Consider the following 54,750-nt stretch of genomic DNA (forward strand, 5'->3'; position numbering starts at 1 on the left):
CGCGGCGGACCCGACCGCCGAGGGCTCACTGACCCAGCGCCTCGCGGCCGGCCTCGACCGGGCGCGCCGGTCGTTGGACACCGGTGCGGCCGCCGGCGTGCTGGAGCGGTGGGTCCGCTTCAGCGACGAACGCGGTCGCTGACCTTCAGTCGCCGCCGAGCGCGAAGGCCGCGTCGAGGTCGTGCTGCGAGTACGCCCGGAACGCGATCTGCGTGGTGGTCTCCCGGATCGCCGGGACCTTGGACAGCCGGTCCGCGATGACCCGTTCCAGGTCCTCGTGCCGCCGCACCCGGGCCACCACGATGAGGTCCCAGTCCCCGGTCACCGAGTAGACCTCGCTGATGCCCTCGATCGCGGAGATCTCCTCCGCGGTCTCGGGGATGCGGTCCGGCTCGACGGACACGTGGGTGAATGCGGTGATCACAGCGGGTTCTCCTTCGGGGACGAGCCGGCGCCTCGGGAGGAGAACCGGCGGATCAGGGCGACGACGGCGCGCCAACCGAGCAGGAACACGGCCAGGGTGACGGTCGCGACGACGACGAAGGCCACGGCGGTACCGTCGCCGGTGGCGGTGCGCAGCAGCATGCCGCCGACCACGGTCGCCACCCAGACCACGACACCGGTCGGCCAGAGCCGCACCGGCGTCCGCCAGGCGCGGCTGAGCAGCCACCCGAGCGCGGTGCCGACCAGGAAGGGCCATGCCGTGTCGACGACGCCGAGCACGGGGTGGGCCTCCTGATGGCTGGCCCGGCCGATCGCGGCGAACACGATCACGAGGACGACGTCGACGACGGCGGAGCCCACCGGGCGGCGCCGGCGGCCTTGCGCGGGTCGGACGGCGGTCGGGTCGCGGGTCAGGGCGTCGGGGGAGGGCGTGGGCACGTCGCCAGTCTACGAGCCGGTGCCCGATGGATCCCCCGGAGCCGGCGCTCCCCGCTGGTCGATGCCGGCCGGCCCTCGGTGGTACCGGATCGTAGACTCCGGGCATGGACCCCGTCTTCGTGCCGCTGACCGCGGCGGACGTCCCGGCCTGGTCGGACCTGACCACGGCGCTGGCCCGCGTCGACGGCACCGACGAGTTCTCCAGTGCCGAGGACCTGGCGGAGGAACTCGCCGAGGACGGTGTCCGACCGGAGCTCGACACCTGGGCGTTGCACGAGCGCGACGGGAGCACCGCCGCCGTCGTCGCCTACGGGCAGGTCCGCGTGAAGGCGGACCTGCTGGACGGCCGGGCGGTCGCGGTGCTCGGCGGGGGAGTGCGCCCCGACCGGCGCGGCCGCGGCATCGGGCGGGCCCTGATGGACCGGATCGAGGTGCGCGCCCGGGAGCTGGCCGCGGAGCGGCATCCCGGAGCCCCCGTCGTGCTCCGCAACGCCGGGGGGCTCGAGACCGATCCCGTGCGCGGACTGCTGACCCACCGGGGATACGCCCTCAGCCGCTGGTTCGTGCAGATGGAGCGCGACCTGCCCGCGCCGTCGGCCGCGAACGCGCCGCCGCAGCCGGCCGCCGGGTACCGGGTCCTGCCCTTCGCCCCGGAGCTCTCGGCCGGCACGCTGCGTGCGCGCAACGCCGCGTTCGCCGACCACTGGGGCTCGACGTCGACGTCGGAGGCCGAGTGGGCGGACCTGACCGGTGCCCGCAGCTTCACGGCGGACTGCTCGTTCCTCGCGGTGGCGCCCGCGGCCGGCCCGCGGCCCTCCGATCCGGACGGCCCGATCGAAGCCGGTGTGGTCGGCTCGTTCTGCCTGGCTCAGGACTGGCAGGACGGTCCGGTCTACCTCGCACTGATCGGTACCGCGCCCGAAGCCCGGGGCCGGGGGCTGGCCCGCGCCTGCATCGCCGCGTCGCTCGACGCCGCCGCGCGGCAGCGGCGTCCCGACGGGCGGCCCCGGTTCACCCGCGCCGTCCTGCACGTCGACGCGGACAGCCCCACCGGCGCCACCCGGCTCTACGAGGGCGTCGGTTTCGCGGCGGTGAAGACCTTCGGGACCTTCACCCGGGAGGTGCCGGCGCTCGACGCCTGACCGGCCTCCGGACAGGACGATCGTCGGGGGGTTGTGCCACGCTGAGCTCATGGCACCCGTCGTCTACTACACCGCTGCGACGCTGGACGGCTTCCTCGCCGACGAGCACCACGACCTGGGCTGGCTGCTGCGGCTGACGCCGGATCCGGAGCGGATGCCCCCCGCGTTCGACTTCGCCGCCTTCTTCGCCGGTGTCGGTGCCATGGTGATGGGGGCCAACACGTTCCGCTGGGTGCACCGACACGAGGACCTCGCCGCCCACCCGGAACGCTGGACCGACACCTACGGCGCCGTGCCCACCTTCGTCTTCACGCACGGCGAGCTGCCCGACGTCGTTGGTGCCGACGTCCGGATCGCCCGCGAGTCCGTCGCGGCCGACCTGCCCGCCATCCGGGAGGCGGCCGGGGAACGCGACATCTGGTTGCTCGGCGGTGGTGAGCTGGTCGGCCAGTTCGACGACGCCGGCGCCCTCGACGAGCTGCGGGTGAGCATCGCCCCGGTCACCCTCGGTGCCGGCAAGCCCCTGCTGCCCCGGCGCCTGGAACGGCGGCTGAGCCTCACGGGAGTCCACACCGACGGCACGTTCGCCTACCTCGCGTACGACGTCCTCCCGGCCGCGTCCGCGCCCGTCCCGTGACAGGCGCGCGGCCCCGCGCCTACGCTGGCGGCATGTGCAGGAACATCCGGCAGCTCCACAACTTCGAACCGGCGGCGACCAGTGACGAGATCCGCGCCGCCGCCCTCCAGTACGTCCGCAAGGTCAGCGGCAGCACCAAGCCGTCGCAGGCCAACCAGGCGGCCTTCGACGAGGCGGTCGAGGAGATCGCCCACGTCACCGCCCACCTGCTGGCGCACCTGACCACCAGCGCGCCGCCGAAGAACCGCGAGATCGAGGCGGCGAAGGCCCGGGCCCGCAGCGCTCAGCGATACGGCGCGGCCTGATGGCGGACGCACCGCTGCGGTTCGCCGTCGTCGGCGGCGGCCAGATCTCCCAGCAGGCCTTCCTGCCCGCCCTCGGCCGCACCGGCAAGGCGGAGTTCACGGCCCTCGTCTCGGGTGACCCGGCCAAGCGGGAGCAGTTCGGTCGCGATCACGGCGTGGCGACCTGGGACTACGACCAGTACCCGGCGCTGCTCACCTCGGGCACCGTCGACGCGGTCTACATCGCCACCCCGGTGTTCCGGCATCGCGAGTTCGCCGTCCCGGCCCTGGAGGCCGGGATCCACGCGCTGGTGGAGAAGCCGTTCGAGGTCAGCGGCGAGAACGCGCAGGCCATGATCGACGCCGCGGACCGGGGCGGGGCGACCCTGATGGTCGCCTACCGGCTGCACCAGGAGCCCGGCACGGTCGCGCTGATGGAGGCGGTCCGGGACGGGGTGATCGGGGATCCGCGGTACTTCACCAGCGCGTTCTCCCAGGACATCGACGAGGCCAACCATCGTGGCCAGAACGGCTTCTGGGGCGGTCCGGTCGCCGACATGGGCGCCTACCCGCTCAACCAGGTGCGCACGCTGTTCGGCGCCGAACCGCTCCGGGTGAGCGCGCACGGGGTGCGGACCCCCGGCCGGTCCTTCGATTTCGAGGACACGGTCGCGGTCACGCTGACCTTCCCGGGTGAGCGGGTTGCCCAGTTCACCGTCTCGTACGCCACCACGCCGGCCCAGGGCTTCACGCTGGCCGGCACCGCCGGGTCCATCACCTCCGACGCGTGCTACGACTGGGGCGACGACGTCGCCATCTCGTGGACGGTCACCGACGCCGACGGCGATGTCCAGGACCACCGGCACGACCCGGTCGACCAGTTCGCCGGGCAGATCGACTACTTCGTCGACTGCGTCCGCTCCGGTGCCGAACCCGAGCCGTCGGGAGAGGAAGGGCTCCTCGACGTGCTCGCCCTCGAGGCGATCGAGGAGTCCCTCCGGACCGGACAGTCGGTCGATCTGCCGCCGCGCGATCGCGCCCGCCGGCTGTCGCGGTCGCAGGTGCGCACGATCGCCCCGCCGCGCAAACCGGAGGACGAGGACCTGACCGCGGTCGTCACGCAGAATCGCTGACCCGTGACGGGCGCGGGGGAGCGTGGGCTCGATCGGCTGGAGCGGATCGCCGCGGAGTTCGCCGGCACCCCGGGGGTGTCGCGCGAGAGGATGTTCCACGCCCCCGCGCTGCGCATACGCGGGAAGGTGTTCGCCTTCGTCGCACCGGACGGCCGGCTGATCGTCAAGCTCCCGCCCGATCGGTTGCGGGTCCTGCTCGACGACGGCACCGGCGACCGCGTGGAGCTGGGGGGCCGGGTCATGCGCGAGTGGGTCGCGCTGCCGGTCGCCGCGGGCCCGGGCGAGGCGGACGCGGAGTCGGCCGGCGGGGACCAGGAGGAGCGCTGGCGAGCGGCGATCCACGACTCCTTCACCTACGTGCGGAGCCTGATCGAGGGCGCAGTCCGGGACCGCTAGGCTCGGGCCGGTGAGCACCAGTGACGACCCGGCCGGCCACCGCAGGCCGGCATCGGCGATGGGCACCCGGCGCGGGCTCAGCCGCGACGCGATCCGGTCCGCGGCCGAGCGGCTCTTCACCGAGCGGGGATACGCCGGCACCTCGGTGCGGGACATCGCCGCCGCCGCGGCCGTCGACCCCGCCCTCGTCATCCGGCACTTCTCCGGCAAGGAGCCGCTGTTCCTCGCCACGATGCACCTGGACGTCGGGCTCGAGGCCGTGCTGGACGGAGCGATCGACTCGCTCGGTCCGCGCCTGATCGCCTACCTGCTCGACGCCGACGAACGCACCCGGGGCGTCTTCCTGGCGCTGCTGCGCGCGAGTGACACCGATGACGTCGGGGTGCGGCTGCGCGAGGTCCACGACGCGGGGTTCGTCGAGCCGCTGCGCCGCCGGCTGACCGGGCCGGACCGCGAGCTGCGAGCGAGCCTGGCCGGGGCGCTGGTCGGCGGGCTGCTGTACGGGCTGTGGGTGGTCGGTGACGAACGGCTGCTCGCCACCGACCACGCCGACCTCGCCCGGCACTACGGGCGGGTCCTCCAGGACCTCATCACCCCGGCGTGAGCGCTCGGTGCCCGGGATCCGCCCGGGCCTACTGGGCCGACCAGGCGCCGTCGGAGGGCAGGATCGCGCCGGAGACGTTCGTGCCGTCGTCGCTGAGCAGGAACGTGATGGAGGCGGCCAGCTGCTCGGGTTCGGCGACGGGCGGGAGGGTCGTCATGGCCGCGCCGATCCGCTGCTGGCCGAGCTCCGACCCGAAGGTCGCCTGGATGTTGGTCGCCACCGGTCCCGGTGCCACCGCGTTCACCCGGATCCCGCTGGCGCCGTACAGGTAGGCCGAGCTCTTCGTGATGCCGACGACGGCGTGCTTCGACGCCGTGTAGGCGAGCCCGGCCGCCGACCCGCGCAGCCCGGCCTCCGAGGCGACGTTGACGACGGACCCGCGCCCGGCGGCGAGCATGACGGGCAGCACGGCTCGACTCAGTCGGAACAGGCCGTCCACGTTGACGGCGAACACCCGCTCCCAGACGGCGTCGGTGACCTCGTGCAGCGGCGTCATGTCGTCCATGATCCCGGCGACGTTCGCGAGTCCGTCGATACGATCGCCCGCGGCCGCGACGATGCGCTCGACGTCCTCGGCCTTCGTGATGTCCCCGGCGACGGTGACGACGTCGGCGTCCGGGGCGGCGGCGGACATGTCGGCCGCGAAGGCCTCGAGCCGGTCCGCGGCGACGTCGACGGCGATGACCCGGCCGCCCTCGCGGGCCACGCGGGACGCCGTCGCCCGCCCGATGCCGGACCCCGCGCCGGTGACGATGACGGTCTGGCCGGTGAAGCGGCCCGGCGTGATCCTCTCGGTGAACGCCGCCCCGGCCGGTGTCGTCTCCTCGGGTACCGCCGGCAGCACACCGCCGTTGGCGCGGCGCACCAGGTCGTCCACGGCGGACTGGGGGAGCCGGCCCTGGCTGAGAGCGACCAGACGCTCGAGCGTGAAGCCGCGTGCGGGCGCGAGATCCTGCTCGGTCTGACCGCCGGCCGCGAGCAGGTCGCGCAGCAAGGGCCCACCGGTGGGGTCGTCGAGCCACTGGGCGATGGTCGAGCGTCCGGTCAGCGGGGCGTCGGGTGCGGGCATGTCGTTCCTCTTCCTGGTCGTGGTTCTTCGTGGTGTCCATCCGTGCGGACGCCGGTGGCACGAGTCTGCGAGCCCCACGTGACCATGTCAACTAAGTTGACACCTCTTTCTCCCGCCGGCCGGGACTAGCGTGGTGCTCACCGTTGGTTCGAGGATGGAGGCGCTGTGCCGGAGTCACTGAAAGCCCTGCCCGACGCCGGGTGGTCGCGCGTGCTGTGTGTGGCCGCGCATCCCGACGACCTGGAATACGGCACCTCCGCCGCCGTCGCCACCTGGACCCGGCGCGGCGTCGAGGTCACCTACCTCCTGCTGACCGCGGGCGAGGCCGGCATGGCCGAGCCGCCGGATGTGGTCGCCCCGCTGCGCGCCCGGGAGCAGCGCCGGGCGTGCGACACCGTCGGTGTCAGCGACCTGCGCATCCTCGGCCACGCGGACGGCATGCTGGAGGGCGGTCTGGCCCTGCGTCGCGACATTGCCCGCGTGGTGCGACAGGTGCGGCCCGACGCCGTCGTCGGCGGAGTCTTCGACGTCGAGGCGTGGGGCATGCTCAACCAGGCCGATCACCGCGCCGCGGGGCTCGCGACGATCGACGCCGTGCGCGACGCGGACAACCCGTGGGTCTTCCGAGAACTCGCCGAGCAGGAGGGTCTGGAGCCGTGGCATGCGAAAGCCCTGCTCGTCGCCGGGCACGAGACGCCCACCCATGGCCTGGCCGTCGACGAGGACGCCGTGCAGGCCGGCGTTGCGTCGCTGCGCAGCCACGAGGCGTACCTGAAGCACGTCACGGGGCACCCCGACCCGGGCGAGTTCATCCCGGCGATGCTCCGGCAGGGGGGCCAGGCGCTCGGGGGCGAGTACGCCGTCGTGTTCCGGGTCTTCGACCTCGGCGGACTGGGCGGTGGGGAGGAGGAGCCCCCGGCGCCGTGACTGCCGCATGACGGGGCCATATCCCGGTCGTCGCGGCGCGTCGCGGGATCGAGGTGCACGCTCGGTGACTGACGAGGGTCAGGCCGGCCCCGAGTGTCGCCGAGAACGCTCTGGCGAGGTCCTCATCCTCAGGCATGAAATCGTTGCGTGATTCCGGGACAGTAGGCTCCCCGGCACCTACGGTGACGGCATGGTGATCTCACTCGACCGTCTCCCGCAGCGCCGCAGTGACTGGTGGATCCGCGTATCCGTCGTCGGTGTCGTCTGTTCGATCATTCTCGCTGTGTTCCCGTCCACCTGGGGCGACGCCACCGTGCTGCTGGGATGGGCTGTCGGTGGCGCCACGGTGATATCCGCCGCCGTCATCAGCTTCCGGCATCCGGTCGCCGCGGTCTCTGCGGTCACCGTTCTGGTCGCCCTTCAGGTGCTGCTGATCCTTCCACCGATCGCTGGAGGCCTCTACGGTGACGCTCTCTTCGCCGCCATCCTGCTCGTACTTCTGCTGTCCGTCGGAGCCTCGACGGCCCGCAGCCACGGTCCCACGCTGATCTGCGCGCTTGCCGTGCTCCTGGCGGTGCTGTCGGCGGGTATCCATGTGGCGTCCTGGTCCGGCCGCCTGGATCTGGTCAGCTCAGTGGTCCTCGGGATGAGCAGGGAGCCCATCGACCTGCGCGACACGGTGCTGGCCCAGGGTGACTGGGTCAGGGATCAGATCGTCCAGGCGTCCATCGGCCGGCTCTTCCTCGTCGCGGTGGTGATCGGCGTCGGACTCCTCGTCCGTGCGGCGGTCAGGGCAGGCGTCACCCGGCGACAGCTGGCCGCGGCGCATGCGGAGATCCACGAACGTGACGCCCGCAGCGCGCTGGTCGACCAGCGGCGTCGGATCGCGGCCGACGTCCATGACGTGCTGGCGCATTCGCTCACCGTGATCGTCGCGCAAGGCGAGGGCGCGCTCGTGAGTGAGGAACCGGTACGCAGCGAGTCGCTGGGCCGGTTGGTCGAGGTGGCTCGCTCGTCGCTGCGGGACGTGCGCGGCATGATCGAACGCCTCGACGACGCGTGCACCGACGTCCCGGCGCCGGGCCTGGACGATCTGCCGCGGCTGCTGCAGACCTTCTCCGACGCGGGCCTGCGCGTGACCGCCGACGAGCACGGCACTGCCCGTGGCCTTGGCGATGCGTCACAGCTGGCGGTGTACCGCATCGTCCAGGAGTCGCTCACCAATGTGCTCAAGCACGGCGGTCGCGGGTCGGCTGCCCTGGTCACCCTCGACTGGCGGGGGAGCGCGCCCGATCTGCTCCTCACGGTCACATCGATCTCACGGCGCGAGGCGGCCGTGACGACGAACCCGGGAGAAGCGGGTCACCCCGCGGACGGCGTCGCCGGCGTGGGCCTGTCCAGCATGCAGACCCGGGCGGAGATGACCGGTGGCTGGCTGACCGCCGGCCCGGCCGATGGCGGCTGGAGCGTGACCGCCCAGATCCCCACGCAGGAGTTGGCCCTCGAGGTGCTCCGATGAGCACGATGGTGGGATCTTCTGCGGGCCGACGGCGCGTCCTCGTCGTCGACGACCAGCCGTTGTTCGCCTCGGGCATCGCCCTGGTGATCGACGCCGCGGAAGGCCTGGAGGTGGTCGCCGAGGTCGGGTCCGGCCAGGACGCGCTGGACGTCATCGTTACCGGCGTCGCCGATGTCGTCCTGCTCGATCTGCGGATGCCGGGCATGAGCGGTCTCGCGGTACTGCGTCGGCTGCGCGATGCCGGGGACTCGACCCCCGTCGTCGTCCTCACGACCCTGCGGCACGAACGGGCGGTCTACGAGGCGCTGCGGTCGGGCGCGGCGGCGTTTCTCACCAAGGATGCCGCTCCCGTCCTTCTCCTCGAGACGATCCGCCGGGTGCTCGACGGCGATCGCGCCGTCGGGGCGCCCGAGCTGAGGGACGTCCTCGTGCGGCACGGTGACGCGTCCCCGCCCGCGCGGTCCGAGGCCCTGCTCCCCGAACTGACCGAGCGCGAACGCGTCGTCTACGTGCTGTGCGCCCGCGGTCTGACCAACGCCGAGATCGCCGCCGGTGAGCACGTGTCGGTGGCGACGGTGAAGTCCCAGGTCGCCGCGGTGCTGCGCAAGCTCGGGCTCGCGAGTCGCGTCCAGCTCGCCATTCACGCCTACGAGAACGGCGTCGTGCGACCCACGCTCGCGCCGTGATCGTAGGGTGAGCGGATGGACGTCACCGAGACCCAGCCCCGCGCCGACCAGCCACTGACCGCCCTCGTGACCGGTGCCTCCGGCGGGATCGGCCGGGCTACCTGCCAGGCGCTGGCGGCGCGCAGGTATCGGGTCGCGGTGCACTGGGCCGTCAACGGCGACGGGGCCCGTGAGACGCTCGCCTCCCTGCCGGGCGAGGGTCACCTGCTGGTCCGCGGCGACCTGACGGAACCGGGTGCTCCGGAGCGGGTGGTGAGTGACGCCGGCGACGGACTCGGCGCCCTCGGCGTGCTGGTCAACAATGCCGCGATCGCCACCGGACCCGAGAACCGCCACCATCCGGCCGAATGCTCCTTCGCGGACTGGTCGGCGGCCTTCCGCGGCATGATCGACGTCAACCTCAGGGCCGCCGCCGATGTCAGCTACTGGTTCGCCCGGCAGGCGATCGAGGCCGGGCACGCGGCGAGCATCGTCAACGTCGGCTCCCGCGGCGCCTTCCGGGGCGAACCCGAGCACCCCGCGTACGCGGCCACGAAGGCGGCGCTGCACGCTCTCGGCCAGTCCCTCGCCGTCGCCCTGGCGCCGCACGGCATCGTCGTCACGTCGGTGGCGCCGGGGTTCACGGCCACCGAGCGCACCGCGGACCGGCTGGCGGGTGCCGGCCGGGAGCGCATCACTGCCCAGAGCCCATTCGGTCGGGTCGCCAGCGCCGAGGAGGTGGCCCACGCCATCGCGCACCTGGCCGACCCGGCGTCGTCATGGGCGTCGGGCGCGATCCTGGATCTGAACGGGGCCTCGTACCTGCGGAGCTGACGGGCGAGGCGCTGCGCCGGGAGACCTGTGCTGCTATCTCCTGACCGTCGCCGGGCCGTCCACCACGCGCGAGCGATGAAAGGAAGCAACCATGGCCAACTCCTCCTCGGGCGATTCCATGGTCAACCGCCTCGTGCGCATCATCGAGGCGTTCGACGCCGATCACCGCTCCCTGAGCGCGGCCGAGCTGGCCCGCCGCGCCGACCTTCCCAGCAGCACCACCTACCGGATCGTGGAGGACCTGCTGGGCGAGTCCCTGCTCGAACGGCACGGCCAGCGATTGCGGCTGGGCAATCGGCTCTGGGAACTGGTCTCCCGCGGCTCCCCGGTGCTCGGGCTGCGGGAGGCCGCGCTGCCGTTCATGGAGGACGTCCAGTCCGTGGTCGGCCACCACACCGCGCTCGGCGTGCTGGACGGGAACGACGTGCTCTACATCGAACGGATCGGCAGCAACGAGATGACGACGAACATCGCGCAGGTGGCGCGCCGGCTGCCCGCTCACGGCACGTCCACCGGGCTCGTCCTCACGGCTTTCGCCACCGCGGAAGTGCAGGAGGCGTTCCTGCGGCGCCGGCTGCCGGCGCTGACCGACACCACCATCACCGACCCGGCCGAGCTGCGGCGCGTCTTCGCCGAGATCCGTCGGACCGGGCACTGCGTGATGCCGGGCTTGATCGTGCCGGAGTCCACCGGCGTCGCCGTCCCCGTCTTCGACCGCGCGGGGACGGCCGTCGCCGGGCTGAGCGTCATCATCCCGCGGCACGGCGGCCCGGTCGCCACCTCCGTCACCGCCCTGCGCACCGCCTCACGCGGCATCTCCCGCGCCCTCGGCTGGCATCGTCCCCTCGGCGACGCCGTCCGCCGCCCCTGAGGATCCTGCTCGATTCCCGATGAACGGGAAGGTGTGACCCAGAGAACACTCCCGCCGGAACAGTGGAGCGCATCCGTTCCGGCTCGAAGGAGAGTCCTCGATGAAGTACCTGACCGAAGCACCCGCCGGCGACGTCGACGTCCTCGTCCTCGGCTCCGGCGCCGGCGCTCTGACCGCCGCGGCGACCGCGGCGCGCGCCGGCAAGACCGTCGTCGTGCTGGAGAAGGCGAGCCTGCTCGGCGGCACGAGCGCGATCTCCGGCGGCATGCTCTGGATCGCCGCCAACCACCACGCCCGCGAGGCCGGCATCGACGACAGCACCGACGCCGCCTCGGCCTACGTGACCGCCATCTCGCGCGGCCGTGGCCGCGCCGAGCTGGTCGACGCGGCCGTCACGTTCGGCGACGCCATGCTGCGCTTCGCCGAGGACGAGCTGGGTGTCCGGTTCCAGTTCCTGGAGACGTTCCCCGACTACCGCACCGACCTTCCCGGGTCCGTCGAGACCGGCCGCACCATCGAGCCGCAGCCGGTGAACAGCCACGCGCTGCTCGGCGGCCTGGCCGCCCACGTGCGCTCCGACGGGCGCGCCCCCTTCACCATGCAGGAGTACGAGCGGTGGGGCGCCTTCACCCGGTTCCCCTGGGACGAGCTCGCCGAGCGGGAACGGACCGGCATGGTCGCCAAGGGCCGGGCGCTGGTGACGATGCTCCTCGCCGCCGCCGTGCGGGAGGGCGTGCACGTCGCCGTCGAGGCCCGCGGCGAGCGGCTCGTCGTCGACGGCGGACGGGTCGCCGGCGTCGTCCTGGACACCGGCGAGCGCCTCCTGGCGACGGACGCCGTCGTCATCGGCACCGGCGGCTTCGAGTGGGACACGGCACTGGCCGACTCGCTGCTCGCCAGCCGCCTCTTCACGATGTGCTCACCTCCGACCAACGAGGGCGACGGCCTGCGCATGGCGCAGCGGATCGGCGCCCAGACCCGCGGCACGCGCGAGGCCTGGTGGGCTCCCATGGCCGTCACCGGCGACACCCGCGACGGCCGTCCCATCGGCACGCTGCTCCGGTTCGAGCGGCAGGGACCGGGATCGATCATGGTCAACCGCGACGGCCGGCGCTTCGCGAACGAGTCGCAGAACTACAACGACCTGGCTCGCGCCCTGCAGTCCTGGGACTCGCCGAACAACCGCACCCTGAACACCCCGGCGCACGTGATCATCGACCAGCAGTACCTCGACACCTACGGGCTGCTGGCCCACCGGGCGGGGGAGCCCACCCCCGCGCACCTGGTCGAGGCGGACACCCTCGAGGAGCTCGCCGAGCGCATCGGGGTGCCGGCGGAGACCCTGGTCGCCACCGTCGACCGGTTCAACCAGCACGCCGCCCGGGGCGAGGACCCGGACTTCCACCGCGGGGAGACGGCCTACGACCGGTACTGGGGCGACGCGGAGAACCCCTGGCCCAACCCGTCCCTCGCCCCGCTGGCGCGCGGCCCGTTCTACGCCCTCGAGGTGGTCAACGGCGCGTTCGGCACCAGCGGCGGCATCGCCACCGACGGGCGGGCCAGGGTGCTCGACGTCGACGGCGCACCGATCGCCGGCCTGTTCGCCGTCGGCAACGCCACCGAGAGCGCCTACGCGGCCGGGTACCCCGGCGCGGGCGCCACCCTCGGCCCGCTCATGACCATGGGCTACCTGGCCGGGCGGACCATCAGCGGGCAGCCGGTGGCCCAGGACGACGCCGACGCGCTCGCGGGAGCGGCACGATGATCCGCCACACCGTCCTCTTCCGGTTCAAGCCCGACTTCCCGGACGAGCAGCGCGCGGCCTGGACCACCGGCCTGGACCGGATGCGGGGCCACGTCCCGGGCCTGCTCGCCCTGACCCACGGAGCGAACGTCATCGCCTCGGCGCGGGCCTTCGACTATGCCATCGTCGCGGACTTCGCCTCCGTGGACGACATCGCGGTGTACGACACCCATCCGCTGCACGAACCGCTCAAGCAGTACTCCCTCCCCAACAGCGAGCAGATTCTCGCCGTCGACTTCGAGATCCCCGAGGACGCCTCATGAGCACCACCGCCCGCTCCGCCACCGCAACGACCGCCGCAACGACGGCGACCTCCGGCTCACCGGACCCCGTCATCCCTGCGAAGACTCCGCGGAAGGCCGCGCTCGCGTCCTTCCTCGGCTCGACGCTCGAGTACTACGACTTCTTCATCTACGGCACCGCCGCGGCGCTCGTGTTCCCGGCCCTGTTCTTCCCGGCCGACGCGCCCGCCGTCGGCCTGGTCGCCGCCTTCGCCACGTTCGGCGTCGCCTACGTCGCCCGGCCGCTGGGCGGCATGGTGATGGGCCACTTCGGGGACCGGCTCGGCCGGAAGAACGTCCTGCTGGTGACCCTGTGCCTGATGGGGCTGGCGTCGCTCGGCATCGGGTTCCTGCCGACCTACGACGCCGTCGGCGTGCTCGCCCCCGTGCTGCTGACCCTCGGCCGCCTGATCCAGGGGTTCTCCGCCGGCGCCGAGTCGGCCGGCGCCTCCACCCTCACGCTCGAGCACTCGCCCGAGGGCCGCCGCGCGTTCTTCACCTCCTTCGTGATGACCGGCTATGCGGCCGGCATGGTGCTGGCGACCCTCGTCTTCGTCCCGATCACCGCGCTGCCGAAGGACCAGCTGATGGCGTGGGGCTGGCGCGTGCCGTTCTGGTGCTCCGTCGTCGTCCTCGCGATCGCCTACTGGGTACGGACCCGGCTCGACGAGACGCCCGTCTTCGAGGAGGCCCGCGAGGAGGGCGAGGTGCGCAAGCTCCCCCTCGGTCAGGTGCTCCGCCACCAGCCCGGCGCCGTCGTCCGCGTGCTCTTCATGTCGATCTTCTCCGTGATGCAGACGATCTTCACGGTCTTCGGCCTCTCCTACGCCACCGCCCAGGGCGGACTCGACCGCGGCGCGATCCTGACCATCAACGCCGTCACCATCGGCCTGTCGATCCTCGCCATGCCCGCCCTCGCCACGCTCTCGGACCGGGTGGGACGGAAGCCGCTGCTGATCGCCTCGATGCTCGGCTGCGCGGTGGCCCTGTTCCTCTACTTCGGCGCGCTGGGCACCGGGAGCCTTCTGGTGGCGTTCCTGGCCAGTGTCCTGTTCATGACCGTCCTGTACTCGGGCTTCAACGGCCTGTGGCCCGGGTTCTTCGCCGAGCAGTTCGCGGCTCCCGTCCGGTACACGGGCATGGCGCTGGGCAACCAGCTCGGCCTCGTCGTCGCCGGCTTCGGCCCGCTCATCGGCGGCCTGCTGATGACGAGCGGGCCCGTCGGCTGGGTGCCGGTGGCCGTCTTCGGGGCCGCCTGCGCGATCGCCGCGGCGATCGCCGTCATCGCTTCGCCCGAGACCGCCCGCACCCCCATCGACGAGCTCGGCGCCCCCGCCCGACGCTGACCGACACGACCCTTTCCACCACCGACAACAGGGAGTCATCGACTGATGTCACCACGAACCGCCACCACCGGAACCACGAGCGGAAAGACCACCGAGAAGAGCACCGTCTGCGACGTCCTCGTCGTGGGCTCCGGCGCCGCCGGCATGGCCGCCGCGCTGAAGGCCGCCAGCCAGGGCCTGAGTGTGATCGTCGCCGAGAAGGAGCAGTACGTCGGCGGGACGACGGCGATCTCCGCCGGCTGGGCCTGGGTGCCCGGCAACCGTGCGGGCACCGAGGCGGGGGACACCCGCGAGGCGGTCGAGACCTACCTGCGGAATCTCGCCCCGGACACCTACAACGCCGACGGCGTCGCCGACTTCCTCGACAATGTTCCCGAGGCGCTGGAGTTCTTCGAGCGCGAGACCGACGTCTCCTTCGTCTACCCGGACAAGGCGCCGGACTACCAGATGGACCTGCCCGGCGCCCGGCTCGGCGGCCGCGCGATCCTCCCGACGGACACCGATGCCCGGATCCTCGGCGACAAGCGCCTGCTGATGCAGCCCTACCTGTCCTCCTACACCGTGTTCGGCTACATGCCCCAGGTGGGGCCGGACATCAACGAGTTCTTCCACGTCAACCAGTCGGTGACGTCCTTCGTCTACGTGGCGCGGAAGTTGCTGCGCACCTGGGTCGACGCCGCCCGTTACCGTCGCCCGGTGCTCCGGTCCAACGGCAACGCGCTGATGACGCTGATGGTCAAGAGCGCGCTCGACGCCGGGGTCCGGCTGTGGGAGTCCACGCCGGTCGAGTCCCTCACCCGGGGCGACGACGGCGCGGTCACCGGGGCGGTGCTCGGCGGCGACCGGGCGGGCCGGGTCGAGGCCCGGCTCGGCGTCATCCTCGCCGCCGGCGGCTTCTCCGGCGACGCCGAGCTGCGTCGCCGGTACTTCCCGCACGACGCGGGCGGTGACGACCACTTCACGCCGACCGTGGGTCACGGCGGCGACGCGGCCCGGATGGCGATGGCCGCCGGCGGGCACATCGACGACGGCGTCTCCTCCGTCGGCTCCTGGGCGCCCGTGACCGTGTTCCGGTACCGCGACGGGCGGCGGCGTCTCTTCCCGCATCTGCGGGCCATCGGCCTGCCGGGCCTGGTGGCCGTCGACCGGCACGGAAAGCGGTTCGGCAACGAGGCGCTGAGCTACCACGACTTCGGCGGCACGATGATCGCGCACGACGCCGACGAGGACGGCACCTACGGGTTCGTCATCGCCGACGCGAAGGCCATGCACAAGTACGGCATCGGCTACGCGAAGCCCTGGCCCATGCCGCGCGGCTACTTCTACCGGACGGGCTACCTGGTCCGCGGGGAGACGCTCGCCGACCTGGCCGGCAAACTCGGCATGGACCCGGCCGAGCTCGAGCAGACCATCGGCACCTTCAACCGCGGCGCCGTCGAGGGCGTCGACGCCGAGTTCGGGCGCGGCTCCACCGAGTACAACCACTTCCGGGGCGACCTGGAGCACCGGCCGAATCCGAACCTGGCCGCACTCGACAAGGGTCCCTACTACGCCGCGAAGATCCAGATGGGCGATCTCGGCACGTTCGCCGGCGTTGCGGTGGACCGGGACAACGTCGTCGTCACCGCGGAGGGCGCGCCCATCCCGGGCCTGTTCGCCGTGGGCGCCGCCGCCCGGAGCGTGTTCGGCGGCGGCTACCCGGGGTACGGGTCGCACATCGGTGCGGCCCTGGTGTTCGGCTACCGGGCCGGCCGGGACGTCGCCCGGCTCGCCGCGGAGCGCCGGGGCGGCAGTGCCGCCGGTCGCGGAGCGCAGGTCGCCGCGGACGTCTCCGAGGGGGGCGCCCGATGAGCGCGGACCGGGTGGAGGGCAAGGTCGTGCTCATCTCCGGGGCGGCGCGGGGGATGGGGGCGTCACACGCCCGCGTCCTCGCCGCACACGGGGCTCGGGTGGTGATCGGCGACCTGCTCGAGGAGGAAGGGCGGGCGCTCGCCGCGGAGATCGGCGCTATCGCTGGTGACGACGTCGCGCTGTTCGTGCCCCTGGACGTCACCGACCATGCGAGCTGGACGGCCGCGGTGGCGGCGACCGTCGACCGGTTCGGCCGGCTCGACGTGCTGGTGAACAACGCGGGCATCTTCACCCGCGGCAGCGTGGAGGACGCCGACGTGGACGAGTGGCGGCGGACCATCGACATCGACCTGACCGGTAACTTCCTCGGCATGAAGGCCGCCGTCCCGGCGATGAAGGCCGAGGGCGGCTCGATCATCAACATCTCCTCCATCGCCGGGCTGGTCGGCTTCAAGAACCGGGCGGCGTATGCCGCGGCGAAGTGGGGCGTCCAGGGGCTGACGAAGACGAGTGCCCTGGACCTCGGACCGTACGGGATCCGGGTCAACTCGGTGCACCCCGGGTCGGTCCGGACGCCGCTGACGGCGGACCTGGAGCGAGGCTTCGGCCAGATCCCGCTGGGCCGGGACGCGGACGTCACCGAGATCTCGGACCTCATTCTCTACCTGGCCTCCGACGAGTCCCGGTTCATGACCGGTGCCTCGCTCGCGATCGACGGCGGCGAGACCGCGGGGAACCACCTCCGGGAGGACGCGTAGATGACGAACGCACCGGCTCTCGACTTCGCCGGGCGCACCGCGGTGGTCACGGGAGCCGCCTCGGGTATCGGCCGGGCCACCGCATGCCTGCTCGCCGAGCGTGGCGCCGCCGTCGTGATCGGCGACGTCGCCGAGGCGGCCCGAACGGTGGCGGCCGAGCTCACCGAGGCGGGTCACCGGGCACTCTTCGTCCGCACCGACGTGACGGACGAGGCGTCGACGGCGGCGCTGATGGACGCGGCGGCGAGCGCGTTCGGTGGCGTGGACGTCCTCGTCGCCAACGCGGGCATCGCCGAGCCGAAGGCGCCGCTGCACGCGCTCGACGTGACGGCGTGGCGACGGGTGATCGACATCGACCTGACCGGGGTCGCCCTGTGCGGCAAGCACGCGCTGCGGCACATGGTCGAGGCCGGCCGCGGGTCGATCGTCAACGTGTCCTCGATCCTCGGGACGGTCGGCCAGGCGAACAGCGGCGCATACTGCGCCGCGAAGGCCGCCGTCGCGAACCTCACCCGCTCCACGGCGGTGACCTACGCGGCGTCCGGGATCCGGGTCAACGCCGTCGCGCCCGGCTACGCCGACACGCCGCTGGTCGCCGGACTGCCGGAGGCGGTGCGCGGCTCGATGGTGGCCAGGCAGCCGATCGGGCGGCTCGCCCGGCCGGAGGAGATCGCCGAGGCCATCGCGTTCCTCGCCTCGGACGCGGCCTCGTTCGTCGTGGGCGCGGTGCTGGCGGTGGACGGCGGGTACACGGCGGTGTGATCCGGCTGCCGGCCGTCACCCCGCGGAGGTCTGCGCTTTCGACCAGTCCTGCGGGATCCAGTTCCCGACGAGATTGCCGATGATCAGCGTCTTCGCCTCCGCGTCGAACAGGTGGACGACGCCCTCGCGCATCGTGGCGGACAGTGCGGCGAAGGCGGGGGCCGAGACCGGCAGCACGTGCCGCGTGCCGTCCTCGGTGACGACGAGGAGGTCGAACTCCTCCCCGCCGGCCCAGTTGGCGTTGATGTACTGCACGCGCTGCGTCTGGGCGCTGGCTCCGCTCATGGTCCGGCCTCTTCCTGGTCGACGGTGCGGACGGTGCCGGCGGTGGCCGACCGGTTCAGCCTGTCCCTCGGCGGCCCCGCCGTCCAGCCCCGCCGTCCACCCCCGTCGGCCCGGCCCCGTCGGCCCGGCCGGGGGCCCGGTCGGCCCGGCCGGGAGGCTGCCCGGATCGCGATCAGGCGACGCTGCCGACGGTATCGGTGGCGACCACCGCGGCGTCGGCCTCGGCGATCACGAGATCCGCGTTGATCCGGGCGCCCGCGAGCGCTCCCGCCGCAGCGGCCGCCCCCACCTGTGCGGTGAGATCGGTGGCGTTCCCGGCGACCCACACGCCGGGCACGTCGGTGGCCCCGGCGAGTCCGGAGACGAAGCGGGTGCCGATGCCCGGCGGCACCTCCTCCGTGGCGAGCCCGAGCGCCTCGAGCCCTTCGGTCCGGGCCTGCAGCGTCGTGCCGACCGCGAGCACGCGCCGCTCGATGACGTCGCCATCGGCCAGGCGCACACCCGCGATGCCGCCGTCGTCGGCCCGAAGCACCTCGCTGACCGGCGCCTCGACCACCCGGACGCCGCGGGCGGCGAGCCGGGCCCGGTCGGGGTCGTCGAGGTCGATGCCCCGGGAGAAGTAGACGACGTCGTCGGTCAGCTGCCGGAAGAGCAGCGCCTGGTGGACGGACATCGGGCCCGTGGCGATGACGCCGATCGTCTCGTCGCGGACCTCCCACCCGTGGCAGTACGGGCAGTGAACCACGTGGTGACCCCAGTGCTCGGCCAGGCCCGGCACCTCCGGCAGCACATCCCGCAGACCGGTGGCCACGAGCAGGCGCCGCGCGGTGACGGCACGACCGTCGGCGAGACGCACGCGGAAACCCAGGTCCCCGTCGGCCGCCGGTGGCAGGGGAGCGGCGTCGACCACCGTCCCGGCGACCACGAGGCCGCCGTAGCGGCGCACGTCCTCCCGGCCGCGGCGGAGAAGCTCGGCGGGCGGTGTGCCGTCGAGACCGATCGCTCCGTGCACCGCGTCGGCCGGGGCGTTGCGCGGGTCGCCGGCATCGACGACGACGACGGAACGGCGGGACCGGGCGAGCATCAGCGCGCCGTTCAGGCCCGCCGCGCCGCCGCCGATCACGACCGTGTCCACGGTGTCCTCGGGCAGCTCGTCGGAGATGATGTCGACGGGGTTGGTCTGCGTCATGGGGTGTCCTTCCGAAAGCCTCAACAACCGGTCGATCGGACCGGCACCGTCACGCTAACCGGTCGATGCTCCGTTGGCATAGACTCTTGCTCATGCAGCAAGACGATGATGACCTCGACGGCCTCGTGCGCAAGCGGATCCGCGCGCTCCGGGTGGCGCAGGGCTGGTCGCTGGAGGAGTTGGCGACCCGGGCGCGGCTGAGCCAGTCGACGCTCAGCCGGATCGAGAACGGTCAGCGCCGCCTCGCGCTCGACAGCCTCGTGACCCTGGCGCGCGCCCTGGACACCAGCCTGGACCAGCTCGTGGAGACGGCCTCGGACGACGTCGTCATCAGCCCGGTGATCGACCGGTCGCGCGACCAGAAGCGCTGGCCCATCCGCGCCGAGCCCGGCGTCACGGTGATCCGGCAGCGCATCACCGGTCCGCCGCCGGAGAACCCGGCCGCCATGCGGGCGCATCCCGGCCGGGAGTGGCTCGTCGTCCTCTCCGGCACCGCGGTCCTCATGCTCGGCAACCGGCGGTTCCGCGTCGAGACGGACCAGGCTGCCGAGTTCCCCACCATGCTGCCGCACGCCATCGGCGCCGCCGGCCGGCCGTGCGAGATCCTCGGCATCTTCGATCGCGAAGCGCGGCGCCATCACCAGGACGCGACGGCGGACGCCCGACGCGGCCCGGACGGCGGGTGACCGACGCCGATTGCCGTTCCGGCACGGTGGACGGGCATCCTCTTGCCGTTCCGGCGGATCCGGCGCTCTGCCCGCGGTCCGGGCCGTAGCGTGAACGGGTGACGACTTCACCGCAGCACCAGCACGTCCACCAGCAGCACCACGCCCATGACTCGCACGAGCACGACGGCGACCTCACCGAGCTGCTCGACCTGGACGCCGACGTGCTCACCGGCTACCTCACCGACGTCGTCGGCTGGTTACCGGTCGCGACACCGCCGCGGCGCATCCTCGACCTCGGCACCGGAACGGGCGGCGGCGCCTTCGCGCTGCTCGATCGATTCCCGGACGCGTCCGTGACCGCCGTCGACGTCTCCGCCGCCTACCTGCAGCGCGTCCGGGAGAAGGCGGAGGCGCGGGGCCTGGGGGAGCGGGTGCGCACGGTGCAGGCGGACCTGGACGGCGACTGGCCGGACCTCGGCACGCCTGACCTCGTCTGGTCCTCCGCGGCGATCCACCACCTCGCCGACCCGGACCGCGGGCTCCGCGCCATCCGCGACCTGCTGACGCGCGGCGGGCTGTTCGCGCTCGTCGAGCTCGCTGACTTCCCTCGCTTCCTGCCCGCGGATGCGCCGGCCGAGCGGCCGGGCCTGGAGGACCGCTGGCACGAGGTGACCGCCCGCTCCCACGCCGACCGGGTGCCGCACCTCGGGTCCGACTGGGGCCCGCGATTGGTCGAGGCCGGCTTCGAGCTCGCCGGTGAGCGCGCCGTCACCGTGGACATCGACGGGAACGTCGCTTCCGGCGGCGACGAGGTCCTCGGGCGCTACGCCCTCGCCACGATCCGTCGCGTGCGCGAGACCGTCGGCGCCGACCTGGATCCCGCGGATCTCGCGGCGATCGACCGGCTCCTCGACGTCGACGGGCCGGGCAGCATCATGCGGCGCCACGACCTGGCGGTGCACACCGAGCGCCAGGTGTGGGCCGCCCTGCGTCGCTGAGCACGCGACGCCTGGCAGGGTGGGCGGATGGAGTCCCTCGCATCGGAGCAGCGCGTCATCGAGGCGGCTCAGGCACGTCGCGCGGTCGGCGCACCACCCCCACGGTCGTCACATTCCGCGTTGTGCGCGGCGCGAACGGCCACGTCAGCGGCCGATCTCGGTGCGCACCGCGTAGAGCTCGGGGAAGAAGGTGAGGTCGAGCGCGCGCTGCAGGAAGCCGACGCCCGAGGAACCGCCGGTGCCGGTCTTGAATCCGATGGTGCGTTGCACGGTCCGGAGATGGCGGAAGCGCCAGAACTGGAAGTTGTCTTCGACGTCGACGAGGTCCTCGCACGCCTGGTACAGCGCCCACGGGGTGTCGGGGGACTCGTAGATCCGGCGGAAGACGGGCACGAGGTCCTCGCGCAGAACCCAGGGCTGGGTGACGTCCCGGTCGAGGATGTCGGCCGGGACGGCGTATCCGGCGCGGGCGAGCGCGCGGAGGAACGCGTCGTACAGCGTCGGTTCGCCCAGCAGGGTCGAGAGCAACTCGTGCGCGCCCGGCTCGCTGGTGAACAGCTCGAGCAGCCGCGCGTTCTTGTTGCCGAGGATGAATTCGACGGCGCGGTACTGGAACGACTGGAAGCCGGACGAACTGCCCAGCGAATCCCGGAACTCCGCGTACTCCCGCGGGGTGAGCGTGCCCAGCACGGACCACTGCTCGGTGAGGGTCCGCTGGGTGGCCTTGACGCGGGCCAGGCCCTTGAGCGCCTTGCCGAGGTCGTCGGCGTCGATCAGGCGGCGGGCCTCCCGCAGCTCGTGCAGGATGAGCTTCAGCCACAGCTCGCTGGTCTGGTGCTGGATGATGAACAGCAGTTCGTCGTGGTGCTCGGGCGTGCTCTGGGGATGCTGCGCGCCGAGGATGCGGTCCAGGTCGAGGTAGCGCCCGTAGGACATCGCGTCGTGGAAGTCGGTCCGGATCGTCTTCTCCATCGGGCGCGTGCCATCGGTCACGGAGGGCTCCTTCGGCGGGGGATCGTCAGCGGACGATTCCGCCCGGTGTCATCGTCGATCGTAAGGGAAATGACCTCCCCGCCGACTACCGACCGTGGCACGATGATGGCATGGCTCGCACACGGTTGAGCACGACGGTCGATTCCGCGCTCCTCGGCGAGGCACGGCGCCTCCGGTCAGGCACGACGGAGGCGGCCCTGGTGGACGAGGCGCTGGCTGCCCTCCTCGCCGCGCACCGCGCGGCCGAGGTGGACGCCAGCTATGCCGCCTACGACGTGCACCCCCTGAGCGAACCGGAAGAATGGGGCGACCTCGCCTCCTTTCGCGAATCCGCAGCGGCGACGTGAACGACCGCCCCGTGCACGACCACCATCCGTGGGCTCGCGAGCGAGGTTGTCCTGGAGCCGGGGGAGGACCCCATCCCGCGTCGCTCGGCAGTCAACCTCGACTCCGTCGAGAGCGTGTCGCTCGCGGTGCTGGTCGAGCGACTTGGACGTCTGAGCGACATGAGAATTCGGTAGAACTGTGCTGTCCTGGCCATCGCCGTGGGCTGCCGGTGACGCCGACGCGCCGGGACTGGCTTGCGACCATTCACAGCCCCGAACCCTCAAGAGCGGACTACTGCTGGACAGCCTCTGTATCAAGTTCAGTCATGTAGTTCTGGCTAGCGAGCGCCTTCGAGACGGCTCGGAAGAGAGTCCTGAAGTCACTACACGCGCTCCGTGGTGCTGGATCGGCCTGAGTCGCTCCTCATCAGGCAAGCTGTGTCTATGGACGCGTCACCTACCACGGAGCACTCCGACCCGCCCGTTGCCTTCGTCTCCTACTCATGGGCCACCGAAGAGCACATCGCCTGGGTCACCAGCTTAGCTCGCCGCCTCCGCGCCAACGGCGTCGATGTGCACCTCGACAGATGGGATGTGAGCCTGGGTAACGACATTTACCTATTCATGGAGAGATACGCGGATACTTCTGCTCGTGTGCTTGTCATACTCTCTGACGACTATGGGCCGAAGGCAAACAACCGGGCAAACTCACCATCCGGTGTCGGCACGGAGACGACCATCGTGTCGTCGACCGTCTATAATGACTTGGGAGGCAATCGAGTCATACCGGTCATACCAGACTCCGGGACGGTGGCGGCGGAACCCGTTCTACCTACTTATCTGGCTGGCAGGATTTGGCTCGATTTCAGGGATGACCACGAAACCGCATATGAGCACCTCCTGCGGGACCTTCACGGAGTACCAATTGAGGCCGCCCCGCAGCTTGGGCCGAATCCTTTTGTTGGCGCAACCGAGGCACAGGCGCGCGCGATGATCCGCAACGACCCCACCCGGTGGCGCGACGGCCGATCAAGCGGCTTGGTAGAACTGAACCTGAGCGAGAACTCTGGCCGGTTCACCCTTGGCGGTGACGACTCCAGCTTTACCTTGTGCTTGGACTACCCCTATAGCCACATAAACGGCAAAGACGGACCGAAGCAAGTCCGACACTTAAACGACTATATCGGAAATATCGGGCTAGTGAAATCAGCCGTTCAAAGGCCCGAGCGCCTGACCGATCTCGCCGCCCTGCCTATGTCTAATCGCGTCGAAATGACGGAGCCTGGCGATGTCGTGGTCATGATGAACCGAGGCGGGTATTGGGCACTGCTGATGCTCGACGACGTGATCTTCCGTAAGGGCATGAACGGCTATGAACCAATCGCCATTGCACGTTTCGTTATCGCCACCGACAGGACCGCCTCCCTCGCGCTTGACGACTTACCGGACTCCTTGAAATAACGGGGTTTAATATGCAATCACGTGAGCACCCGGCTGTCTAAGTGGGTTAAGCTCACATTCAGTCGGGCCGTGCGTGACCTTTCTCACCGCTCCTTGCCACGAACCGAGTCATCCCTGTCACGCACGAGGGCCGCTTGTGCGGCCGGCTCGGGAATGACCTCACCGGCGCGCGGCGCTCGAAGCGGACGCCTGCGACGTTCAGCGCTCACGTTCCACACGCAGGCCGTCGATCTTGAATTCCACGCGGCACGGTTCTCCGAGGTCGGTTGCTGCGGCGTGTCACGGCGAGGAGAGGTCCCTCTCTCGTCAGGGCGTCTCGCTGACCGTGCGTTATGCAGTCGCCTTGGACGCCGAGGCACAATCTGGGCAAGTAATTGACATAATGCCGATTATCGGCGGGTGGTATGGCGTGATGGAAACGGCGTCGCCGGTCACTCCAGAAGAAGCTCGATGTACTTCCGCCGGGCCTTCATCGAGTGGATGATCAGTTCGTTCCCGCCGTCGAACCGCAGCACGGCCAGTGCGACCGCCCGATTCGATTCGCCCGGCCTGCTGTTATTCCGGCTCGGCCCGGTGCGGCTCCTGCTCGACCGCACCGCCCCTCGACGTGCTGGGGCAGATCCAGCCGCAGGGTCGGACCCACCTCGGCCCCGTTGCGGGTCATCCCCTGGACGAGCAGTGAGCCGGGCGGGCGCCGCCCGGCGGTCAGTTCCATCAGGGCGAGGAGGTCGGCCTGGGTGCGGATGGTGATGCGCTTGGTCATGTCGTGCCCCTTTGGCGAGTCGGGGCTGGGACGGAACCAGCCGCGTCCCTCTCCCCCACGTGTTTTTCCGGCTGGCGAGCATGCGAGCTACGGCCGACGGAAAGCGGTCAACCCGCAGGGCGGCGGAGGAGAGAATCTGCCGGCGATATAAGCGACGCTGGAGCGCTTCGGCAGAATCTCGGTGGAGCCGGCCCCCACGAAGGAGGGGGTTGAACTGCTTGGAGCGGCCGCGATGATCCGAAGGACAGCCGGAAAACAAGGGGGCACCGACGGCGGTCCGGAGCTTGCGGAGGCCGGCGGCGGCGGCTGATCAGCCCGAGCGCAGCGAGGACCGATTCCCAGCGGTCGGCCGCCGTGTCGGAGCGTCAGAACGAAGGGGTTACCAATCAGCGGGTGAAACTTGTATTTAGGTTGCCTATCCATAGTTGCCCTTCACCTGATCCGGCGTTAGCTTGATGCGGCGACACTGCTGTCGCCACTTGCATTGGGGGGTTTGGCTTTGAGAAAGCTGATGACTTTAGTCGTCGCGGTGGCACTATCGTCACTGGCGCTGGTAGGCACTAACACATCCGCAAGTGTGGCAGCGATGCCACCCAGGTACTATCCGTACAATCAGATTCTTTGGTGGGCACACACGCCAAAGGGAGACATACCGGTACGCCGTGGGTATTGGGATTCGGTGAGTAAGTCGGGATTCGGTTTCGATAAGATTTTTTGGCACCATGATCTGTGGAACAGGTCGACCATATCCACCGTCTTGACAGGTTCGTCTTCGATCGACAAAGTTGATGCGGGAACGTACGTCAAGTACGTGTGGCTTCAAATCCGAGATGTCAGGACTAAAAGGGTCTATCTAGAGCAAAAGGTGCGCGCTGTCGTAATTCTGAACCGCGCCGTGAACGTAAAGGGTTACCAAACATCCAGTCCCGCTGGCCTTTTCACTATGTACTGTGATTACGGAGATCCGAGCAGGACTAAGTGCCCAGATTGGGTCAACACAGCGCAAAGGGCCACGAGCAAGGTATCGAACCCTGCAGGCGGAGATCCCGCGCTTGAACCGACCCCCGACATCTCGGCCGCTCCTACTACTACAGAAGCTGCGCCTGCCGTGACCCTGCCCGACGAACCGCTTGACGAGTTCGGTGCTCCAACTTCGGCCGGTCCAAGCGTGGACGCAGTGAGGCCGAAGTATCCCGCAGTCCGGCCCCCGGGCTACCAGTTGCCGGTAGCCACTCCCTACTCCGACGGCACTGAGTTTGTCATCGACACCGAACCGTCTTATGTCGTTGGAGGAGCTGGCGGTGTCTACTGACCCCGCCGGTCAAAGGGGAGAGAGAATTCAAAGGTGGAGGGATTCGCTTCGTCATATCGAAACCGAGCTGCAGCTGCCTTCGGAAGGTTTTCGCGGCTGTGACATAGGGTTCGATGAAACCGGCAATCTTATCATCTTTTTCCAACACGACCGGTTCGCTACTGGCAACTCATTTATTGGTCGCGCTTACCAGTACGAATACCTTCCGAGACCCGAGTCGGCTGCAAACACGGAAGAATTCTTGCGGCTTGCCTTCCTCGGCGATTTGATCCCCCCATGGGGGACAAGTCAAGAGACTGGTCCCCACCCTGACAGCTGGGTTCCGGACGTTCCGATCTCGTTCTGGATCGGCACTCTCTGAAAGCATGCCTGCGTCACCCCCAGTGGTGGGCCCTGCCCGAGGACCGGACCCACCACCCGCTACGGCTACTTGCCGTCGTCGGTCAGGAGCCGTTCGACGTCGGCGGGGGTGTATCCCCAGCCGATCAGCGCGGTCAGGTGCTCCCCCGCCCCGGAGGGCCGGTTCCGCCACGAGTCCTTGCCCATGTCGGCCTCGATGCAGCCGATTACCGCGGCGAGGGCCACCATCGTCGGGTCGGTGGTCCGCTTCGCGGCCCACGCCCGTCCGTCCTCGCCCCGCCAGCGAGCAATGCCAGACGTGACGCATCATTTCGTCGAGCCCGTAGGTGCGACGGTTCAGGTCGATCTTCCGGGCGATGGACTTGGCCGCGGTCGTATCGAGTTCGGCATGGTCGTGCCACGCCATGATGGTGGCGGACCCGTTGATCAGGTGCGGATGAGTGTGCTCGTTGGCCCGCCCCGGGCCCACCAGGTGCGACATCAGCCCGGCCGGCCGGGAGCCCCTCGTCACGTTCGGGATCACAGCCGGTACTCCTCCAGCTTCGCCAGCGCTTCTTCGCCGAATGTCCGTGCGATGCGCAGCGTGGCCGCAGCCTCCGCCGGGACTTCCCCGGTCTGGTTCGCGTGCTTGGCGAGCTGGTTGACGTTGTTGGCGATGGTCGCCATCAGCCGTCGCATCGCCAGCAGCTCACCGAGCTGCTCACGCCGCCGGGCCTTCATCGAGTGGATGATCAGTTCGTTCCCGCCGTCGAACCGCAGCACGGCCAGTGCGACCGCCCGATTCGATTCGCCCGGCATGTTGTTCTTCCGGCTCGGCCCGGTGCGGCTCCTACTCGACCGCACCGCCCCGTCGTCGTTGCTCTATCTCGAGGTCGAGGACCTGCCCGGCGCCGTGGAACGACTCCGCACGTCCGGCACCGACGTGGAGAGCGAGCCGCACGTCATCTTCACCCATGCCGACGACACCCTGGGCCCCGACGGGACCGACGAGTGGCACGCGTTCGTCCGCGACAGCGAGGGCAACCTCGTCGGCCTGGTCAGCCGGGTCCCGTCCGTGGCCTGAGCGGGTGTCAGACTGGGGCCATGGAACACGTGCTCGGCATCGGCGGCCACTTCCTCCGTGCGTCGGACCCGGAGGCGGTGACCGGCTGGTATCGCGACTGCCTCGGCCTCGACCTGGACGAGTACGGCCAGTGGACGCAGGAGGCGGGTCCGACCGTCTTCGCGGCGTTCCCCGCCGACACGGACTACTTCGGCTCCGCCACCCAGCAGGCGATGCTCAACTTCCGGGTCCGCGACCTGGACGCGATGCTCGCCCAGCTGCGCCAGAAGGGCGCCGACGTCGCCGAGGAGACGCAGGAGATGGAGGGCGTGGGCCGGTTCGGCTGGGTCACCGACCCGGAGGGCCGTCGGATCGAGTTGTGGCAACCCGCCTGAGCCAGTCCTGGAGCAGGGCGGCCAGCAGGGTGGACTCCTCGTGCGGCAGCGCGTGCCCGACGTCGTCGAGCACGGCCAGGGTGGCCCGCGGATAGACCTCGGCCAGGTCGGCCGTCGCCGCCCAGCCCACCGTCGAGTCCCGGCGGCCGGCGACCAGCAGCACCGGCCCGACATACGGCTCCCCCGCCGCGGCGAGCTCCCACCGTTGCCCGATGCGGTCCATCGCGACCGCGTCCACCAGCTCGGCCGCGGGCGCGACGAACCGCTCGTAGCGATCGAGCATCTCCGGGGTCTGGAGCACGAAATACCCGTGGAACCCGGCGTCCCCGAGGTCGTCACGGGCGATGACGGGCGCGTGCGTGGGCACGTCGTGAGTGTCGGGAAGCAGCGGGCAGATCAGGGCCAGGCCGGTCACACCGGGACGTCGCGCCGCAAGAGCGCGGGCGTAGTGCGCGCCGGCGGAGTGTCCGGCGACGAGCAGATCCCCTCCCCGGGCGACCCTGTCGATGAACCCGAGGAGGATGTCGAGCACGTCGTCGGCGCTGCGGATCGACGGCGGCGCAGCCGTGCGGCCCATCCCGGGCAGGTCGGGATAGAGCCGACGGAGGCCGTCGACGTCGAGTCCCGGGTCGAAGCAGGCCTCCGCCTCGCGGTGGTCGACCCCGGCGCCGTGGAGGACGAGCACCGGCGTCCCGTGCCCGTGCTCGACGTAGTGGACCGTCGTCTGCCCGACCCGGCATTCCATCGCTCCACCGTAGACCGGGGCCCCCGTGCAGGGTGCGACGACGGCCTCTGCTCCGTGCCGATGCCGGTGGCCGGCCATGTCGATGCCGCCGGTGACCGCGCTACGCTCACGTCATGACCGCGGATCTCATCGGCCTCGCCCGCGACGAACGCGCCGACCTGCTGCGGTTCCTGCGCACCCTGTCACCGGACCAGTGGCGGACGTCATCCCTCTGCACCGGGTGGACCGTGCGCGACGTCGTCGCCCACCTGATCTCGTTCGACGGCCTCTCCCCCGCCGCGCTCGCCTCGGTCTTCCTGCGCGGCGGCCTGCGCTTCGGCCGGATCAACGACGTCGCCCTGCGCCGGTACGCGCGGCACGAGCCGGCACAGCTGCTCGACCTGCTGAACCGCCGACTCACCCCGACGGGCCTGACGGCCGCGTTCCATGGCGGCATCGCCCTGACGGACGCCGTGATCCACCACCAGGACATCCGCCGCCCGCTCGGGCTCACCCGGGACGTCCCCACCGAACGCCTGCTGCACGCGCTCGACTTCGCCCTCACGGCGCCGACGCTGCCGTCGCGGCGACACGTGGAGGACCTGAGGCTGATCGCCACTGACGCCAGCTGGGCGCACGGTCCGACGACGGGGCCGCGCATCGACGGACCGGCCGAGGCCCTGCTGCTGGCGGTCGCCGGCCGGTCGGCGGCGCACGCCGACCTGACCGGGCCCGGGGTCGCCGTCCTCACGGCACGGCGCACATGACGAGCCGACACCGTGAATCCGCTGCACCACGCCGGCGGTCCGGGCCACACCGCCTCGTTCCGGGAGAACGGGCAGGGCTCCCAGCCGGAGATCGTCGCGGGCTGACGATCTCCGCTCAGGCCTCCGTCAGCGCGCCTGCCGCCTCGGCGGACGACGGATCCCCCGGCTTCGGCGCCTTCAGCGTCGCCTCGATGATCTCGAGGATGTACGGCGCGACGACCTCGCGGGACACCCGCAGGTCCGCCACGAAGGTGCCCCGAGCGCCGTCGGCTACCCAGGCCTCGATCGCGTCGAGGTCGTCGAACGTGCGAACGACCGCCGAGGCGCACCCGAACCCGGTGGCCACCCGGGCGAAATCCACCTCGTCGATGAGCATGATGTCCTGGTCGAGACCCTGGGAGCCGTACTGGTGCACCTCGGCCCCGTAGGCGGCGTCGTTGAACACCAGCACGATCGCGCTGGCCGCGGCGCGCGCGAGGGAGTCCAGGTCCGGCAGCCCCATCAGTCCTCCGCCGTCGCCGGTGACGACGACGACCGTGGCATCGGGGCGGGCGGCGGCCGCGCCGGGGGCCGACGGGAAGCCGAGCCCGATGGATTGGAACGCCGTGCCCACCAGGGTGATGCTGTCCGCGGCCGGCAGATCGAGGTAGGTGTTGGCCCAGCCGATGAAGTGACCGCCGTCGGAGACGACGACCCGATCGGCGGGCAGCACCGCGTCGAGCCGACGCATCACGCTGCGCGGGTCCAACCGCCCGTCCGGCGCAGCGCGCTCCCCCGGCTCGCGCTCGAAGATGAGGCGCCCGTCGCGCGCGGTCTCGGCGGCGCCTCCCCACGGCCGATCCGGGCGCGGATGGTCGGCGAGTTCATCGGCCAGCGCCCGGACGACGATCGAGGCGTCGCCGCGGACGACGTCGGTCACGGCCGGGTGCAGGGCGTGCTCGGCCAGGTCGACCTGGATCACCCGGGCGTGGGGCGCGAAGGCCTGGCCGAAGGCGGTCGTGAACTGATTCAGCCCGGCGCCGACGGCCAGGACGACGTCGGCGGCGTGGATCAACTCGGCCGACGGGACGGAGGCGAAGCCGCCCGCCACGCCGAGGTCGTACGGACGTCCCGCGAACAGGCCGCGCGCCGGGGCGCTGCTCGCGGTGACGGCACCGAGCCGATCCGCCAGCTCCCGGACCTGCACGGCCGCGGCCTTCGCGCCCCGACCGGCGAGGATCAGCGGTCGTGCCGCAGCGCCGAGCACCTCGGCGACCCGCGCGACGTCGGCACCGCCGGGTCCGGGCGGCGTCGGCAGCGCCGGCAGCGCCGGCACGTCGTCGTCCTCGGCGGTCGGCGCGTTCACCAGGTCGTACGGGAGGGCGAGGATGACCGGAGTGCGTCGGGCGAGGGCGTGATGCAGCGCCTCGACCGCGACCCGGCCGGGCGTCCCGGCGTCGACCGTGTAGGTGGGCACCCCCACGGCAGCGGCGATGGCCGTCTGGTCGACGTCCCAGGGTCGCGGGCCGGTGGTCGGGGCCGCCCCCGCGACGACGAGCAGCGGCGTGCGGGCCTGCGCCGCCTCGGCCAGCGACGTCACGGTGTTGGTGAAACCCGGCCCGTAGGTCATCGTGGCCAGGCCGACCCGCCCACACACCCGGTGATAGGCGTCGGCGGACGCGACCGTGGCCGTCTCGTGCCGCACGGCCGTGATCCGCATGTCCGTCGTGCGCAACGCGTCGAGGAACCACGCGTTGCCGTTGCCCATCAGGGCGAACGCCTGGTCGACGTGCGCGGCGAGGACGGTGGCGAGGCGGGCGGACACGGTGGTCATGAGCAATCGCTTTCCGGAGGCGTTGGGGACGTCGTCACCGAGCGTAGCGGGGTCGTCGCCCGCTTCTCCTTCCCGGCCGGCGCCTCCCGCGTCCCACCGCGGGTGCGGCGGCCCCGCTGACTGGTCGATGACTGCGGGAAATCCGCTGTCCGTGACGCCGGAACCCGCGTCGATCGACCAGTGAACCGAGGGGGCATCGGCGCGCTACGGTGGCCGGATGAGTCGTCACGGCGGATCCGGCGGGACACCGGCGGTGCGCGCGCTGACCGCCGCCCGCATCCCGTTCGCCGAGCGGGCCTACGACCACGACCCGGCCGCCCCGTCGTATGGTCTCGAGGCCGCCGAGGCACTGGGCGTCGACCCCGCGCGCGTGTTCAAGACGCTGGTCGTGGACACCGGCGCAGGACTCGCCGTCGGGATCGTGCCGGTCGCCACCACGCTGGACCTCAAGCACCTCGCCGCCGCCCTCGGCGTCAAACGCGTGCGGATGGCGGACGTCAAGGACGCCGAGCGGGTCACCGGGTACGTTGCCGGCGGCATCTCCCCGCTCGGCCAACGGTCGACACTGCCCACCGTGCTCGACACGAGCGCCACCGGGCACGCCACGATCCTGGTCAGCGGCGGCCGACGCGGCTTCGACGTCGAGCTCTCGCCGAACGACCTGCTGGCGCTCACCAAGGGCGTCGTTGCGTCGATCTCCGCCGTTTGAGACCGCGCCCGTCGGTCACGACGAGGCGAGCCGCTGCGCCAGCCGGTGGGTCGCCTCGTCGTAGAGCACCAGCGTCGCCGTCCGCACCGATGTCGACGTCGCCCGCAGCGTGCTGAGCGCCTGGATGATCGCGTCCTCCTTCGGCCAGCGGTACACGCCGGCGGAGATCAACGGGAACGCGACGGTGGACGCGCCGAGCTCGTCCGCCACGGTCAGGCTCGTCCGGAAGCAGGAGCGCAGCAGATCCGACTTGTCCTTCGTCTTCGCCCAGGTGGGCCCGACGGTATGGATCACCCACCGAGCGGGCAGGTCGCCGCCGGTGGTGGCCACCGCCTCGCCGGTCGGCAGCCCGTCCGGGTACCGGTCCGCCCGGAGGACCCGGCATTCCTCCAGGATCGCCCGCCCGCCCGCGCGGTGAATCGCACCGTCCACTCCACCGCCGCCGAGCAGCGTGTGGTTGGCGGCGTTGACGATCGCGTCGACCTCCCACGTGGTGATGTCGCCCAGCGCCAGCTCGATGTCCATGTCCGCCATGGTGGCACGGGCACTTGTCACCGCGCTCCCCCGGATGGTTCGCTGGCGACATGAGCACCGAGAACCCCAGCGCCTCCGATGCGGACCTGCCCGACGACGAGCGGCTGCGGCGCGACGTGGGCAGCACCGACGCCACGGACCGCTCCGACCCGGGGGTCGAGCCCGTCGACGGCACCGACCCCGATGCCGCCGCGGCTCTGACGAACGCCGGGCAGCAGGTGGGGGCCCGACGCTCGGCCGCCTCACCGGCGAGCGGCACAGCGACGAGCCCGACGGCGGCACCGACCCCACCTGAGCCGACGGACGGCGGTGCGCCCCGCGCAGGACAGGGTGACCCACCTCCCACAGCTGATCGTCATGCCGCGCACACCGGACGGAAACATCGGCCTCCTAGCGTGATGGGTGTCCCCCGAACGACCCACCCCAGGAGACACCTCATGAAGGTCGGACTGATCCGCGCCGTCACCACCACCGATCCCCGCCTGCTCGACAGCCACGGCGCCGCCCTCGAGAACACCTTCGGGTTCGAGGTCCTCACCCGCGCCATCGAGAACCAGCCCGACGGCGTGTACGACGACGCGTCGCTGGCCGCCGCGGCCCCGAAGGTCGCCCGCCTCGCCGTCGAGCTCGCCCCCGACGTCGACGCGATCGTGATCAGCTGCGCGGCCGACCCGGGCCTCGAGCTGGCCCGTTCCGCGGTCGACATCCCGGTGGTCGGGGCCGGATCCGCGGCGGGCGCCGCGGCCGCGGCCTTCGGCGGCACCGTCGGCGTGCTCGGCCTCAGCCGCACGGCCCCCACGGTGATCGCGGACGCCATCGGCGACCGGATGCTCGTCATCGACGGCGCCGGCGCCTCCCACCGGCCCGCCGACTACCTCACGCCGACCGGCGTCATGGACGCCATCACCGACGCCCACCTGCTGGCCGACGCGGGCGCCGACGTCATCGTGCTCGGCACCACGGGACTCTCCAGCATCGGCATGGCGGCCGAACTGCGCCGCCGCCTGGAGCTCCCGGTGATCGACGCGGTGATCGCGGCCGGGTCGATGCTCGCCTCCGGGGTCGCGGCCCGGCAGGCGCACACGTACGTGATCTGAGCGGTGCGCCCACGCCCTGACGGCAGCAGACGCGCGTGCCGTCACCTCCTACACTGGCCCGCATGAGCAGCTTCGCCATCTCCCGCAGCCGCGTCATCGACGCCCCTGCCGAGACCCTGTTCCCCCTCGTCGACGACTTCCACCGGTGGACCGCCTGGTCCCCCTGGGAGGGCCTCGACCCGCAGATGGAGCGGACGTACGCCGGTCCGGACCGCGGCGTCGGCGCCCGTTACACCTGGCGGGGCAACCGGAAGGCCGGGTCCGGTTCCATGGAGATCCTCGAGTCCGTCCCCCACACCCGCATCCACCTCCGCCTGGAGTTCAGCAGGCCGATGAAGGCGGTCAACCCGACCACCTTCACGTTCGACGCGGCCGGTCCGGGCAGCACCCGGGTCACCTGGACCATGACCGGGGAGAACCGCGGCCTCGGCCGGATCTTCGCGCTCGTCGTGCCCATGGACAAGCTGGTCGGCAAGGACTTCGAGAAGGGCCTGGACCAGTTGGCGATCGCCGCGGCCGGCTCGGCCCCCGGTGATACCGGCCGGGCGGAGGACGCATGAGCGCCGACCGTGAGAGCACGTGGACGGACTTCAGCGCGGCGGTCAACATGACCGCCGGCGAGCTGGAGCGCTGGCTGACCACCGACGAGGCCAAGGAGGTCGGCCAGAAGGACGGCGGCGGTGAGGTCCACCGGGCACGAGAGCGGACGCCACATCGTGACGATCCTGCACACGAAGAAGGCCGACCTCACCGACGGCGACTGGCAGCACATGGCCAAGGTCGTCGGCTACGTCAAGCGTCACTCGGCGCAGCGCCCGGACGGCGACGTGGAACACACGCGCTGGCGGTACTCGCTGATGAACTGGGGCAACGACCCGCTGAAGAAGTAGCGGCAGACCGGCCCGGACACGGACTGCGAACGACGAGCGGGCGGCGACTCCGTGAGGAGTCACCGCCCGCTCGTGCGGGTGGAGGTGGTGCGTCAGGCCGCGGCGGTCTGCCGGGCGGGGCTGACGACCTCCTCGCGGTCCGCCTCGGGCCGGCGTGTGCCCACGCGCTTCAGCGCGATCAGCGCCGCCGCCGAGACGACCGTCCCGAGGATGATCGCCAGGATGAACAGCAGCGGATTGTTCATCGCGAAGAAGACGAAGATCCCACCGTGGGGAGCTCGTGACGTGACGCCCAGACCCATGATTGTCGCTCCGGTGACGGCCGCGCCCACCATGGACGCCGGAATGACGCGCAGCGGGTCAGCCGCCGCGAACGGGATGGCACCCTCCGAGATGAAGGACGCGCCGAGCAGCCAGGCGGCCTTGCCGTTCTCCCGCTCGGCGAGACTGTAGTGCTTCTTGTCCAGCGCGGTCGCCAGCGCCAGTGCGAGCGGCGGCACCATGCCTGCCGCCATCACCGCGGCCATGATCCCGTAGGGCGCCGTATTGGACACCGATCCGGCTGCGAGCCCGGCGACGGCGAACGAGTAGGCCACCTTGTTGACCGGGCCACCGAGGTCGAACGCCATCATCAAGCCGAGAATGATGCCGAGACCGATGGCGGCGGCACCGCTCAGCCCTGTCAGCCAGGCGTTGAGGGCGTTGGTCAGCCAGACGATCGGCGCGCCGAGAATGAACAGCATCAGACCACCCGCCACCAGCGAAGCGAGAAGCGGAATGATGACGACGGGCATGAGACCGCGCAGCCACCGCGGTGCGGACAGATGCGCGAAGTAGTGCGCCACTGCACCAGCGAGCACACCGCCGACGAGGCCGCCGATGAAACCGGCGCCCATGAAACCCGCCACCGCACCGGCGGTGAACCCGGGCGCGATGCCGGGACGGTCCGCCATGCCGTAGGCGATGTAGCCGGCCAGTGCGGGGACGAGGAATCCCATTGAGAGTCCGCCGACCTTGAAGAGCACAGCCCCGAGGTAAAGGCCGAACGGGCCGAGGAACGCCAGCGGGCTCTCCGTGTGGACATCGGTGGGAAGGTTCCAGATCGAGTTGTTCGCCAGGATGTTGTCAGCGAGCGTCTTGCCGTTGTCCTGGTTCAGAGCGATGTCGTAGCCACCGAACAGGAAGCCGAGCGCGATCAGCAGACCACCGGCCGCGACAAACGGGATCATGTAGCTGACACCGGTAAGCAGGACCTTCTTGGTCTTGGCGCCGAAGCTCTCCCCCGCGCCTTCGTCGACCGACGTGTCCGCCGCGCCGCCGACGCGGCGGGCGTTCGGGTTGTCGGCCGCCGCGAGGGCCTCCTCGATCATCTGCTTCGGCTCGTCGATGCCGCGCTTGACCGGGCCCTGGATGACGGGCTTGCCGGCGAACCGGCCCTTGTCCCGCACGTCCACCTCGACCGCGAAGATCACGGCCGCGGCGTCGTCGATGACGTTCTTGGGCAGCGGGGTGGCTCCGGCCGAACCCTGGGTCTCGACCTGCAGCGGCACGCCCATCTCGTCGGCCGCGGCCTGCAGGGAGTCGGCGGCCATGTAGGTGTGGGCGATGCCGGTGGGGCAGGCGGTGACGGCGACGAGCGACTTCCGTCCGCCGGACCCGGCCCCGGTGCCGGCCTCGGCTCCAGCGCCCTCCGCGGGAGCGGACCGGACGTCGCTCCCGGCAGCACCCGCGGCGCCGCCCGCGGCAGCACCGGCGGCGGTGGCCCCGGTGGCGTCGGCGCCGGCATTCGCCTGCCGCTCGTCGGCGACGGCCTCGGTCACCCCAGTGCCGGCGCCCGCTGCCGGCTGAGCCGGAGCCGCCGCGGGCTGGTCGCTGATGGCGTCCTCGACCAGGTCGACGACCTCCTGCGGCGTCCTCGCCGCGCGCAGCGCCGCGGTGAAGTCCTTCTTGATCAGGGACCGGGCGAGCTTCGCGAGCAGCTTCAGGTGCGCCTGGTCCGCTCCCTCGGTGGCGGCGATGAAGAAGACGATGTCGGCGGGGCCGTCGTTGGCGCCCCAGTCCACTCCCCGCGGCAGCCGCGCCATCGCCAGCGACGGCGTCGTCACGTGGGCGGACTTGCAGTGCGGGATGCCGATCCCGCCGGGCACGCCCGTCGCGGTCTTCGACTCGCGGGCCCACGCGTCACCGTAGAGCCCCTCGAGGTCGTCGGCGCGTCCGGCGGACACGATGGAGCTGGCCAGGTGCCGGATCACGGCGGACTTGTCCCCGCCGAGATCCTGGTCCAGAGTGACCAGCTCCGGAATGATCATCGATGACATGTCATCTCTCCTTGTGGTTGGCACCCGGCGGGTGACGATTCAGGCGGTGCTGCTTCAGATACTGCGGGTGAGCGGGGTGAGCTCGACGGCGTCGGGCGTCGTCTGCTCGAGGGTCGGGACGCTGGAGCCGGGCAGCGACGCCGCGGCGGCTCCGTGAGCGACGGCCTGCCGGGCGCAGCCGGCGAGGTCCGCGCCCCGGGTGCTGGCAATGAGGAAACCGGCCAGCGACGAATCCCCGGCACCGACCGTGCTCCGGGCGGTGACCGGCGGATGGGTGGCGCGGAACGTCTCCTGCGCGGTGACCACCAGGGCGCCCTTCGATCCGAGCGTGGCGAGCACGGTGCCGACGCCGCCTTCCACCAGCCCGGCGGCCGCCCGGGCGGCCTCCTCCGGGTCGGACTCCAGGCTGTCCCCATGGCCGACGCCGGTCAGCTCGGCGAGCTCCTCGGCATTGGGCTTGATCAGGTCCGGCGCGGCGTCCGGGCCCGCGGCCAGCACGGCCGCCAGCGGTGCTCCGGAGGAGTCGACGGCGATGCGCGGTGCGCGGGCACCCCAGCGGGAGCGCACCTCGAGGATGACCTCGACGTAGAAATCCTCGGGCAGCCCGGGCGGGAGCGACCCGGCGAGCACGAGCCAGGACGCGTCGGCGCCGTGGGAGACGACGAGGGCGAGCAGCTCGGCCCGCTGCGCGTCGGTCAGTGTGGGGCCGGGCTCGTTGATCTTGGTGGTGGTGCCGTCCGGCTCGGTGACGGTGACGTTGCTGCGCAGCGGGCGCCCGATCGGCAGGGTGCGGTGCGGGATGCCCTCCGCGCGCAGGGCGGCCACGACGGCGTCGTCGTCGTCGCCCGGCAGCAGCGCCAACGACTCCTCGGCGGAGGCGACCAGCGCGCGGCTGACGTTGACGCCCTTGCCGCCGGGCTGCTGGGCGGCGGCGACGGCGCGCTGCACCTCGCCCCGGGCCAGCGGCCCCGGCAGTTCGATGGTGCGATCCAGACTCGGGTTCGCGGTGAACGTGATGATCATGCGACCAGGACCTCGACTTCCGCCTCGTTCAGGGCCTCCCGGAGGGTTCCGGCGGGCTCGGTGTCGGTGATCAGGGTGTCCACGGCGTCGAGCTCGGCGAATTGGACCAGCGCCGTGACCCCCAGTTTGGAGGCGTCGGCGAGCACGACGACGCGGTGAGCGCTGCGCACGAAGGCGCTCTTGACGGACGCCTCCTGCGCGTCGGGAGTGCTCAGCCCGAAGGCGGCGTCGATGCCGTTGGTGCCGACGAACGCGATGTCGGGACGCAACCGGCCCATCCGCTCGACGGCGACGGGGCCGACCGCGGCGCCGGTGGTGGGGCGGATCCGGCCGCCGAGCACCTCGAGCTCGATGTTCGGGGCGCCCGTGAGGGCGGTCGCGACCGGGAGGGAGTTGGTGATCAGCAGCAGCGCCGAGCCACGGTTCTCGCAGGCGGGGCCGAGCTGGCCGGCCAGGGCGGTCGTCGTCGTGCCGGCATCCAGGACCACCGACCCGGTGGCCGACGTGGGCACCAGGTCGAGGGCGGCCGCGGCGATCCGGGCCTTGGCGTCGACGTTGCGGTTCTGCCGCTCGGGCAGCGACGCCTCGGCCAGGCTGACCCGGCTGGCGGCGACCGCTCCCCCGTGCACGCGGCGCAGCACGCCCTCGGCCTCGAGCAGGCTCAGGTCGCGGCGGATGGTCTCCTGCGTCAGGTCGAACGTGCTGGCCAGCTCCCCGACGCTGACGCGCCCGGAATCCGTGACCCAGCGCGCGATGCGCAGTTGACGTTCCTCGGCGAACACGCGCTCTCCTCCCGACCCGGCCGCGGCGAGACGGGTGATCCCGCTCACACGATGTGACGGGCACAACCGTACGTGGGTTCATCTGTGGATGTCAAGCAATCCAAACCAAACACAGATGAACCCACGTACGGCACCGGCGGGGGCCGGTATCTCTCAGCTCGCGGTCACCGGCAACCTGCGCTGCCAGAACCGCAGGATCGCCTCGAAACGCTGCACCCGGTGCCAGGGCGTGCCCGAGCGGGAGAGCTCGTGGTTCTCGCCCGGGAAGACGAGCAGCTGCGCGTCGACCCCGGCGTCCAGCAGCCGCTCGAAGTACCGCTGCGCCTGCGGCAGCGGGCAGCGCAGGTCCTGCTCGGAGTGGATCACCAGGGTCGGCGTGCGCACCTGATCGGCGACGGCGAGCGGGCTCTGCGCGCGCATCGCCTCCGGGTCCCTGCCGACGTACTCGTGCCCGAAGAACGACCCGATGTCCGAGGTCCCGGCGAAGCCGTCCGGGTCGAGGAAGCCGCGTTCGACGACGGCGCCGGCGAAGCGGTGGTCGTGGGCGATCAGCCAGGCGGTGAGGAAGCCGCCGTACGAGCCGCCCATCACCCCGAGGCGAGTTCCGTCCAGCGCCGGGTCCGCGTCGACGGCCCCCTCCAGGAAGGTGAGCACGTCGGAGGCGTCCACGGTGCCCATCGCCTGCCGGATCGACCGGCCGTGCTCCTGCCCGTACCCGGCCGAACCACGCGGGTTGCACATGACGACGGCGTAGCCCGCCTCCGCGTACACCTGGGCCTCGTCGAACAGGTTCCATCCGTACTGGGCGTAGGGGCCGCCGTGGATGTTCAGCAGCACCGGGTGAGGGCCCGGCCCGGACGGGACGAGCACCCACCCGTGCACCGGGTACCCGTCGGCGGCCGTGACGGTGCGCTCGACGGGGACGATCACCTCGGTCGCCGACCGCAGGGGCGCGCTGAGATCGGTCAGCGTCCGCAGGCCGGTATCGGTGCCGTCGTCGACGAGCTGCGCGAGATCCCCGGCCGAGGTCGGACTGCTGACGGTGACCACGATCCGACCGGCCGCCGCCGCCACGCCGGTGACGACGTCGTCGCCGCTGTGCAGGGTGCGCACCCCAGCACCGCCGTCCACGTGGACGAGTTCCCCGCGTCCCCGGGCGTTGACGACGACGAGGACGCCGCCGTCGCCGGTGGGGACCAGCCGGCCGTCGCCGCCGGACGGGTCCATGGTCTCGGGATCGGTGAGACGGCGCGGCGCGGTCGTGGCCACGCCGTCGGCGTCGAGATCGGCCAGGTATACGGCCGGGTTCCGGGCGACGAAATCCTGTCCGTCGGAGCCCGTGTCGCTGGCCAGCACGTACAGGGCACGTCCGTCCGGGGTCGGGGCCACGGACGCGGCGGCCAGATCCGGTGCGCCGGCGGTGACGAGCCGCGGCGCCGCCCCCGTCGTGTCGGTGGCGTAGACGCCGACGCGCAAGTCCGTGTCCTGGGTCGGGTGCAGTGCGGCGACGAAGTAGACCGTGCGCCCGTCGGGGGCGAACACCGGGACCCGGTGGTCGGCGATGCCGTCGGTGAGCTGCTGCAGGGCCGGGACGGTGCGGTGCTGGTCCTCCGTCCCCGCCTTCGCGGCGGCGTCCTTGGCCCGGCCGGTCGGCTCGACCGGGGGCTCGGCGTCCAGGTCGGGCAGCTCGAGCAGGAACAGCTGGGCGGGACGGTCCCGGGTGTAGCCGACGCCGTTGGCCTGGTAGCGGTGCCCGGTGATCAACCGTGGGTCCTCGGCGGCGGGGCCCACCCCGTCGAGGGAGCCGTACCGGCCGGCCTCGGGCTCGCGGGAGACGAGGACGACGTGCCGCGAGTCCGGGGAGAAGGCGAAGTCGCTGACGCCGAGTAGCCGGTCCGTCACCACGCGCGGCTCGCCACCGTCGGCGTTCATGAGCGCGAGCTGGGCCGGGCCGCCGTCGGCGCGGAGGAAGCCGACCAACCGGCCGTCCGGGCTGTAGCGGGGGGCGGAGTCGTGCCGGCCCTGGGTGAGGCGCTGCGGGGTGGTCGGCCCGTCGCCCCCGAGGGTCAGGGCCAGGAGCTGGCCGACGTAGGCGTCGGCGGCCAGGCTGGGGCGGGAGGTCGCCACGACGACGCGGCTGCCCTCGGGATGGATGGTGGGCGTGCCGGGCGTGACCAGCAGCTCGATCTGTTCGGGGCGCATCCGATCAGCCTACTGGCGTTCGACGGTGGGCAGAGACGCACGTCACAGGCGGCTCGGACGGGGTGGGGCGGGACACTGGTCACGACTGCCCGGCGGTTCGCGTCCCGTCATGGGTCGCGTCGTGGGTCGCCGTGGCTTCCTAGGATGAACGGGTGAGCACCGCCGATCCCATCCGCCCGCAGGACACGCTGCCGCCGCCCCTGGTCCGGGCCGTCGGCCTGCTGACCTGCCCCGTGTGCGGGTCGGCGGAGTTGACGGCCCCGGCGCGCCGCGACCGCGTCGCCGGGCTGGACTGCCCCGCCGGCCACCACTGGGACGCCGCCCGGCAGGGTGTGGTCAACCTCCTCACCGGGGCCGGCAGCCGGTTCACTCCCGACACCCCGGCGATGGTCGAGGCGCGGGACCGCTTCCTCCGGGCCGGGCACTACGCCCCGATCGCGGACGCCGTCGCGGCGGCGGTGCGGTCGGCGGTGACGACCGAGACGCCCGCGGTCCTCGACGCCGGGGCGGGCACCGGCTACTACCTCGACGCCGTTCTCGCCGGGTTCGCCGACGGGTCCTCCGCCCCGGGGCACAGCACCTCCGACGGGCCCGCCGCCGTGGCCACCGACCTTTCCCCCGCCGCGCTGCGGCGCCTGGCGCGGACCGTGCCGACGGCCCTGCCGCTCGTGTGGGACACGTGGCGGCCGCTGCCCCTGCGCGACGGGGCGGTCGACGTCGCGCTCGCCGTGTTCGCGCCGCGCAACGGGCCCGAGTTCGCCCGGGTGCTCGCGCCGGGCGGCGTCCTCGTGCTGGTCACGCCGCGGCCCGCGCACCTGGCGCGGCTGCGCGACGTGACCGGCATGCTCGCCGTGGACCCGGACAAGGACGACCGGCTGCAGCAGGCCCTCGCGGACCACTTCACCGTGCTGGCCCGGCACGACGTCGACGTGCCCCTGGGCCTGACCGGCGCGGAGGCCGTCGATGCGGCGTTCATGGGGCCGGCGGGGCATCATGCGACCGCGGCCGAGCTCGCCGCCCGGCTCGGCGGGGTGGACGCACCGCTCCGGGTGGACGCCCAGGTCACGGTCCAGGTGCTGCGCCCGCGAGCGCGGGCCGGGGACGCCGGCTGAGTGAGCGGTCTCAGTGCCCCACGTCGACCCGCAGCCAGCGCAGGAAGACGTGCACCAGGGGACCGACCGCCGCGGCGAACACGACAGTCCCGATGCCCACGATGCCGCCGAGTAGCCACCCGATGACCAGCACGGTGACCTCGAGGCAGCCGCGCACCGCCCACACGGGCAGCCCCGTCCGGCGGACCAGTCCCGTGAACAGCCCGTCGCGCGGACCCGGGCCGAACCGGGGACTGAGGTAGACGGCGGTGGCGAACGCCAGCAGCACCACCCCGCCGGCGAGCAACCCGGAGCGCTGCAGCCAGTGGCCCGTCGGCGGGACCAACGCGAGGGTCGCGTCGGCGAACAGGCCGACCGAGACGGCGTTGGCCAGGGTGCCCCAGCCGGGCCGGACCCGCAAGGGGAACCAGCACAGCAGCACCACCGCGCTGATCACCACGGTGGACAGCCCGAACGTCAGACCGCTGCGGCGGGACACGCCCTGCGCGAGCACGTCCCAGGGGCTCGCACCGAGCTCCGAGCGGATCATCAGCCCGATCGCCGCCCCGTAGAGCCCGAGCCCCACGAACAGCACCAGGATCCGCCACGTCATCTTCACCCCGTCGTCCTATCACGTCGGGCGTGGGCGGACGTGCAGGCCGCGGACATGATGCGATGGGGGTGACCATCCCTCCCCGATCCCGAGACGGACCCACGATGACGACGACGCCACCGCCGACGACCGCGCGTGACGAACTGTTGCGGGTCGACGGTCCCGCCGACGCCGACCCCGTGCTGCTGCTGCCCGGCACCGCCGGGCGCAGCGGCGAGCTCGACGGCCTGACGCGGCGACTGGCCGGACCCTTCCGGGTGCTGAGGCTCGACCTGCCCGGGACCGGGCGCTCACGCGCCTGGGCGGACGACCTGCCCCTGCTGGACGTCACCGCCACCGCGGCCGCCGTCGCCGCCCTCCTGGCGGAGTGCGGTGCGCAACCCCGGGCCGTCGTCGGGCACAGCGCGGGCGGCATCGTCGCGGTCGAGGTGGCCCGGGCGCTGCGCGCCGACTCGGGCGACGTGGCCGGGGCGGTGCTGCTCGACGCGAACCTGCCCACGGATCCGGCGGCCAGCCGGGACAAGCGGGCCCGGGCGGAGAAGCTGAGCCGGCTGCCCGACGCGCCGCTGCGGGAGGCGTTCGCCGCGTCGATGCGCCGGTCGTGGGGCGGGCGCGACGTCGGCGGCCCCGCCTTCCGCCAGGTGATGGACGGCGTCGACGCGGCCGGCGCCCGGGTGATCCGCGAGTTCTGGCTCTCCGTGCTGGGCCTGGACTCGGTGGCCTTCTGGCGCCGGCTGGAGCTGCCGGCGGTGTACCTGCACAGCGATCGACCCGTCGACCCGGGGGCGTTGACCGTGCTCACCGACCGCGTCCGGTACGTCGAGGCCGCCCAGCGGTCCGCGGGGCACTGGATCCACCTCGTCGAACCGGCCCTGACCGGCGATCTGGTCCACGACGCCCTGACCTCCCTCCTGGCGCCGGAGTGAGGCGGCCGCACGACCCCGATCGGCGCGCCGTATGATTGGCATCGACCCAGCAGTCCAATCATTCCGCGGCCCCGAGGATCCCTGCCGATGTCCCTCACGTACTCCGCGCAGCGCCTCGAGCGCGAGCTCGGTCCGTGGCGCCCCGCCGGCACCTCCGGCACCGCCTACCGGGCGCTCGCGGACCGGATCCGGCTGCTGCTGCTGGACGGCCGGCTGCCGTCGGGCACCCGGCTGCCCGCCGAGCGGGAGCTCGCCTCGACCCTGAGGGTCAGCCGGACCACGGTGACCGGCGCATACGCCGCCCTGCGTGCCGGCGGCTACCTCAGCAGTGTGCGCGGGTCCGGCAGCGTCCTCTCCCTGCAGGGGGCGGCGGCACGGGAGCCCGGTCGCACCACCGGCACCCGGAGTGCCGGCACCCCGGAGGCGTTCCGCTGGGACCTCACCCAGTCCGCTCCCCCCGCCTACGCGGGACTGGCCGCGGCCTACCGCCAGGCGCTCGAGGTGCTGCCCGGCTTCATGCCCGAGGCGGGCCTGGACCTCGGCGGCCTGCCGGACCTGCGGGCCGCCGTCGCCCGGCACTACGAGGCCCGCGGGGTACCGACGGCGCCGGACCAGGTGATGATCACGCTCGGCGCCCAGCACGGACTGCGCCTCGTCGCCCAGCACGTCCACCTGCCCGGCGGCCGGGTGCTGATCGAGCAGCCGACGTATCCGCACGCGATCGACACGTTCCGCTCCCTGAAGGCCCGGTTGCTCGCCGTCCCCGTCGACGTCGACGGCACGGACGTCGAGGCCGTCGTCGGCCTGCTCCGCGCACACCGGCCGCCCCTGGCCTACCTGATGCCCGACTTCCAGAATCCGACCGGCAGCTCCCTGACCGAGGAGGAGCGAGCCCGGATCGCGCTCGCCGCGCGCAGCGCCGGCACCGTCGTGATCGCCGACGAGACGACGGCGATGCTCGATCTCGACCGTGGGCCGCGCACCCCGCTGGCCGCGCACGGGGAGAACATCGTCAGCATCGGCTCCCTGTCCAAGACCGCGTGGGGCGGCATGCGGGTCGGGTGGATCCGGGCGCGCCGCGATCTGCTCGAGAGCATCCGGCTGCAGCGGCGCAGCATCGACCTGGGCACCCCGATCCTCGAGCAACTCACCGCCACGGTGCTGCTGCGGGACGAGGCGACGATGATCGACGCCCGGCTGACGCGGATGCGGGCGCAGCGCGACGCCCTGCTCGCCGGGCTCGCGGTCCGGTTCCCGACCTGGACCCTCCCGTCGGCCCCGGGCGGCCTGTCCCTCTGGGTCGGCCTGGACGAGCTGTCCAGCTCGGCGCTCACCCTCGCCGCCCGCAGCGAAGGCATCGCCCTGGTGCCCGGGCCCCGCTTCGGTCTCGACGGGGCGTTCGAACGTTTCATCCGGGTGCCGACGGTGGTGCCGGAGGCCGAGATCGACCCGGTGCTGACCGCGCTGGCGCGTGCCGTCCGCCGGGTCGCGGACGAGGCGCCCGCCCGGCGTCGGACACCGGCCTCCCCCACGGTGACCGTCGTCTGACCGCCGGCACCCCGGGGGGCGCGCCCGGACCGCGCGAGAGTGGCGGAGCGACTGGTCAGCACGCACAATGGAAGTATCGACGGCGCGCCGACGCGCCGTCGACGCTTCGCAGGTGAGGACGCACAGATGCTCGCATGGATCGCTCAGAACAGCTGGGTCGTGTGGCTGGCCCTGGTCCTCGTGCTGGCCCTCATCGAGATGCTCACGCTCGACCTCTTCTTCATCATGCTCTCCGGGGGCGCGCTCGCCGCGATGGCGGTGTCGTTCGCTACCGACAACCTCGTCGTCCAGATCCTCACCTTCTGCGTCGTCGCCCTGCTGCTCGTCGTCATCGTCCGGCCTGTCGCCCTGAATCACCTCGGACGACCCGAGGCAGGTCAACGCACCAACATCGACTCCTTGATCGGCGAGCCGGCGGTCGTACTCGAACCGGTCGGCGAGCACAGCGGACTGGTGAAGATCGGCGGCGACACCTGGACCGCGCGCAGCGCGGACGGAACCGCCATCCCGGTGGGCAGCGCGGTGCGGGTGCACCGGATCAGCGGAGCCACGGCCATCGTCGCCCACCCCGAGAACAGGAGTTCCCTCTGATGAACGAGTCGATCGGCGGCGTCGTCGTCGCCGTCCTGCTGGTGGTCGTGCTGGTGTTCGTGATCACCGTGCTGGTGCGGTCCATCCGGATCATCCCGCAGGCGCGGGCGGGCGTGGTGGAGCGCCTCGGCAAGTACCAGCGCACCCTCCAGCCCGGCCTGAGCCTGCTGATTCCCTTCGTCGACCGGCTGCTGCCCATGATCGATCTGCGCGAGCAGGTCGTCTCCTTCCCGCCGCAGCCGGTGATCACCGAGGACAACCTCGTGGTCTCCATCGACACCGTCGTGTACTTCCAGGTCACCGACCCGCGGGCGGCGACGTACGAGATCGCCAACTACATCCAGGCGGTCGAGCAGCTGACGACGACGACCCTGCGCAACGTCGTCGGCGGCCTGAACCTCGAGGAGGCGCTGACCTCCCGGGACCAGATCAACGGTCAGCTGCGCGGCGTGCTCGACGAGGCGACCGGCCGCTGGGGCATCCGCGTCTCGCGGGTCGAGCTGAAGGCGATCGAGCCGCCCCTGTCGATCCAGGACTCGATGGAGAAGCAGATGCGCGCCGAGCGGGACCGGCGCGCCGCGATCCTCACGGCCGAGGGCACCAAGCAGTCGCAGATCCTCACCGCCGAGGGTCAGCGGCAGGCGGCCATCCTGCAGGCCGAGGGCGAGGCGAAGGCGGCGATCCTGCGGGCCGACGGCGAATCCCAGGCCATCCAGAAGGTCTTCGAGGCCATCCACCAGGGCGACGCCGACCCGAAGCTGCTCGCCTACCAGTACCTGCAGACCCTGCCCAAGCTCGCCGAGGGCTCGTCCAACAAGCTGTGGATCATCCCGTCGGAGGTCAGCGAGGCCCTCAAGGGCATCGGCGGCGCGATGGGCGGTGGCGACGGCGCACTGTTCGGGGCTACTCGCTCCGGGAGCTCTCCGGCCGGATCCAGGGACGGCGCGGTCCCGCCCGCGCCGACTTCTCCGCCGCGGGGCTGAGCCCGGTATACTGAACGGCTGGCCCACGGGAACAGATCGCCGCTCGCACGTGTTGACAGACGTGGAGTGTGCCGGCACCGTCCGAGCAGAAGCACCCGGGGGCGCACGCGATGATTCGGAGGATCAAACATGAGTGACCGCAGCCTGCGCGGCATGCGTCTGGGTTCACAGAGCATGGAGACCGAGGCCGGCGTCGAGCCGGCACCGCGGCAGCGGGTCGAGTACCGGTGCAAGGACGGCGAGCGCGTCTTCGTGACCTTCGCCGCCGAGGCCGAGATCCCGCCGACCTGGGTGTCCAAGACCGGCAAGGAGGCACTGCTCGTCGACGGCGAGAAGCCCGTGCCCGGCAACGAGAAGCCCGTGCGCACCCACTGGGACATGCTGCTGGAACGGCGCAGCGTCGAGGACCTCGAGCAGATCCTCGCCGACCGGCTGACCCTGCTCCGGGAGCGGCGCGGCGAGAAGACCTCCGCCTAGGTCGCCGCGGACCGCACCGACACGCCGCGAGGGCCGGGACCGACGATCGTCGGTCCCGGCCCTCGTCGCGTGGGTGGTCCTCAGCGCCTGACGGACGTGACGATGTTCTTCAGAACCCGGCCGCGCGCGGCCAGGCCCCAGGCGGTGACCCGCTGCATCGCCTCGGCCACGATCGCGCCGCTCATCTTGGAGTCGCCCGCGACCCGCTCGACGAACGTGATCGGCACCTCCACGACGCGCAGGCCCGCCAGGTGCGTGCGCCACAGCAGGTCCACCTGGAACACGTACCCGGCGGACTGCACCGACGCGTAGTCGATGCGGCGCAGGGTGGTGGCCCGGAACGCCTTGAAACCGGCGGTCGCGTCCCGGTAGGGCAGCCCGAGCATGGTGCGGACGTAGAAGCTGCCGCCACGGGAGATCACCTTGCGCTGCAGCGGCCAGTTGACGACGCTCCCGCCGGGGACCCACCGGGAGCCGACGGCGAGGTCGGCGCCGTCCTCGACGGCGGCGAGCAGGCGCGGCAGGTCCTCCGGGCGGTGCGAGCCGTCGGCGTCCAGCTCCACCAGGACCTCGTAGTCCCGCTCGAGACCCCACGCGAAACCGGCCCGGTAGGCCGCGCCGAGACCCTCCTTGCCCTTGCGGTGCAGCACGTGCACCTGGCCGTCCTCGGCGGCGAAGCCGTCCGCGAGCACACCGGTGCCGTCCGGGCTGTTGTCGTCGACGATCAGGACGTCCGCGTCCGGGACGGTGGCGCGCAGCCGGGAGAGCGTCGTGGGCAGCGACTGCTTCTCGTTGTAAGTCGGGATGATCGTCAGTACGCGCACGTGCAGTCCTGCCTGTCCCGGACCGGTGGCCGGGTCGTGTCGAGGATGAGAGGTCGGGACCCACCGCGATTCGGGCGGGACCATTCAGGATATACGACGTCACCGCGTGCCGACGGCTCCGGTCCGCGCGCGCCGCGGCTCATCCCCGCCCGGAGAGGACGGCGGGCAGGCCCCGGCGCCTTCGGGCCAGGCCCCCGTCGAAGTCGGCTCTCGAGGGACCTGTTTTCTGCTGACGCCGGGACCTGCCCGTGAAGCCGGTGAACGGTGCGGGTGCGCGTCCGCCTGCCGGCTGCGGCCATCGCTGCACGACGACCCTGTGCATCGATATTACGGGTTGGCAACGACCTGTCAATTGGGCGCTGACCTGCGGCGACGTCCGATGCCACTGGTCAGCGGCGGGCTGGTGCGGCCCCGTGCGGCGCGGGGTTACCGCCGGTGACGACGATCTGCGGCGTGTCGCCCCGGTGTGTCGTCCCGGTGGGTCGTCCGCCCGCAGGGAGCCGGGGGCTCAGCCGGCGAGCGTGCCGTCGTCGTGCACCACGAGCCCGTCCCGGACGGTCCGCAGACACCGCGGGTCGGTGCCCGTGTCCAGTGCCGGCAGCAACGGCGTCCCGGCCCGCGGGTCGGTGCTCCACGCGGCGACCGTGCTGTCCGGCGTCTGCACCATCAGCTCGGTGGCCTCCCAGACGGCGAGGCCGGCCGGGGCGCCCGGCACGAGCTGGCCCAGCAGGGGGTGGACGGCGCGTGCCGCCCGCCAGCCTCCGCGGCTGAGGGCGAGGAACGCCGCGCGCGACGAGAGCCGCTGCGCGGGGTCCGGGTGCTGGACGCAGGCCCGGACCAGGCTCCACGGTGGCGCCGGCTCGGTGCCGCCCCGGTGCCAGGCGCTCGTGCCGAGGACGAGCGGGACTCCGTCGGCGGCCAGGGCGGCCAGGGGCGTGCGCAGCGGCAGACCGTCGGTCGGGGTGATCAGCACGGTCACCCCGTGCCGACTCAGCAGTGAACGGTCCGCGGCGTCGAGGTCGGTCGCGACGGCCAGCGTCACCCCGGCACCGCGCAGCGGCGCACCGGCGGCCGCCGCGGCCGGCAGGGCCACCCGCAGGGCGTCGAGTTCGGCGTCCGTGGTGACCGCCCACCCCGCGGCGAGCCCGGCCCGGGTGACGGCGGTCAGGTGCGCGGTCAGCGCCGGGACGTCGGTCGCGTCGTCGGGGGCGGGCGCCGCGCCGGCCAGGTGCGGCCCGATCACGTCCCGCAGGTGGTCGACACCCGCGGCGTCGTGCACCGTCCGCGCGGCCCACAGCCGGGTGCCGGGCAGCCCGGAGGCCGGGCTCTCCGCCTCGGCGGCGAGAGCGCGCAGATGGCCGGCGTGCCGGGCGTCGTCGGGGGCACCGTGAGCCGTGACCGCGACGTACCCGGCGGCCGTGAGCTGCGCCCACCGCGCCGCCGGGTCGGCCCCGGGCACGGGGGCCAGCCCGGAGTCGTAGAGGCCGGGGGTGATCAGGGCACCCGCGAGGTCGACGACCGTCACGTCGGTGCCCGCGATTCCGTCCGCGGCCTCCTCGGAGCCGAGCCAGGCGACGGTGTCGTCGTCGACCAGCAGGGCCGTCGCGAACGGGTCGTGGGTCGAGTAGACCGCACCGTTGCGGTAGAGGGTGCGGCTCATGCGGCCACCGCCGAGTAGGCGACGACGCCCCGGCGGACCGCCTCGATCGCGGAGCGCAGCCGCGTGCGCAGCCGGGCAGAGATCTCGGGCACGCCTGCCAGCTGGTCCAGCAGGTCGATCACCTGCTTGGACCAGCGCACGAAGTCGCCGGCGGCCAGGTCGGTGCCGCGCAGCGCCTCCTGCAGGGTGCGGCCGCGCGCCCACGCGATCATGGGCCGGACCAGGCCGAGCTCCGGCTCCGCGGTCTCGGGCAGGCCGGCGGCCTCCTCGGCGTCGGTCAGTTCGGACCAGCGGCGGACGACGCCGCGCACGGCGTCCTCCAGGGCGGGCGTCGGCATGGTGGGGCGCACTCCTCGTTCCTCGCGTTTGGCCTGGTAGACGAGGACGCTGGCGAGTCCGGCCAGTTCCTCCGGGTCGAGCCCGTCAAACACGCCGTCGCCCAGGCACAGGGCGATCAGCAGGTCCTTCTCCCCGTAGATGCGCCGCAGCCGGCTGCCGGCCGGGGTGATGCGCAGCGGCCCCGGCGTGGGGTCCTCCGGCGGGGACACGGGCTCGTTGGTCAGGTACCCGTACCCGGCCAGCACGTCGCACACCGTGTCGAAGGTGCGGGCGATGGTGTTGGTACGGCCCTGGATCTGTCGTTTGAGGCCCTCGGTCTCCCGGTTGAGCCGGTGCCAGCGTTCCGCCCAGCGGGCATGCTGCTCCCGGTCGCTGCAACCGTGGCAGGGGTGAGCGCGCACCTGACGGCGCAGGTCGGCGATGCGGGCCTCCTGCCGATCGGTGGCACGCTCGGTCCCGTGGCCGTCGCCCTGGCGCTGCTTCTCCCCGGGCGACGGCCGCTTCTCGTGCAGCGCGTTGCGCAGCGAGGAGGCCAGGTCGCGTCGTTCGCGAGGGTTCTTCGCGTCGAAGTGCTTCGGGATGCGCACCGAGCCGACCGTGCGCACCTCGCCCTGCAGGTCCTGCGCGGTGATCCGGCGGACCTGGTGCCCGAGGGTGAGCACGGTGGTGCGCGGCTCGTACCCGTTGGTCTCGGGTCGGAGCACGACGACGAAGCCGGCGCTGCGGCCCGTGGGCACCTCGATGACGTCGCCGGGCCGCAATCGGTCCAGGGACGCCATCGCGGCGTCCCGGGCGCGGCGGCTGCGGGTCGAGGCCGCGCGCTGCTCGGCGTCGGAGAGCTCGCGGCGCAGCCGGGCGTACTCGGAAAAGTCGCCGAGGTGGCAGCGCATCGACTCGGCGTACCCGGCGAGGGACTCCTCGCGGCTGCGGATCTGCCGGGCGATGCCGACCACGGAGCGGTCCGCCTGGAACTGCGCGAACGAGGACTCGAGGATCTCCCGGGCGGCGTCCCGGCCGAACTGGGCGATCAGGTTGATGCTCATGTTGTAGGTGGGCCGGAAGCTGGAGTTGAGCGGGTAGGTGCGCCGGGACGCGAGGCCGGCGACGGCGGACGGGTCGGTGCCCGGCTGCCAGAGCACCACCGCGTGGCCCTCGACGTCGATGCCGCGGCGGCCGGCCCGGCCGGTGAGCTGGGTGTACTCCCCCGCCGTGATCGGCACGTGCGCCTCGCCGTTGAACTTGTCGAGCTTCTCCAGCACCACGGATCGGGCGGGCATGTTCACCCCGAGGGCCAGGGTCTCGGTCGCGAACACCACCTTGACGACGCCGGCGCCGAACAGGCGCTCGACCACCTCCTTGAACGGCGGCAGCATCCCGGCGTGGTGGGCGGCGATGCCGCGCAGCAGGCCGTCGCGCCAGGTCCAGAACCCGAGCACCTCGAGGTCCTCCGGAGAGAGCTCGCTGACCGCGTCGTCCAGCTCGGCGCGGATGACGCGCTGCTCGGCGCGGGTGGTCAGCCACAGGTCGGCGTCCACGCACTGGCGGACGGCCGCATCGCAGCCGGCGCGGGAGAAGATGAAGACGATCGCCGGCAGCAGCGCCTCGCGGTCCAGCTGCCGGATCATCGCCGGCCGGGAGACGCGGCGCACGGATTCGCGCACCGGTGGCCGGTCGGGTCGACGGCCGCGGCCGCGGTGCGCCTGCCGCGGCACCCGGCTCTCCGTCCGGGCGAGCCGGTTCAGCTCGGGGTTGACGGTGATGCCGCTGTCCTGCTGCTCGGTGCGGGTGGCGGCGGCCCGGGCGCGCTGCTCCTGCTGCCGCAGGGCCTCGTGTCGCCGCCGGTCCTTCGCCCGGCTCGGCCGGCCGGCGCCGCCGGACCGGCGTCCGCCGCCGTCGTCGCGCCGCTCGGGACGGTCGCCGCCGGCGTCGCCTGCGCTCTCCCCGGCTGCCGCCGCGACGGCGGCGGCGTCGAAGCTGGTGGGCGTGGCGAACAGGTCGACGATGCGCTCCCCGACCATCACGTGCTGCCACAGGGGCACCGGGCGGTGCTCCGAGACGATCACGTCGGTCTCGCCGCGTACGGTGTCCAGCCAGGCGCCGAACTCCTCCGCGTTGGAGACGGTGGCGCTCAGGGAGACGAGCCGGACACTGTCGGGCAGGTGGATGATGACCTCCTCCCACACCGCGCCGCGGAACCGGTCCGCGAGGTAGTGGACCTCGTCCATCACCACGTAGCCCAGTCCGGCGAGGGTGGACGAGGAGGCGTAGAGCATGTTCCGGAGCACCTCGGTGGTCATCACGACCACGTCGGCCTCGGGATTGATGCTGGTGTCGCCGGTGAGCAGGCCGACCCGGCCGGGACCGTGCACGGCGACCAGTTCGGCGTACTTCTGGTTGCTCAGCGCCTTGATGGGCGTGGTGTAGAAGGCCTTGAGCCCGTCGGTGAGCGCCAGGTGGATGGCGAACTCCCCGACCACCGTCTTGCCGGCTCCGGTCGGGGCCGCGACGAGGACCCCGTGGCCGGCCTCCAGGCACCGGCACGCCTGGCGCTGGAACTCGTCGAGCTCGAAGGACTGGGTCCGCTCGAAGGCGGCGAGCCGGGTCTTGGCGTGCTGGTTCCGTTCCCGGGCAGCCGCATACCGTTCGGACGGCGAGGACATGTCCTCAGCCTACAAGCGCGCCGCTCCCGCTTCCGCACGCTCCGCGCTGGTCAGAGCTCGCCGAGCCGTTCGACCGGCGTCGCCGTGTCCGCGCCGAGTTCGATGGTGTCGGAGCGGCGGGCGTCCCGGCGGTCCCGGCGCCGGTCCAGGATCAGGCACAGGGCGATGGCCAGGAAGTAGAGCACCACCAGCGGCAGCGCCAGGTAGAACATGGACAGCGCGTCGGCGCCGGGCGCCGCCATCGCCGCGAGCACGAAGATCCCGAACACGGTGATGCGCCACGCCTTGAGGATCTGCCGGCCGCGCAGGATGCGCATCATGTTCAGCCCCACGAGCAGCACCGGCAGCACGAACGCGACGCCGAAGACGAGGATCATCCGCATCACGAAGACGAGGTAGTCCTGGGCGCGGATGATGTTGCTGGTCGAGCCCGGCGGGGTGAACTGGGTCAGGACGGCGACGACGCCGGGCAGCGCGGTCCACGCCATCAGCGCGCCGAGGACGAACAGCGGCACCGCGGCGGAGAGGAAACCGACCGCGTACCGCCGCTCGGCGCGGGTCAGGCCGGGGGTCACGAACGCCCAGACCTCGTACAGCCACACCGGACAGGTGAGGAGGATGCCAATGAACACGGCCCCCTGCACCTGCATGTCCAGGGAGGACGCGACGCCCTCGAAGTTGATCAGCGCCGTCCGGCCGTCCCGGGCGGCGATCTCGTGGATCGGCTGCTGCAGCAGCTCGAACGCCGGTTGATAGAGGAACCAGCCCGCGACGGCGCCGAGCAGGACGGCGACGAGCGAGACGATCAGCCGGTTGCGCGCCTCCCGCAGGTGGTCGCGCAGGGCCATCCGGCCCTCGGGGTTGGACCGGCGGCGGGACCTCGGTGTCACCGCGGGTCAGTGGGTGGCGGTGCCACCGGTACCGCTGGCCGGGCCCTGCGGGTCACGGACGGCGTCGGGCTGCGGCGGCACGGTGCCGGTGGGGGTCGCGCCGGCGGGCGGCGGGGTCAGCTGGTGACCCGCCTCCGCGGATGCCCGGGGGACGGTCGGCTGCGTGGCCGAGGACGGCGTCGCCGACCCCGGGGGGGTGTCGTCGTCCTTCATCTGCTTGACCTCGGACTTGAAGATCCGCATCGACTGGCCGAGGCTGCGGGCCATGCCGGGCAGCTTGGGGGCGCCGAAGAGCAGCAGAGCGGCCACGACCAGGATGACGATGAGCCACGGGTTGTCGAAGATACGCACGGGTGGGGATCCTTTCCTCGGTGACCATGCTATGCCAGATCGCGGGCGCCGGACGGGACGTCGTCCTGCCGGGCCAGCGGTGCGCCGGGCATGGCCCCGGCAGCGCGGTCCAGCTCGCGCACCAGGGCGAGGCCGGAGCGGATCATTCGCCGGCAGGCGAGCGCCAGCACCGCGGCGGACACCAGCAGCAGGCCGCCCCACAGCAGGATCCAGAACCACCACGGCACGATCCGATCCTAGCCGCGGTGTGCGTCCGGTCCGCCGCGTGCCGGGTCGGCGCCGTCGGACGAGAGCTGCCCGGCCACGGCCAGCGCGTCGTCGATCCACGCCGAGCAGGCCGCGGCCACGTCGGCGGGCGCCAGCACCCGCACGTCCCCGCCGGCCCGCGTGCAGAGGCCGGGCAGCCACGCCGTGGTGCCGACCCGCAGCCGGGCCACCAGCCAGCCGTCCCAGCCGCCGCCCGGGACCGACCCCGCGTCCGCCACGTGCTCGGCGTCGAAGTGGTCGGCCACCCAGCGCCCCCGCGGGGAGAGCAGCACGGTGACCTCGATGTCGTCGTCGGACCGGGTGAACAGCTCCACCTCCGGGTCGCTGCCGCCGTGCGCCGCGATCCGCTCCCGGTCGACCACGGCATCCCCGTCGGGGCGGACCGCACGGATCCGGTCGAGCCGGAAGTTGCGCACGTCGCCGCTGCGGTAGCACCACCCCTGCAGGTACCAGACGTCGTTCGCGGAGAAGAGCCGCCACGGGTCGACGCTGCGGGTGGTCAGCTCGTCCCGGTGCGGGACCAGGTAGTCGATGACGATCCGGCGGCCGTCCCGCACGTCGCGCTGCAGGGTGGGCAGCAGCCCGTCCCCGTCCCCGGCGACGTCGGCGTGCAGGGACGCGGTGAGGTCGATCGCGTCGGAGGCGGCGGAGGAGATCTTGGCCAGCGCGGACTCGACGGCGGGCCGCTGACCGATGCCGGGCACCGCGGCCAGCGCCTGCAGCCCGACGATCAGGGCGCCCGCCTCGTCGACGCTGAGCCGGACGGGTTCGCTCAGCTCGTCGGCGTTGCCGAGGTAGATGGCACCCTCCTCCCAGCTGGCGTCGATCAGCTGGTCCGGGCCGTAGCCGGGCAGCCCGCAGACGAACAGCAGCTCCAGGTCCTTGACCAGCTGCTGCGGGCTGACGTCGAACAGGCGGGCGGTGGCGGACAGGTCGGCACCGGGGTGCTCCGTCAGATACGGGACGAGGTCGAGCAGCCGGGTCAGGTCGTCCCGGGACGTGCGCTGCGTGCGCGGCCGGGCCGGCGCGGCCGTCCCGGCGTCCGGCACCGGGGACCGGTCCGCGAGCCGGCGGGCGGCCCGAAGCCGGCGGGCGACCGCGTCGCGCAGGGTCG

Annotated in this window: 59 protein-coding genes (2 of these 59 only partly in view); 35 read left to right on the forward strand and 24 right to left on the reverse strand. The window is 72.1% G+C overall.

Annotated features, from left to right (window positions below):
• Window positions 1-142 carry the 3' portion of an anthranilate phosphoribosyltransferase gene (gene trpD / locus IEX22_RS03675; RefSeq protein WP_229659753.1) on the forward strand. It extends 971 nt beyond the left edge of the window, so only the last 142 of its 1,113 coding nucleotides appear in the window; the start codon falls outside the window, past its left edge; the stop codon is at window positions 140-142.
• Window positions 143-145: 3 nt separating this feature from the next.
• Here trpD and IEX22_RS03680 read toward each other — a convergent pair whose 3' ends face one another.
• Window positions 146-424, reverse strand: a complete 279-nt coding sequence (locus IEX22_RS03680) for an Lrp/AsnC family transcriptional regulator (RefSeq protein WP_188666403.1) — start codon at window positions 422-424, stop codon at window positions 146-148.
• Window positions 421-882, reverse strand: a complete 462-nt coding sequence (locus IEX22_RS03685; RefSeq protein ID WP_188666405.1) for a DUF3054 domain-containing protein — start codon at window positions 880-882, stop codon at window positions 421-423. Before IEX22_RS03685 ends, IEX22_RS03680 begins: the two co-directional genes overlap by 4 nt.
• Before the next feature lie 104 nt (window positions 883-986).
• Between IEX22_RS03685 and IEX22_RS03690 the strand changes: the two genes are divergently transcribed.
• From IEX22_RS03690 to IEX22_RS03715, 6 genes are read left to right on the forward strand one after another with little or no spacing between them, the layout of a single operon-like run.
• Window positions 987-2,024, forward strand: a complete 1,038-nt coding sequence (locus IEX22_RS03690) for a GNAT family N-acetyltransferase (RefSeq protein ID WP_188666407.1) — start codon at window positions 987-989, stop codon at window positions 2,022-2,024.
• Window positions 2,025-2,073: 49 nt separating this feature from the next.
• Window positions 2,074-2,661, forward strand: coding sequence for a dihydrofolate reductase family protein (locus IEX22_RS03695; protein ID WP_188666409.1), 588 nt, complete (start codon window positions 2,074-2,076; stop codon window positions 2,659-2,661).
• Window positions 2,662-2,693: 32 nt separating this feature from the next.
• Window positions 2,694-2,966: a DUF2277 domain-containing protein gene (locus tag IEX22_RS03700; RefSeq protein WP_188666411.1), complete on the forward strand. Its 273-nt coding sequence runs from the start codon at window positions 2,694-2,696 to the stop codon at window positions 2,964-2,966.
• A complete protein-coding gene (locus IEX22_RS03705) occupies window positions 2,966-4,078 on the forward strand; it encodes a Gfo/Idh/MocA family protein (protein ID WP_188666413.1) in 1,113 nt (370 codons plus the stop codon). Before IEX22_RS03700 ends, IEX22_RS03705 begins: the two co-directional genes overlap by 1 nt.
• Before the next feature lie 3 nt (window positions 4,079-4,081).
• The gene (locus IEX22_RS03710; protein WP_188666415.1) at window positions 4,082-4,474 is read left to right on the forward strand and encodes an MmcQ/YjbR family DNA-binding protein; all 393 of its coding nucleotides are present in this window, start codon (window positions 4,082-4,084) and stop codon (window positions 4,472-4,474) included.
• A gap of 10 nt (window positions 4,475-4,484) precedes the next feature.
• The gene (locus IEX22_RS03715) at window positions 4,485-5,078 is read left to right on the forward strand and encodes a TetR/AcrR family transcriptional regulator (protein WP_229659754.1); all 594 of its coding nucleotides are present in this window, start codon (window positions 4,485-4,487) and stop codon (window positions 5,076-5,078) included.
• A gap of 28 nt (window positions 5,079-5,106) precedes the next feature.
• Here the strand turns inward: IEX22_RS03715 and IEX22_RS03720 are convergent, their stop codons facing one another.
• Entirely contained in the window at window positions 5,107-6,147 is a 1,041-nt protein-coding gene (locus tag IEX22_RS03720) for an SDR family NAD(P)-dependent oxidoreductase (protein ID WP_188666417.1), read from the reverse strand.
• Between the two features lie 165 nt (window positions 6,148-6,312).
• Between IEX22_RS03720 and IEX22_RS03725 the strand changes: the two genes are divergently transcribed.
• The 11 genes from IEX22_RS03725 to chcB2 all read left to right on the forward strand — a co-directional run bounded on the left by IEX22_RS03725 (window position 6,313) and on the right by chcB2 (window position 17,765).
• Window positions 6,313-7,074, forward strand: a complete 762-nt coding sequence (locus IEX22_RS03725; RefSeq protein ID WP_188666419.1) for a PIG-L deacetylase family protein — start codon at window positions 6,313-6,315, stop codon at window positions 7,072-7,074.
• Between the two features lie 190 nt (window positions 7,075-7,264).
• Complete coding sequence (locus tag IEX22_RS03730; protein ID WP_188666421.1) at window positions 7,265-8,593, forward strand: sensor histidine kinase; 1,329 nt, start codon at window positions 7,265-7,267, stop codon at window positions 8,591-8,593.
• Window positions 8,590-9,279 (forward strand): response regulator, encoded by a 690-nt coding sequence (locus tag IEX22_RS03735; protein WP_188666423.1) that lies wholly within the window; start codon window positions 8,590-8,592, stop codon window positions 9,277-9,279. Before IEX22_RS03730 ends, IEX22_RS03735 begins: the two co-directional genes overlap by 4 nt.
• 15 nt (window positions 9,280-9,294) lie before the next feature.
• Window positions 9,295-10,092 (forward strand): SDR family NAD(P)-dependent oxidoreductase, encoded by a 798-nt coding sequence (locus IEX22_RS03740; protein ID WP_188666425.1) that lies wholly within the window; start codon window positions 9,295-9,297, stop codon window positions 10,090-10,092.
• 91 nt (window positions 10,093-10,183) lie between these two features.
• A complete protein-coding gene (locus IEX22_RS03745; RefSeq protein WP_188666427.1) occupies window positions 10,184-10,963 on the forward strand; it encodes an IclR family transcriptional regulator in 780 nt (259 codons plus the stop codon).
• A gap of 100 nt (window positions 10,964-11,063) precedes the next feature.
• Complete coding sequence (locus IEX22_RS03750) at window positions 11,064-12,728, forward strand: FAD-dependent oxidoreductase (RefSeq protein ID WP_188666429.1); 1,665 nt, start codon at window positions 11,064-11,066, stop codon at window positions 12,726-12,728.
• Entirely contained in the window at window positions 12,725-13,030 is a 306-nt protein-coding gene (locus IEX22_RS03755) for a Dabb family protein (protein WP_188666431.1), read from the forward strand. Before IEX22_RS03750 ends, IEX22_RS03755 begins: the two co-directional genes overlap by 4 nt.
• Window positions 13,027-14,394, forward strand: coding sequence for an MFS transporter (locus tag IEX22_RS03760; RefSeq protein ID WP_188666433.1), 1,368 nt, complete (start codon window positions 13,027-13,029; stop codon window positions 14,392-14,394). Before IEX22_RS03755 ends, IEX22_RS03760 begins: the two co-directional genes overlap by 4 nt.
• Before the next feature lie 45 nt (window positions 14,395-14,439).
• A complete protein-coding gene (chcC2, locus tag IEX22_RS03765; RefSeq protein ID WP_188666435.1) occupies window positions 14,440-16,245 on the forward strand; it encodes a 4-oxocyclohex-2-ene-1-carboxylate 5-dehydrogenase in 1,806 nt (601 codons plus the stop codon).
• On the forward strand, window positions 16,242-17,003 hold the full coding sequence (gene chcB1 / locus IEX22_RS03770; protein WP_188666437.1) for a trans-4-hydroxycyclohexanecarboxylate dehydrogenase: 762 nt from the start codon (window positions 16,242-16,244) through the stop codon (window positions 17,001-17,003). Before chcC2 ends, chcB1 begins: the two co-directional genes overlap by 4 nt.
• Window positions 17,004-17,765 (forward strand): cis-4-hydroxycyclohexanecarboxylate dehydrogenase, encoded by a 762-nt coding sequence (chcB2, locus tag IEX22_RS03775; protein WP_188666439.1) that lies wholly within the window; start codon window positions 17,004-17,006, stop codon window positions 17,763-17,765.
• A 15-nt stretch (window positions 17,766-17,780) separates the two neighbouring features.
• Here the strand turns inward: chcB2 and IEX22_RS03780 are convergent, their stop codons facing one another.
• Complete coding sequence (locus IEX22_RS03780; protein ID WP_188666440.1) at window positions 17,781-18,050, reverse strand: hypothetical protein; 270 nt, start codon at window positions 18,048-18,050, stop codon at window positions 17,781-17,783.
• 172 nt (window positions 18,051-18,222) lie between these two features.
• Window positions 18,223-19,239: an NAD(P)/FAD-dependent oxidoreductase gene (locus tag IEX22_RS03785; protein ID WP_188666442.1), complete on the reverse strand. Its 1,017-nt coding sequence runs from the start codon at window positions 19,237-19,239 to the stop codon at window positions 18,223-18,225.
• Window positions 19,240-19,331: 92 nt separating this feature from the next.
• Between IEX22_RS03785 and IEX22_RS03790 the strand changes: the two genes are divergently transcribed.
• Together IEX22_RS03790 and IEX22_RS03795 are read left to right on the forward strand one after the other, a co-directional pair.
• A complete protein-coding gene (locus IEX22_RS03790; RefSeq protein ID WP_188666444.1) occupies window positions 19,332-19,925 on the forward strand; it encodes a helix-turn-helix domain-containing protein in 594 nt (197 codons plus the stop codon).
• Window positions 19,926-20,023: 98 nt separating this feature from the next.
• The gene (locus IEX22_RS03795) at window positions 20,024-20,905 is read left to right on the forward strand and encodes a class I SAM-dependent methyltransferase (protein ID WP_188666446.1); all 882 of its coding nucleotides are present in this window, start codon (window positions 20,024-20,026) and stop codon (window positions 20,903-20,905) included.
• A 144-nt stretch (window positions 20,906-21,049) separates the two neighbouring features.
• Here the strand turns inward: IEX22_RS03795 and kynA are convergent, their stop codons facing one another.
• Window positions 21,050-21,877 (reverse strand): tryptophan 2,3-dioxygenase, encoded by an 828-nt coding sequence (kynA, locus tag IEX22_RS03800; protein WP_188666614.1) that lies wholly within the window; start codon window positions 21,875-21,877, stop codon window positions 21,050-21,052.
• Window positions 21,878-22,008: 131 nt separating this feature from the next.
• On the opposite strand from kynA, the gene IEX22_RS03805 reads away from it, so the two are divergent.
• Together IEX22_RS03805 and IEX22_RS03815 are read left to right on the forward strand one after the other, a co-directional pair.
• Window positions 22,009-22,245: a type II toxin-antitoxin system VapB family antitoxin gene (locus IEX22_RS03805; protein ID WP_188666448.1), complete on the forward strand. Its 237-nt coding sequence runs from the start codon at window positions 22,009-22,011 to the stop codon at window positions 22,243-22,245.
• A gap of 423 nt (window positions 22,246-22,668) precedes the next feature.
• On the forward strand, window positions 22,669-23,685 hold the full coding sequence (locus IEX22_RS03815; protein WP_188666450.1) for a toll/interleukin-1 receptor domain-containing protein: 1,017 nt from the start codon (window positions 22,669-22,671) through the stop codon (window positions 23,683-23,685).
• 484 nt (window positions 23,686-24,169) lie between these two features.
• Here the strand turns inward: IEX22_RS03815 and IEX22_RS03820 are convergent, their stop codons facing one another.
• The 3 genes from IEX22_RS03820 to mobC form a co-directional block, all read right to left on the reverse strand.
• Window positions 24,170-24,448: a hypothetical protein gene (locus IEX22_RS03820; RefSeq protein ID WP_188666452.1), complete on the reverse strand. Its 279-nt coding sequence runs from the start codon at window positions 24,446-24,448 to the stop codon at window positions 24,170-24,172.
• 1,738 nt (window positions 24,449-26,186) lie between these two features.
• The gene (locus tag IEX22_RS03825) at window positions 26,187-26,348 is read right to left on the reverse strand and encodes a hypothetical protein (protein WP_188666454.1); all 162 of its coding nucleotides are present in this window, start codon (window positions 26,346-26,348) and stop codon (window positions 26,187-26,189) included.
• A 291-nt stretch (window positions 26,349-26,639) separates the two neighbouring features.
• Window positions 26,640-26,918: a plasmid mobilization relaxosome protein MobC gene (gene mobC, locus IEX22_RS16075; protein ID WP_188666461.1), complete on the reverse strand. Its 279-nt coding sequence runs from the start codon at window positions 26,916-26,918 to the stop codon at window positions 26,640-26,642.
• On the opposite strand from mobC, the gene IEX22_RS03835 reads away from it, so the two are divergent.
• Together IEX22_RS03835 and IEX22_RS03840 are read left to right on the forward strand one after the other, a co-directional pair.
• The gene (locus IEX22_RS03835; protein WP_188666463.1) at window positions 26,917-27,183 is read left to right on the forward strand and encodes a VOC family protein; all 267 of its coding nucleotides are present in this window, start codon (window positions 26,917-26,919) and stop codon (window positions 27,181-27,183) included. The genes mobC and IEX22_RS03835 overlap by 2 nt on opposite strands.
• A gap of 20 nt (window positions 27,184-27,203) precedes the next feature.
• Window positions 27,204-27,557 carry a VOC family protein gene (locus tag IEX22_RS03840; RefSeq protein WP_188666471.1) on the forward strand — a complete coding sequence of 118 codons (354 nt, stop codon included), beginning with the start codon at window positions 27,204-27,206 and terminating at the stop codon, window positions 27,555-27,557.
• Here the strand turns inward: IEX22_RS03840 and IEX22_RS03845 are convergent.
• Window positions 27,511-28,302 (reverse strand): alpha/beta fold hydrolase, encoded by a 792-nt coding sequence (locus IEX22_RS03845; RefSeq protein WP_188666472.1) that lies wholly within the window; start codon window positions 28,300-28,302, stop codon window positions 27,511-27,513. The genes IEX22_RS03840 and IEX22_RS03845 overlap by 47 nt on opposite strands.
• Window positions 28,303-28,415: 113 nt before the next feature.
• Here IEX22_RS03845 and IEX22_RS03850 point away from each other — a divergent pair, with 113 nt between their 5' ends.
• Window positions 28,416-29,048, forward strand: a complete 633-nt coding sequence (locus tag IEX22_RS03850) for a maleylpyruvate isomerase family mycothiol-dependent enzyme (RefSeq protein ID WP_188666474.1) — start codon at window positions 28,416-28,418, stop codon at window positions 29,046-29,048.
• 115 nt (window positions 29,049-29,163) lie between these two features.
• Here IEX22_RS03850 and IEX22_RS03855 read toward each other — a convergent pair whose 3' ends face one another.
• The gene (locus IEX22_RS03855; protein WP_188666476.1) at window positions 29,164-30,861 is read right to left on the reverse strand and encodes a thiamine pyrophosphate-binding protein; all 1,698 of its coding nucleotides are present in this window, start codon (window positions 30,859-30,861) and stop codon (window positions 29,164-29,166) included.
• 217 nt (window positions 30,862-31,078) lie between these two features.
• On the opposite strand from IEX22_RS03855, the gene ybaK reads away from it, so the two are divergent.
• Entirely contained in the window at window positions 31,079-31,570 is a 492-nt protein-coding gene (gene ybaK, locus IEX22_RS03860; protein ID WP_188666484.1) for a Cys-tRNA(Pro) deacylase, read from the forward strand.
• A gap of 15 nt (window positions 31,571-31,585) precedes the next feature.
• On the opposite strand, the gene IEX22_RS03865 is transcribed toward ybaK, so the two are convergent.
• Window positions 31,586-32,095 (reverse strand): O-acetyl-ADP-ribose deacetylase, encoded by a 510-nt coding sequence (locus IEX22_RS03865; protein ID WP_188666486.1) that lies wholly within the window; start codon window positions 32,093-32,095, stop codon window positions 31,586-31,588.
• A 446-nt stretch (window positions 32,096-32,541) separates the two neighbouring features.
• Between IEX22_RS03865 and IEX22_RS03870 the strand changes: the two genes are divergently transcribed.
• From IEX22_RS03870 to IEX22_RS03880, 3 genes are all read left to right on the forward strand, one after another.
• Window positions 32,542-33,201, forward strand: coding sequence for an aspartate/glutamate racemase family protein (locus tag IEX22_RS03870; RefSeq protein WP_188666488.1), 660 nt, complete (start codon window positions 32,542-32,544; stop codon window positions 33,199-33,201).
• 62 nt (window positions 33,202-33,263) lie between these two features.
• A complete protein-coding gene (locus tag IEX22_RS03875; protein ID WP_188666490.1) occupies window positions 33,264-33,761 on the forward strand; it encodes an SRPBCC family protein in 498 nt (165 codons plus the stop codon).
• A 120-nt stretch (window positions 33,762-33,881) separates the two neighbouring features.
• The gene (locus tag IEX22_RS03880; RefSeq protein WP_268236852.1) at window positions 33,882-34,091 is read left to right on the forward strand and encodes a DUF3140 domain-containing protein; all 210 of its coding nucleotides are present in this window, start codon (window positions 33,882-33,884) and stop codon (window positions 34,089-34,091) included.
• A 92-nt stretch (window positions 34,092-34,183) separates the two neighbouring features.
• On the opposite strand, the gene IEX22_RS03885 is transcribed toward IEX22_RS03880, so the two are convergent.
• The 4 genes from IEX22_RS03885 to IEX22_RS03900 form a co-directional block, all read right to left on the reverse strand.
• Complete coding sequence (locus IEX22_RS03885; protein ID WP_188666492.1) at window positions 34,184-36,409, reverse strand: PTS fructose transporter subunit IIABC; 2,226 nt, start codon at window positions 36,407-36,409, stop codon at window positions 34,184-34,186.
• 54 nt (window positions 36,410-36,463) lie between these two features.
• Window positions 36,464-37,432, reverse strand: coding sequence for a 1-phosphofructokinase family hexose kinase (locus tag IEX22_RS03890; protein ID WP_188666494.1), 969 nt, complete (start codon window positions 37,430-37,432; stop codon window positions 36,464-36,466).
• Window positions 37,429-38,214, reverse strand: coding sequence for a DeoR/GlpR family DNA-binding transcription regulator (locus IEX22_RS03895; protein WP_188666496.1), 786 nt, complete (start codon window positions 38,212-38,214; stop codon window positions 37,429-37,431). The genes IEX22_RS03890 and IEX22_RS03895 overlap by 4 nt, the downstream gene beginning before the upstream one ends.
• 153 nt (window positions 38,215-38,367) lie before the next feature.
• Entirely contained in the window at window positions 38,368-40,416 is a 2,049-nt protein-coding gene (locus IEX22_RS03900) for a S9 family peptidase (protein ID WP_188666498.1), read from the reverse strand.
• Window positions 40,417-40,568: 152 nt separating this feature from the next.
• On the opposite strand from IEX22_RS03900, the gene IEX22_RS16000 reads away from it, so the two are divergent.
• Window positions 40,569-41,528 carry a class I SAM-dependent methyltransferase gene (locus tag IEX22_RS16000; protein WP_188666499.1) on the forward strand — a complete coding sequence of 320 codons (960 nt, stop codon included), beginning with the start codon at window positions 40,569-40,571 and terminating at the stop codon, window positions 41,526-41,528.
• Between the two features lie 10 nt (window positions 41,529-41,538).
• On the opposite strand, the gene yczE is transcribed toward IEX22_RS16000, so the two are convergent.
• On the reverse strand, window positions 41,539-42,120 hold the full coding sequence (gene yczE / locus IEX22_RS03910) for a YczE/YyaS/YitT family protein (RefSeq protein WP_498063238.1): 582 nt from the start codon (window positions 42,118-42,120) through the stop codon (window positions 41,539-41,541).
• A 104-nt stretch (window positions 42,121-42,224) separates the two neighbouring features.
• Here yczE and IEX22_RS03915 point away from each other — a divergent pair, with 104 nt between their 5' ends.
• The 5 genes from IEX22_RS03915 to IEX22_RS03935 all read left to right on the forward strand — a co-directional run bounded on the left by IEX22_RS03915 (window position 42,225) and on the right by IEX22_RS03935 (window position 46,645).
• Window positions 42,225-43,046: an alpha/beta fold hydrolase gene (locus IEX22_RS03915; RefSeq protein WP_188666501.1), complete on the forward strand. Its 822-nt coding sequence runs from the start codon at window positions 42,225-42,227 to the stop codon at window positions 43,044-43,046.
• A gap of 87 nt (window positions 43,047-43,133) precedes the next feature.
• Window positions 43,134-44,594, forward strand: a complete 1,461-nt coding sequence (yczR, locus tag IEX22_RS03920) for a MocR-like transcription factor YczR (RefSeq protein WP_188666502.1) — start codon at window positions 43,134-43,136, stop codon at window positions 44,592-44,594.
• Between the two features lie 126 nt (window positions 44,595-44,720).
• Window positions 44,721-45,185: an NfeD family protein gene (locus tag IEX22_RS03925; RefSeq protein WP_188666503.1), complete on the forward strand. Its 465-nt coding sequence runs from the start codon at window positions 44,721-44,723 to the stop codon at window positions 45,183-45,185.
• Window positions 45,185-46,168 (forward strand): SPFH domain-containing protein, encoded by a 984-nt coding sequence (locus IEX22_RS03930; RefSeq protein WP_188666504.1) that lies wholly within the window; start codon window positions 45,185-45,187, stop codon window positions 46,166-46,168. The genes IEX22_RS03925 and IEX22_RS03930 overlap by 1 nt, the downstream gene beginning before the upstream one ends.
• 129 nt (window positions 46,169-46,297) lie before the next feature.
• The gene (locus tag IEX22_RS03935; RefSeq protein ID WP_188666505.1) at window positions 46,298-46,645 is read left to right on the forward strand and encodes an RNA polymerase-binding protein RbpA; all 348 of its coding nucleotides are present in this window, start codon (window positions 46,298-46,300) and stop codon (window positions 46,643-46,645) included.
• Between the two features lie 80 nt (window positions 46,646-46,725).
• On the opposite strand, the gene IEX22_RS03940 is transcribed toward IEX22_RS03935, so the two are convergent.
• The 7 genes from IEX22_RS03940 to IEX22_RS03970 all read right to left on the reverse strand — a co-directional run.
• Window positions 46,726-47,469, reverse strand: coding sequence for a polyprenol monophosphomannose synthase (locus IEX22_RS03940; protein WP_188666506.1), 744 nt, complete (start codon window positions 47,467-47,469; stop codon window positions 46,726-46,728).
• A 508-nt stretch (window positions 47,470-47,977) separates the two neighbouring features.
• The gene (locus IEX22_RS03945; protein WP_188666507.1) at window positions 47,978-49,129 is read right to left on the reverse strand and encodes an amidohydrolase family protein; all 1,152 of its coding nucleotides are present in this window, start codon (window positions 49,127-49,129) and stop codon (window positions 47,978-47,980) included.
• On the reverse strand, window positions 49,126-52,128 hold the full coding sequence (locus IEX22_RS03950; RefSeq protein WP_188666514.1) for a DEAD/DEAH box helicase: 3,003 nt from the start codon (window positions 52,126-52,128) through the stop codon (window positions 49,126-49,128). Before IEX22_RS03950 ends, IEX22_RS03945 begins: the two co-directional genes overlap by 4 nt.
• A gap of 50 nt (window positions 52,129-52,178) precedes the next feature.
• Window positions 52,179-53,018 carry a twin-arginine translocase subunit TatC gene (tatC, locus tag IEX22_RS03955; RefSeq protein WP_306464420.1) on the reverse strand — a complete coding sequence of 280 codons (840 nt, stop codon included), beginning with the start codon at window positions 53,016-53,018 and terminating at the stop codon, window positions 52,179-52,181.
• Between the two features lie 6 nt (window positions 53,019-53,024).
• Window positions 53,025-53,369, reverse strand: a complete 345-nt coding sequence (gene tatA, locus IEX22_RS03960) for a Sec-independent protein translocase subunit TatA (RefSeq protein WP_188666516.1) — start codon at window positions 53,367-53,369, stop codon at window positions 53,025-53,027.
• Between the two features lie 29 nt (window positions 53,370-53,398).
• Window positions 53,399-53,596: a hypothetical protein gene (locus IEX22_RS03965; protein ID WP_188666518.1), complete on the reverse strand. Its 198-nt coding sequence runs from the start codon at window positions 53,594-53,596 to the stop codon at window positions 53,399-53,401.
• Window positions 53,597-53,605: 9 nt separating this feature from the next.
• On the reverse strand, window positions 53,606-54,750 hold the 3' portion of the coding sequence (locus IEX22_RS03970) for a helix-turn-helix transcriptional regulator (RefSeq protein ID WP_188666525.1). The gene runs 943 nt beyond the window's last position; 1,145 of the gene's 2,088 nt are visible here — the last part of the coding sequence; its start codon lies off the right edge, out of view; the stop codon is at window positions 53,606-53,608.

Source organism: Tersicoccus solisilvae, from assembly GCF_014643255.1.
In the GTDB taxonomy this organism is placed as follows: domain Bacteria; phylum Actinomycetota; class Actinomycetes; order Actinomycetales; family Micrococcaceae; genus Tersicoccus; species Tersicoccus solisilvae.

Excerpts from the sequence above, each read along its gene's own strand:
- IEX22_RS03690 (WP_188666407.1), top strand. The coding sequence starts at position 987 with ATGGACCCCGTCTTCGTGCCGCTGACCGCGGCGGACGTCCCGGCCTGG.
- IEX22_RS03695 (WP_188666409.1), top strand. The coding sequence starts at position 2,074 with ATGGCACCCGTCGTCTACTACACCGCTGCGACGCTGGACGGCTTCCTC.
- IEX22_RS03700 (WP_188666411.1), top strand. The coding sequence starts at position 2,694 with ATGTGCAGGAACATCCGGCAGCTCCACAACTTCGAACCGGCGGCGACC.
- IEX22_RS03705 (WP_188666413.1), top strand. The coding sequence starts at position 2,966 with ATGGCGGACGCACCGCTGCGGTTCGCCGTCGTCGGCGGCGGCCAGATC.
- IEX22_RS03720 (WP_188666417.1), bottom strand. The coding sequence starts at position 6,147 with ATGCCCGCACCCGACGCCCCGCTGACCGGACGCTCGACCATCGCCCAG.
- IEX22_RS03730 (WP_188666421.1), top strand. The coding sequence starts at position 7,265 with ATGGTGATCTCACTCGACCGTCTCCCGCAGCGCCGCAGTGACTGGTGG.
- IEX22_RS03735 (WP_188666423.1), top strand. The coding sequence starts at position 8,590 with ATGAGCACGATGGTGGGATCTTCTGCGGGCCGACGGCGCGTCCTCGTC.
- IEX22_RS03740 (WP_188666425.1), top strand. The coding sequence starts at position 9,295 with ATGGACGTCACCGAGACCCAGCCCCGCGCCGACCAGCCACTGACCGCC.
- IEX22_RS03745 (WP_188666427.1), top strand. The coding sequence starts at position 10,184 with ATGGCCAACTCCTCCTCGGGCGATTCCATGGTCAACCGCCTCGTGCGC.
- IEX22_RS03750 (WP_188666429.1), top strand. The coding sequence starts at position 11,064 with ATGAAGTACCTGACCGAAGCACCCGCCGGCGACGTCGACGTCCTCGTC.
- IEX22_RS03755 (WP_188666431.1), top strand. The coding sequence starts at position 12,725 with ATGATCCGCCACACCGTCCTCTTCCGGTTCAAGCCCGACTTCCCGGAC.
- IEX22_RS03760 (WP_188666433.1), top strand. The coding sequence starts at position 13,027 with ATGAGCACCACCGCCCGCTCCGCCACCGCAACGACCGCCGCAACGACG.
- chcC2 (WP_188666435.1), top strand. The coding sequence starts at position 14,440 with ATGTCACCACGAACCGCCACCACCGGAACCACGAGCGGAAAGACCACC.
- chcB1 (WP_188666437.1), top strand. The coding sequence starts at position 16,242 with ATGAGCGCGGACCGGGTGGAGGGCAAGGTCGTGCTCATCTCCGGGGCG.
- chcB2 (WP_188666439.1), top strand. The coding sequence starts at position 17,004 with ATGACGAACGCACCGGCTCTCGACTTCGCCGGGCGCACCGCGGTGGTC.
- IEX22_RS03780 (WP_188666440.1), bottom strand. The coding sequence starts at position 18,050 with ATGAGCGGAGCCAGCGCCCAGACGCAGCGCGTGCAGTACATCAACGCC.
- IEX22_RS03785 (WP_188666442.1), bottom strand. The coding sequence starts at position 19,239 with ATGACGCAGACCAACCCCGTCGACATCATCTCCGACGAGCTGCCCGAG.
- IEX22_RS03790 (WP_188666444.1), top strand. The coding sequence starts at position 19,332 with ATGCAGCAAGACGATGATGACCTCGACGGCCTCGTGCGCAAGCGGATC.
- kynA (WP_188666614.1), bottom strand. The coding sequence starts at position 21,877 with ATGGAGAAGACGATCCGGACCGACTTCCACGACGCGATGTCCTACGGG.
- IEX22_RS03805 (WP_188666448.1), top strand. The coding sequence starts at position 22,009 with ATGGCTCGCACACGGTTGAGCACGACGGTCGATTCCGCGCTCCTCGGC.
- IEX22_RS03815 (WP_188666450.1), top strand. The coding sequence starts at position 22,669 with ATGGACGCGTCACCTACCACGGAGCACTCCGACCCGCCCGTTGCCTTC.
- IEX22_RS03820 (WP_188666452.1), bottom strand. The coding sequence starts at position 24,448 with ATGACCAAGCGCATCACCATCCGCACCCAGGCCGACCTCCTCGCCCTG.
- IEX22_RS03825 (WP_188666454.1), bottom strand. The coding sequence starts at position 26,348 with ATGGTGGCCCTCGCCGCGGTAATCGGCTGCATCGAGGCCGACATGGGC.
- IEX22_RS03835 (WP_188666463.1), top strand. The coding sequence starts at position 26,917 with ATGTTGTTCTTCCGGCTCGGCCCGGTGCGGCTCCTACTCGACCGCACC.
- mobC (WP_188666461.1), bottom strand. The coding sequence starts at position 26,918 with ATGCCGGGCGAATCGAATCGGGCGGTCGCACTGGCCGTGCTGCGGTTC.
- IEX22_RS03840 (WP_188666471.1), top strand. The coding sequence starts at position 27,204 with ATGGAACACGTGCTCGGCATCGGCGGCCACTTCCTCCGTGCGTCGGAC.
- IEX22_RS03845 (WP_188666472.1), bottom strand. The coding sequence starts at position 28,302 with ATGGAATGCCGGGTCGGGCAGACGACGGTCCACTACGTCGAGCACGGG.
- IEX22_RS03850 (WP_188666474.1), top strand. The coding sequence starts at position 28,416 with ATGACCGCGGATCTCATCGGCCTCGCCCGCGACGAACGCGCCGACCTG.
- IEX22_RS03855 (WP_188666476.1), bottom strand. The coding sequence starts at position 30,861 with ATGACCACCGTGTCCGCCCGCCTCGCCACCGTCCTCGCCGCGCACGTC.
- ybaK (WP_188666484.1), top strand. The coding sequence starts at position 31,079 with ATGAGTCGTCACGGCGGATCCGGCGGGACACCGGCGGTGCGCGCGCTG.
- IEX22_RS03865 (WP_188666486.1), bottom strand. The coding sequence starts at position 32,095 with ATGGACATCGAGCTGGCGCTGGGCGACATCACCACGTGGGAGGTCGAC.
- IEX22_RS03870 (WP_188666488.1), top strand. The coding sequence starts at position 32,542 with ATGAAGGTCGGACTGATCCGCGCCGTCACCACCACCGATCCCCGCCTG.
- IEX22_RS03875 (WP_188666490.1), top strand. The coding sequence starts at position 33,264 with ATGAGCAGCTTCGCCATCTCCCGCAGCCGCGTCATCGACGCCCCTGCC.
- IEX22_RS03885 (WP_188666492.1), bottom strand. The coding sequence starts at position 36,409 with ATGTCATCGATGATCATTCCGGAGCTGGTCACTCTGGACCAGGATCTC.
- IEX22_RS03890 (WP_188666494.1), bottom strand. The coding sequence starts at position 37,432 with ATGATCATCACGTTCACCGCGAACCCGAGTCTGGATCGCACCATCGAA.
- IEX22_RS03900 (WP_188666498.1), bottom strand. The coding sequence starts at position 40,416 with ATGCGCCCCGAACAGATCGAGCTGCTGGTCACGCCCGGCACGCCCACC.
- yczE (WP_498063238.1), bottom strand. The coding sequence starts at position 42,120 with ATGACGTGGCGGATCCTGGTGCTGTTCGTGGGGCTCGGGCTCTACGGG.
- IEX22_RS03915 (WP_188666501.1), top strand. The coding sequence starts at position 42,225 with ATGACGACGACGCCACCGCCGACGACCGCGCGTGACGAACTGTTGCGG.
- yczR (WP_188666502.1), top strand. The coding sequence starts at position 43,134 with ATGTCCCTCACGTACTCCGCGCAGCGCCTCGAGCGCGAGCTCGGTCCG.
- IEX22_RS03925 (WP_188666503.1), top strand. The coding sequence starts at position 44,721 with ATGCTCGCATGGATCGCTCAGAACAGCTGGGTCGTGTGGCTGGCCCTG.
- IEX22_RS03930 (WP_188666504.1), top strand. The coding sequence starts at position 45,185 with ATGAACGAGTCGATCGGCGGCGTCGTCGTCGCCGTCCTGCTGGTGGTC.
- IEX22_RS03935 (WP_188666505.1), top strand. The coding sequence starts at position 46,298 with ATGAGTGACCGCAGCCTGCGCGGCATGCGTCTGGGTTCACAGAGCATG.
- IEX22_RS03945 (WP_188666507.1), bottom strand. The coding sequence starts at position 49,129 with ATGAGCCGCACCCTCTACCGCAACGGTGCGGTCTACTCGACCCACGAC.
- IEX22_RS03950 (WP_188666514.1), bottom strand. The coding sequence starts at position 52,128 with ATGTCCTCGCCGTCCGAACGGTATGCGGCTGCCCGGGAACGGAACCAG.